Source organism: Maribacter aquimarinus (genome assembly GCF_047345505.1).
Lineage (GTDB): Bacteria > Bacteroidota > Bacteroidia > Flavobacteriales > Flavobacteriaceae > Maribacter.
This window is the reverse complement of sequence record NZ_JBLFEO010000034.1, coordinates 1-43,061: the sequence shown is the minus strand read 5'-3', so window position 1 is coordinate 43,061 and position 43,061 is coordinate 1. Positions and strand designations below refer to the sequence as shown.

Below are 43,061 nucleotides of genomic sequence, written 5' to 3'. Positions count from 1 at the left end.
AAAAGGCGGAGAACATTTTAAACAACAGGCCCAGAAAAAGGTTCGGGTACAGAACGCCCAACGAGGTTTTTGCCGCAGCAATAGAAAATCAGGGCATTGTTGCGTTTATGACTTGAATCCAGCATCCTAACTAAGCTCCTGCTGCAAAAATCCCTACCGCAGCTGCACCAGCAACAGCACTACAACCAATAACAACAACACAAACTACAATGGGCAACAATCCACCATTCGTTGTTCTTAGTTCCTCAGCGTTGGTTTCAATACCCAGATAATGTTCTAAATTCTTTATTTTTAAAGTTTCTAAGTTAAACATTTTTCCTTTGCCATTAAAACCTACATAGTGGTAGCGCGCTGTTTTGATTGCGTTGTAAATATCTTACCTCCCACTCTCAAATTTTGAGAGTGGTCAACCAAAAACGTTAAAATACCGTTAATTTTTTAAGATTTGTAAAGTGTTGCCCTCCGGAGCACGACGGTTATACCGGTGGTAACGATCACTATGTGGCCTGACACGTTGAAGAAAGCTTGCGTCAAGAGATGTAACACTCGCATCAGCGGAGGGGAGCGGCGAACATAATTTGATGCAGGCCAAAGGCTATTTTACATCTTAAAATTTCTATGAAATAATGACTCATTGACCAAAGAGATCCACAGCATTTTTGAGGCAGGGAATTACGCTTAACGGTACGAGCGTGACGCTCGCGCCAGCGGGGGGCATAGGGGGGGGTTGCTTGCCATAATTCTTGTGTCGGCACGAGCTTGACGCTCGCGCCAGCGGGGGGTTATTGCTTGCTTTAGTGGTCACCGATTTTTCCAATACTGGGCGCATCGTATTTTTCATTCGCATTACTTTTTATGGAGGTTCCATTCCATCCACCATTCCACAGAAAATATGGATTGGCTCGCTGGCTCACGGACCCATTTTATCGATATTTTCTTTACCCGGAGTATGTCTTATATTCCCTTATACGTTTTGGGTTTTTCAACGCTCACTTTCCATGTTTACATTGTCTTTATAGCGATACACGCGGTGTTGATACATGCGAATACCAGCATTAACTTCGGTTTTTTAAAATACGTTATTACTACACCGCAGTACCACCATTGGCATCATTGCAAGGAACCGGAACATTACGGGAAAAATTTTGCTGTGGTCTTTCCGTTTATCGATAAATTATTTGGCACCTATTACCTGCCGGGCAACGAATGGCCAAAGGGCACGGGATTGATAGAAGCCTCTTTCCCAAAAGGCTTTTTAAAACAATTTGTTTTTCCGTTTGTTAAGAATCCGTTTAAAAACGATTTGTTACCGGAGGAGCGGAGTGAACGGTAAAAGCAACGGTTTTTTTTAAAGATGGTTGCTTTCCCCTGAAAACAGGGAGTAAAGTGGTTTGTACAATGCCTATTTTTGACTAAATACCTGAAGCTGTATTATTTTTAAGCTGGCAGATAACAAAATGATTATGAAAGACAAAACACTTTTAAGAACAATACTGCTAACATTGCTATTCAATTTGTTTGCTCAAGCTGAAGCGGTCGCTCAAAAAACCTTGGAAGAAACCACCGCTACTTTTTTTGAGGCACTGGCAGAATCTCCGGATAAAGCACTGGAATATGCTAGGGACATGGCCTTGGCAATACCTGGACAGGATGCACAATGGGCGGCGGACACTGAGCAAATACGCCCCACTTTAGCGGCTCTGGGAGAATATAAAGGGTATGAAAAAATGAATGAAGTTACCGTGGGGCAAAGTTATAAACGGCTCCGGTTTCTTCTAAAATACGAAAAGGCTCCAGTTGTTCTCAACCTGCAGCTGTACAGGCCCAAGGATGTCTGGAAAATAAAAGGCTCACAGTGGCAAATGGTATTTGAAGATGAGTGGGAAAGGAACACTGGGCTATCTGAGCATAAGCGCAATGGATTGTAAGGAAATAAAAAAGGGAAACAAACAACTGAAATTTCCCAAAAAAATAGAACCCCTATGACAGCGTTAATTGGAATACAGATGGAATATAGACCCAAAACAAAAAAGCTAAAGTCAATTTGTGTTTGCATCCTTGCCTTGCTTGGCTTGGCTTTTGCCACACTGCCTTTACAGGCACAAGATACAACTGAAGATATCACCCAACGTTTTTTTGAGTTGTATAAAACCTCGTATGAAGAGGCGGTTAACTATGCTTACGGCACTAATCCCACATTAATGGAAAGGGATAGGTCTGGCTATGACACCTTGATGAGTATCTTGAATTCAAATGTTCCGATGATGGGGGAGTACTCCGGTTATGAGTTGATTTCGGAAAAAAGTTTGGCGGGTAGGGTAAAGAACATCAGCTATCTCCTAAAATATAGTTTGGTGCCAGTACGGCTTAGGTTTACCCTGGCTAAAAATGATGAAAAATGGAAGTTGTTCGCCATGACCATTGATGCGAATGATTTAGAAGAAGAGTTGCAACAAGCAGGAACATTCTTTGAGTATGATGATGCAGACACCCCGGAAGGGGTAACCATGGTCATCAACAAATTTTTTGAAAAGTACAAGCAGTCCATCGGACAAGCATTCGACTTTGCAATGCGGACAACTGCTGTTGATGATGAGCAAGTATTGAGGAGTTTAGAGGCTATGCGAACAGGTTTTGAAGCGTACAACGAGGACTTGGGTAAATTTCTAGATCACGAACAATTGATGTATGTAAAAATGGCCGACAGTTTCTCCTTTGCCACATACGTGGCGTACTATGAGCAAAATACAATAAGAATTCTTTTTTTGATGTACAAGGCCGATGAGAATTGGAGAATTGAAAGATTTAGGTTGTATGATGATGTGCAAGAGCAATTGGAAGAGACGGTTAAAATTTACCGGTTAAACTGAGGTTTCAAGGATGATCACCATTGCCAAGAACCGGAGCGATAGGAAATCGTACATTGTTTTATGGCCTCTGGGCGAATGCCACAAATGTGAAAATAGAAACGAAGTGGCCCTTGGGCAAAGATGGATTGCCATCCAGACTTTTGCTTGGGTTGGCAATCCCCTTTCCCCTGCTAGGGGAAGGAACCATAATGGAAACAGTTCGTTCAATAAAGGGAGCACCTGTCAAGAAAAATAGGGAAGTGGCCCATAGTCCACAGGTCTTAGAGCATTAGTGAAACCTTTTAAACTGTACGTTTGGGGATTTGGTAAATCAACACTTGAGCTAAATGAAATAAAAATAAGGAGATGCAATAAAACATCCTTGGCAATAGAAAAAATATAGGGAATCATTAATCGGGAAACAGATGGAAGATATGGGCAAAAGAAAAAAAATCAACTTAAATAGCCTTGGCATCCTTGGTGTAATACTGTTATTTTTTTCAACAGTGTCGTTAAGGGCACAGGAGACTCCGGAGCAAATCCTCCAACATTTTTTTGAGCTGTACAAAACCTCACAAGAAGAAGCAATCACCTATGCTTATGGCACTAACCCCACATTGATGGAAAAAGAAGATTCAAATTATGATGAAATCATCAAAACTTTGGACTCACTTGTTCCGCAACTAGGGAAGTATCACGGTTCTGCCTTAATTGCAGAAACAAAATTGACCACTAAAATAAAACACCTAAGCTATCTGTTAAAATATGAGGTAATGCCAATACGGCTTAGCCTAACCCTTGCGAAAGATGATGTGAAATGGAAGTTTTTCGGTATTACCTTTGATACGAATGAGTTAGTTGATGAAATGATTAAAGCAGGACTATCGTTGGACAATCAAATCACCAATGCCCCAAAAGAGGTGACAAGCTTGGTCAGTGATTTTTTTGAAACCTACGACCGATCGACCCGTCAAGCGGTCGATTTTGGGATGCAAGGGGATGTTGGGGGCAGCTTGAAAGATCAAGAAAATTTAAACGCCGCAAAAACTGAATTAGAAAAATTTAGACAAGCGGTGGGTGAAGTCCAAGATTACGGCATACTAAATTATGTAGAGGTGGCCAACAGTTACTCTTATGCCTCGTATTTGGTGAATTTTAAGGAAGATATGGTACGGTTTAGTTTTTTAATGTACAAGCCAAATAAAAGATGGAAAATAGAAACTTTTAGGTTTACTGGTGACATCTTGGACCAATTACAAGAGGCTACTAAAATTTATCGCTTAAAAAACTAGGGTTGGGCATATGGACAACATTAAGTTGATCGCCGCGCTATGGAATTGAAGTTGTTTTCGCCTTACCCTTTAACAAAAAGCTTGGCCAAATGTTGTTGTTTGGCCTGTAATTGATGGCCTAAGTATACTGGTTTCATAGAAGCCTCTTTCCCAAAAGGCTGTTTAAAACAATTTGTTTTTCCGTTTGTCAAGAATCCGTTTAAGAACGATTGTTACGGGAGGAAAAAAGTGGGCGCTAGTTACAGTTACACTTTGAATTCACGGTTTAGGGGGATTAAAAATCTTTTGTGTAATGATAGTTTTGTTATTTAAACGCATTGTCAATCTCAATTTCATGAGCACGAAAAAGTATGGTATTGTAGTTTTTATTTTGGTTTTAATAGCCTGTAACGGAGAACGGAAAAAGGAGTCCGTTCAAGATAAACCGGTACGGGAAAATACCGTAAAGGATATTCCCGAAGGAGAAAAACCGAAATCTGATGTGGCCGATTTAAATCAGCAAAAGCCTAAAATACATAGGTTGCAAAAAATGACGGATGGGCAAGATGAAAGTGACCCTAATGATGTCATTTATACCGCTAAAGAGGAAGATGGTTCCGTGACATTTTAAGCAAAAGATGCCCACCACGTCTATCTGAACCATCACGTGGTACAGGGAGCCCAACCGGAAACGTTCCAAGTCTTGCCCGGCAAGTAAAGTAGGGATGCCCAAAGTGTTTTCCACAAGGGGGAAGCCATTCCCGGCGCCCATTCGCAGTCATTTGTTTGGTTGGGCCTAAACTATGCCAAGGACCAACATTGGGTGTACCGTAACGGGAAGGTACTTGAAGGTGCGGATGCCGCCACTTTTGAGAAAGACCCCCGCTGGCGCGAGCGTCACGCTCGTTCCGAAACAAAAATTATGGGGAGCATGGCCTCCCTTCCTCCCAGCTAGCGCTCGTCTGTGACGGGTGCCGTACCAGCCGGGAAGATACAGTTCCATGGTGCAAGCCAAAGGAGGCTTCGACTACCTGCCTCGCCTACCATTCAGGCGGGCGCTCCGCCTAACATTTTGGCTATCAACCCCATTTAAAATAGACAACTATTTACTGACCTCTGTTTTTTAGTTTTATCCCCAACCCAAAATACTAGGTTAAGGATTGCCCAATCAACTTAAATATTGGAAAAAGGATTTGGTCGCTTTCCAAACTCCCTTAGCAACACCCATTACGAAATCAACAAGAGCCGTTGATAAAAATCAGGTTCCACTACTTCCCTTTCACCGGAGCCGCACCACCACCAGGTCCGTTCCGCCCTTGTGCTCCGCGCCGGGAAAATCAGGGCTGTTGGTCTCGCCCACCACGATCAGGCCTCCCTGGTCCATTTCCAGCACATCATGGGCAAAATCCATTTGGCTGCCCCCCAAGGGCCGTTGCCATTGCAATTTGCCCTCTGGGTCCGTTTTTAGGAGCCACATGTCATTTTCGCCCGCATTGCCGTTCAGGTCGCCGGAACCGCTCTTGCTGTTCCCCACTAGGTAGAGGCTGCCCTCTTTTCCCTGGAACACGGCCTGTGCGGCATCAAAATCGGCCCCACCAAAGGAACGTTCCCAGAGCAGCGTGCCGTCATCATCCACCTTGATCATCCAAACATCAGATTGTCCCCGGGGCGCGGCCACATCGCCGTCCGTGCTAAAACTGCTTCCCACCACCACATGGCCACCATCTTGGGTGGTAATGATGTCATGGGCAATGTCCACCCCGCTGCCGCCAAAGGAGCGCTCCCAGAGAAAATTGCCGTTGGCATCGGTCTTTACCAGCCAAAAATCGTAACTGCCATTGGTGGCACTGATGTCATAATCATTGCTTTCCGTAAAGCCCGCCATGACAAAGCCCCCGTCTTGGGCCCGTGCCACGGCGTGGGCCCTATCATTGTTGCTGCCACCGAAATAACCGCGCCATTGCAGGTTGCCACGGGCATCTATCTTGGTGCTCCAGAATTCCCCAACACCGTGCCGGGTGAGGTTGGCCCCCTTGTTCCCGTACCCATCTGCCCGGGCAGAGGTAATGTCCAGGAAACCGGTGAAGAAAAAACCATTGTCCTCCGTTTGCAGGATGTCATAGGAATGGTCATGGCCAGAGAAACCAAAGCTCTTTTCCCATTCAATGGTGCCACTGGGATCCAACTTCAACAGCCAATTGTCATGAAAGCCTTGGTTTTGGGAGCCATCGCCATCACTGCTCATGGCGTAGCCGGTAAGGGCGTAGCCACCATCGCGGGTCTGCACCAGGGCCTGGCCGCGATCGTCCTTGCTGCCGCCGTAGGTCTGCTGCCATTGCAGCGCTCCCGCTGCACTGAACTTCAACAACCAATAGTCGTTCACCCCGGTACTTTTGTTGGCCAGATCGCCATTGGTGCTGTTGGTGTATCCCAAAACGGCAAACCCACCGTCCGTGGTGCTTACCACGGCCTGGGCCGTTTCGTCCCCGGAGCCGCCATAACTGTCCACGGCCTCCAAGACGCCCAAGAAGGTGGCGTCTTGGGCAAAGTTGTTCTCGTTCACTTCCTCCGTTCCGCAGGATGCCATAAAAACAAGGGCGCAGCAAAAAAGTATCCGTTGCATGGGTCAATCCATTTTTCTGATGATGAACAGGCCGCCACTGATATCGCTCACCGCAATGTTGCCACTTTCAAAATAGGGGTATATGCTCCATACCCCATCAAACTCGGTGGCGTCGTTGCTGGGAAAGGTGTCAAAAAAGTGGGTTTCCTCCATTTCCTTTTCGGCAATGCCCGAGATGTCCAAAAGGCGCACCCCGGCCGTGTAATTGGCCAAGTAGAAATCGTTGCCCAGCACATAACCGTTGTGGTCAATGGCGTTGGTGGGCCCCAGATAGGTGTGGTGCAGTACGGGATCGTCCAGATCGGTCATGTCAAAGACCAGGGTGCGGGTTTTAAAGCCTTCGTTGATCTCATCCAGTTCATCGCCCAGAATAAAATAGGTCTGGTCTTCGGTGAACCACCCTTGGTGGGTATAGCCAATGTTGGGGTAGGGCATGGTGGCTAGGGATTGGGGGGCGGTTTTGTCGGTGACGTCCACCACCACCACTTGGCTTTCATTGGCGCCTATAAAGATCTCCCGGCCGGTATGGTCGGCATCCGGACCTTGGTAGGTTACCACCTGTGCGTCATGGGTGTAGCCGTTGTCTCCCCAGCCACCCACGCCTTCGGGCACCAAGGGATTTTGGAGGTCCAGAAAGTGCACGCCCCCATTGAAGGCGTCCGTGCGGGCCGTGCCCACCGGGTAGGCAAAACCACTGTCCGGATTTATCACAATGTTGTGGGCATTGCCAATGGCGTCGTAATTTCCGTCCTCGGAAAAGAGTTCCGGGGGGTTCTGTACGTCCCTGAGCCGGGTAAGATCGAACACTTGCACGCCGTGCCCGTTGGCTTCGGCCACAACGTAGGCGTGATCGTTGTGCACCTTTACGTCCCTCCAAAGGCTGGAGCTGGTGGCCGTGGGCAGTTTTCCGAGGTACACGGGATTGTCCGTGTCCGAGATGTCCACAAAGGCAGTACCATTGTCAAGTCCCATCAGGGCATATTCCTTTCCCGTACCGGTGTCCGTCCAGCCCCAAACATCGTTGCCGGAGGTGGCGTCCAGGTCGCTCAGGGTAAGGTGTGCCAGTAGCTCAAAGCCCTTGCAGGGATAGTTGCCCGCACGGCCGTTAACACAGGGAACGCTGTTTTCCGTGCTACCGGTAGGTTGTGCCTCCGGGGCGGAAGCGCCGTCATCACTGGAACAGGCTGCCAGCATGCAGAGGGCAAGGAGAGCGGGGATATGTTTTTTCATTTTGGTGTTTGTTTGTTCGGATCATTGCGGGCACCACCGGTGCCAATGCCCTGGCATTTGAGCCTTTAGGTTGGCAAGGTACAAAATAGGCAAAGGCTTGCATAAATTTCTGGGGGCCTATTTTATCATTTTCATGATTTCTGCCTATCTTGAACGCTGTTTCATTCAATTTTTAATCAGCAGTATAGCATTATGACCAAGAAAAAGAAGTTTTTGAGCCAAACGGGCAGAAGGTCCTTTGTGAAGAAGACCGGGGTTGCGGCCGCAGGTTTTATGATCGTCCCCAGGCATGTGCTTGGAGGCCAGGGCCATGTGCCGCCCAGTGATACCCTGCATATTGCGGGCATTGGGGCAGGTGGCAAGGGAAGGAGCGATATGGCTTCTTTTGCCAAGAGCCCCAACGTAAAGATCGTTTCCATGTGCGATGTGGACGATCGCCAATCGGTGGAGTCCCGCAAGGCCTATCCCAAGGCCAGTTACTACCATGACTACAGGGAAATGTTGGAGAAGGAGGGCAAGGACATAGATGCCGTTTCCGTGTCCACCCCGGACCACCACCACGCCGTGGCGGCCTACCAGGCCATGGCGATGGGAAAACACGTTTACGTCCAGAAACCGCTCACCCATGACATCTGGGAGGCCAGGATGCTCACCGAAGCCGCTGAAAAGTTCAAGGTGGTGACCCAAATGGGGAACCAGGGCGGATCCGGGGACGGGGTGCGCAAGATGAAGGAGATCTATGATACCGGTATCATCGGCGAGGTGCACACCGTAAAATGTTGGACCAACCGGGCCATTTGGCCACAGGCCCTGCAAACACCCACCAAAAAAGACAAGGTGCCCAAGGGACTGCACTGGGACCTATGGCTCAATACCGCAGAGATGCGGGACTACAACGACGCCTACCTGCCGTTCGATTGGCGGGGGTGGAGCGACTTTGGTACCGGCGCCCTCGGGGACATGGCCTGCCATATCATGGACCCGGTGTACCGGATCCTGCCCATTCTCTACCCGGACACCTTTGAGTGCAGCATCTCCGATTCCTTCAAGGGCAATTTTGAATATAAGAACTATCCAAAAAGTTTCCCCAGCTCCAGCAAGATACACCTTAGCTATCCCAGAACCGATGGCAAGGGAAAGATCAAGGTGACCTGGATGGACGGTGGCCTGATGCCCGAAAGGCCGGATGAGCTTGGCGATGACGAGGCCCTTGGAAACTGGGACGGCGGGGTATTGTTCATTGGCGACAAAGGCAAACTGTTGGCAGACTGCTATGGGGCCAACCCCAGGCTGCTGCCCCTCTCCCTGAACGAACAGTTTGAAGTGGAAGAGACCATAGCCCGTGTGCCGGAGGGCCATTACCTTCAATGGGTAAATGCCTGTATGGCGGGATACGGAAATGCGCAGACCAGTTCTTCCTTTGATTATGCCGGGCCCTTCACCGAGAGCATCCTCATTGGCAACTTGGCCCTGAAAGCGTACTTTGAGGTGGATCCGGCCGCAGAGAACAAAAGCTTCTGGGGCGGCGGCAAACAGTACTACGGCAGAAAACGCCTGCAGTGGGATGCCAAGAACATGAAGGTCACCAATTTTGAGCCGGCAAACAAATATGTGCGCCGTACCTACCGGGAGGGCTACTCCCTGGGCTAGGGGACCAAAAACAACTTACAGATGGGAAACTGGGGCCGGCGCCCCAGTTTTTTTTGGCACTGGGCGGGCCGCGGCGCACCGGGGCGCGCTGCCCAAGGAAACGCACCCCTTAGGTGCGGCGGTAGCTTGTGGGCACTGGCCTGCCCTAGTGGGATAATGTTTATTTTTGCATCCTGTTTTACGTTAAACGAGAGTTATGCTGGAAGACAAGAACAAAGAACGCACCCCATTGGAACAATTGGGGGAGTTTGGCCTCATAGACCACCTCACCCAACATTTTGCCATACAGCGGCCCGAAACGGTAACGGGCATTGGGGACGATGCCGCCGTACTGGACCTGCGCGGGGCCGAAACCGTGCTTACCACGGACATGATCGTGGAGGGCGTGCACTTTGATCTTGCCTATATGCCCTTGAAGCACTTGGGCTATAAGGCCGTGATGGTGAATCTGAGCGATGTGTACGCCATGAACGCCCGGGCCACCCATATCACGGTGTCCGTTGCGGTATCCAACCGTTTTCCGCTGGAGGCACTGGAAGAACTGTATGCCGGCATACAACGGGCCTGCAAGGTGTACGGGGTAGATCTGGTGGGCGGGGACACCACCTCTTCCAAGACCGGAATGATCTTGAGCCTTACCGCCTTGGGCCAGGTGACGGGGGCGAACAAGACCTTGAGGAGCGGGGCCCGGCCCAATGACCTGCTCGTGGTCACCGGAGACCTGGGGGGCGCCTATATGGGCCTACAGGTCCTGGAGCGCGAGAAAGAGGTCTTCAAGGTAAACCCCAACAACCAGCCCGATCTGGAGCCCTACTCCTATATTGTGGAGCGTCAACTGAAGCCCGAGGCAAGAAAGGACATCATTGGCCTTTTGGAAGAATTGCAGGTGCGCCCCACGGCCATGATCGATATCAGTGACGGCCTCTCATCCGAGATCCTGCACCTTTGCAAACACAGTGCGGTGGGCTGCCATCTTTATGAGGACAAGATTCCCCTGGACCCCACCGTGATCGCTGCCTGTGAGGAATTCCAGATGGACAGTACCTTGGTGGCCCTGAGCGGGGGGGAAGACTATGAACTGCTCTTTACCGTGGCCCAAGGGGATTTTGACAAGATAAAGGGCAATCCCCACCTCAGCGTCATAGGGCACATCACGGAAAAGGAAATGGGCGCCCAGCTCATAACACGCTCCAACGCCCAGATACCCCTTACGGCCCAGGGATGGAACGCCTTCTAGGGCACCCTTCCATTTCTGGTGCCGGCATCGCATAGGTCTTGGTTCTATGGGGTTTTGTACCCGCATTGCCATGGTGCAACACCTCATTTGGGTCTGGGTTTTGGGTACAAAAAACCCGAAAACAAAGGGCAATTCTTGTCCCGCTGTTGTGGGGCGTACGTCAGCGGAAGGAAGCAGTGCTTACTTGATTTTCGGGAATATGGTGTGCGGGCCGGTACCCTTTGGGCCTGGCCGCCAAGAGGATGGGTCAGCGTGCCGTTACGCCACTTGCTGTGCGTTGTGGTGGCGCTGTTGGTAGATTTTCTCCAGGGCGTTGTTAATGTCCTCCAATTCTGGGGTAAGGGTGGAAAGATTGCCACTCACGTCCGTGGTCACCTGTTTTTGGCAGTGGATGCACTTGTATTCCTTGATGTGCGAAGTCACGCGCTTGGAAACCGAGTAGTGATGGCCAAAAATGGTACAGAACAATTTTTTCATAACGTAGGCTTTAATTTGATGTTTTTGGTCCGATTTGGGGAAATCGAATGGGCTTTGTAAAAAGTTGACTTCCTGTAGGAAACCATTACTTTTCTTGTACTAAGATAACAATTTAAACTTCGTTTTATTAAATCTTTGTTGCATGCCGGCCCCAAAGTGTTGTTAATCCCTGCTTTTTTGAGGTGAGGTCTGCCATTGTCTTGCTGTTTATCGGGTGCTGAAATGAGTCTCGCAACGCTGCTCCGCGCTGTTTTCTCAGGGTATTTTAACCAAGGTGCTGTGATATCACCTCTTCAAAACCCATACCGATCAACGCTATGAAATGAAATCTGGGCAATGGTTTGATGCGTTTTTTGTAGAACCGGAGATGTTTGTCAAAAATTTAGTACTTTACTTTCAAATAACAAGTTATGGGAAAGTTGATGCTACGCTGCTGTTTTTGTTTTGTGGTCCTCTTGGGGGTCTCCTCTTTTATGCCCCCGCAGACCACTCCCCAGCTTATTGACAAGGTTCTTGGGAAACTGTTGCTCTACACTCGGGGCGAAAGGCCCGAAAAGACTTATTTGCACACCGATCGGGATGTGTACATCAATGGGGACACCATTTGGTTCAAAGCCTATCTGTTGGACGGTATCTACCATTCCCCAAGCCCAAAGAGCAAGGTGGTCCATGTGGAGCTGTTGAACGGCACGGGAGACGTTCTCCAAAGGAAAATGGTGTACAATGGAAGTTCTGGGGCCGTTGGCGAGATGAAGATTGGCCATGAACTGCCGGAAGGCGACTATGCCCTGAGGGCCTACACCCGTTACATGCTGAATGAACAAGAACCTGTTCCCTTCCACAAATCAATTCGTGTGGTACATCAGCCCGCGGACGCGGCCTTTTTGGAAATGGAAAAGGCCTCCTCCAACGGGAACGGGGCCACAACATGGTCCCGGGACAAGGCAGGGAACAAGCCGCTCTTGCGGTTCTTTCCAGAGGGCGGCCATCTGGTGGAGGGACTTATGACCAAAATGGGCGTGGAGATCCAAGACAGTTTTGGAAACGGTTTGCAGGTAAAGGGTCAGATACAGGATCAGGACGGCGCCGTGGTGGCAACTTTTAAGAGCGGGGCCTTTGGTCTGGGCATGGTGCCCTTTAAGCCGCTGCCCGGGAGCAGATATGAGGCCAAAATAGATATGGACGGGAGGCCCCACAAATATGAAATCCCTGAAATAAGGCAAAGCGGCCATGTCCTCAACGTCTTGGACCGTGACAAGCACATTGAGGTTCGGGTGGCCACCAACAAGGACGGTGGATTGGAAAACACGGTCTTGGTGGGCCATACCCGGGGGAAGGTCTTTTTAAAGGGGCTCAGGGGCAGGCCAAAGGGCAATGGCTATGTCATTAAATTGGACCCGGCAGAGCTGGTGGAAGGAGTGGCCCATTTCACTTTGTTCTCCAAAAATGGCGAACCCCTTTGTGAAAGGTTGTTCTTTGTTGAGAACAGAGCAAAAAAAACCATCCTTAACCTGCGTACGGACAAGATGGAATATGGCCCCAGGGAAAGAGTTTCCCTCAAAATGGACCTGGAGGACATGGGGGGCAATGTGCTGGAGGGGGATCTTTCGGTCAGTGTTGTCTCCAACGGCGGTCTGCAGCCCGGGTTTGAGAATGATATGTACAGTTGGTTGCTGTTGAATTCGGATGTGGGCGGGACGGTGCCCAATGCCGGATATTTTTTTGACAGTGCCATAAAAGACCGCAGATTGTTGTTGGATGCTCTGATGCTCACCCATGGCTGGAGGCGTTTTGAATGGAAGGAACTAATGAACAAAAAGACCAGCAGGGACATGGCGTTCCCACCCGAAAAGGGAATCATGATCAATGGCAGGGTAAGGGATATGCAGAACGCTTCTTTTGTAGCCAATGCGCAGGTTTCCGTGAGCTTGATCGGCGAGGACGTCCTTCAATTGAATGATCGGAGCAATGCGGACGGCGCTTTTTCGTTGGGGCCATTTTTTTTTCAAGACAGTATTGATGTCATAGTGCAGGCAAAAGCTCCCCTCCAGGGCAAGGCCTCGGGTGTGGATACTGGTATAGACATCCATTCGGCCAGGATCCCGGGCCTTCCGCTTCCCAAGAGCAAACTTGTGGGCCGGACCACCCAAAAGGCCCCCGACAGCCTGTTTGTTGCCGCCGCGCGCTTAAAAAGGGAGTTGGATGTTAAATTTAACCAAGATGGGGTGATTCAGTTGGACGAGGCAGTGGTAAAGGAAGCCAAAAGGGAAAGTGCACTGGAAGAAATGCTCCGTATGGCCACGGGTGCCTTCCCCACCAATGGCGTTAGGTCCGAGAGAATTTTCACGGACTCCGTAAATGGTGGCGAGGCAATGAGCGTTTTGGACCTTTTGGCAATGGTGCCCGGGGTAAGGGTGTTTTATGGGGAGGGGTTTGGCGAAGGGCAGGTTGCTCTGCCAGGCCAAAGCACTTTTGGCAGCGGCCAACCATTGGTTCTGTTGGACGGGATCCCCATAGGCATTGAGGGCATCCAAGCTATGGGGGCCAATGACATCATGTTCATAGATGTAGTTTCCGGTTCAGGAACAAGTCTTTGGGGAACTCGTGGGCTTTTTGGCGTCATAGCACTTTACACCTACCGGGGCAAGGACAAGTCAGAGGAGCTGGGCAGGTATCCGGGAGTGGCCAATATAAAGATTGCCGGTCTCCACGCTCCAGAAGAGTTCTATACACCCAATTACGCAATGGTGACGGACAAGCACAACCGTCCGGACTACCGTACCACCCTGCACTGGAACCCCAAGCTCATGGTGGAAAAAGGGGGGCAACTGGAAGAATTCTTTTATACAGGGGACCTGCCAGGGTATTACACGGTGGTGGTGAAGGGCCTGTCCAAGGACGGCAGGATCATTGGTCAGACGCATACCTTTAAGGTCAGCGATTTTAACTGAGCCCATAAAAGGTAGGGGCTTGGAAGCTGTTCTGTGACGCCTCCACAAGGTTCTTTTTTTAGCGTTATCTTTTTTATTACCCTATTCATTTCACAGGAAATGAGAGAAACAATTGCTTTGTTAAAAGGCTTATGTTTTCAAAGGGGCCTACTTGTGCGTTATGGGGATATGGGATAGCTGCCTGCCATGAACAAAAACATCGCCTGCTGCCAAAACGATGCAGATCATTCCTCAATATCTTCCGAGTGGCTTCGCTTTTTGGAGAAATAATAAAAGAGATAGGCAATGAGCACCAGAACGGCAAAGGGCAGGTAGGTGCCAATGGCCACGCCGATCTCGTAGGCGCTGTCCGGCGCTTCTTCCATCTTCCTTTCAATGTCGCTGGCATCTTGCCAAAAGTACAGTGCCCACATAATGTCATAGTTTTAGTTCCAGGCTAATGGGGCAATGGTCGCTGCCCATGATATGATCGTGTATGCCGGCAGCGGTGACCTTGGGCCAAAGCGAAGCGCTCACCAAAAAATAGTCAATGCGCCAGCCCACGTTCCTGCTCCGTGCCCCGCCGCGCATGCTCCAAAAGGTGTACTTGTCAAAGGTCTCTGGATGCAGGGCCCTAAAGCTGTCCACCAGGTCCAGGTCCTTGAGCATGGCGTCCAGGCCGTCTATCTCCACCTGGGTAAAACCAGATGTTTTGTTGTAGTTGCTCTTGGGGTTGGCCAGGTCATTCTCGGTATGGGCCACATTGAAATCGCCGGTGACAATGAGGGGCTTGGTCTGTTTCAGTTCCTTGAGGTAGTTCTTGAAGTCCCCGTCCCATTTTTGGCGGTAGTCCAGTCTTTTTAGACCGTTGCCGCTGTTGGGCACATAGACGTTCACCAAGTGAAAGGCTTCGTGTTCCGTATGCAGCACACGGCCTTCGGCATCGTGTTCCGGCCGTCCCATGTCCAAGCTAAAGGACAATGGTTCTTGCTTGCTCAGGATGGCGGTGCCGGAATATCCCTTTCGCTCCGCGCTGTTGCTGTACAGCTTGTGGCCCCCAAGGTCCCTTAGGGCCTCCCGGACCTGATCGTCCTGGGCCTTTGTTTCCTGAACGCAAAAGATATCGGCATCCAATTGCAGCACCACATCGGCAAAGCCTTTTTTCACTGAGGCGCGTATGCCGTTCACGTTCCACGAGACTATTTTCATCCTTTTTGTTTTAGTATTGGGTCTTCATTGTGTTCCATAAAGAAGAAGACCTTGGTGCTTGGTTTGCCATGGGGCGGGGCCATCCGTCTGGCAGGGGGTCGATCAAAAAAAGGGGGAGTGGCCCTGGCCACTGCCATGGGCACCCTAGGGGTAACGCCCTCATTTTTGGGCCATAAGCCCTTCAATCTCATCGACCTCTATGGGAATGTTCTTCATAAGGTTATAGGGCGCCCCGGTTTCCTGGATCACCACATCGTCCTCCAGGCGCACGCCCATGCCCTCGGCGGGGATATAGATGCCCGGTTCCACCGTAAAGACCATATTGGCCTTCATTGGTGTTTTTAGCGCGCCATAATCGTGGGTGTTCAGGCCTATATGGTGGCTGGTGCCGTGCATAAAATATTTCTTGTACGCCGGCCAGTCCGGGTCTTGGTGCTGTACATCGGCCTTGTCCAAGAGTCCCAGTCCCAAAAGTTCCGAGGTCATGAGCTTGCCGCACTCTTTGTGGTACTCGGCCCAAAGGGTGCCGGGCACCAACATGGCGGTGGCCTCGTTCTTTACCCGCAGCACGGCCTCGTACACTTGCCTTTGGCGTTTGGTGAACCTGCCGTTCACGGGCACCGTTCGGGTGAGGTCGCTGGAATAGTTGGCGTACTCTGCCGCCACATCCATTAGAATAAGGTCGCCGTCCCTGCACTCTTGGTTGTTTTCCACGTAGTGCAGCACATTGGCGTTGTTGCCGGCCGCAATGATGGGCTGGTAGGCAAAGCCCTTGGACCGGTTGCGCACAAACTCGTGCAGCAGTTCGGCCTCTATTTCATGCTCCCAGACACCCGGCCGTATAAAGGACAGCAAGCGCCTAAACCCTTTTTCCGTAATGTTACAGGCCCGTTGCATCAGTTCCAGCTCCTCCGGTTCCTTGATGCCACGGATCTCTTGCAGTATGGGGTTGCTCTTGGCCCATTGGTGGGCGGGAAAATCTTTCTTGCACTTTTCAATGAAACGGTCCTCACGGGTTTGGGTCTCCACCGCTTGCCGGTAATGCTCGTTGGTGTTAAAGTAGATGACCTCGGCCTCCGTCATCAGGTCAAAGAACACCTTTTTAAACTCCGTTAACCAGTATATGGTCTGTATCCCGGAAGTTTGGGTGGCTTCTTCCTTGCTCAGCTTGGCGCCTTCCCAAACGGCAATGTGGTCATTGGTTTCCCTTACGAAGAGCACTTCCCGGTGCTTGGGATCAAGGGCATCTGGAAAAAGGAGCAGTATGGTCTCTTCTTGGTCCGCCCCGCTCAGGTAGAACAGGTCACGGTCCTGCTCAAAGGGCAGGGTACTGTCTGCCCCAATGGGGTAAATGTCGTTGGAGTTGAACACGGCAATGCTCTTGGGCTTCATTTGGGCCGTGAATTTCTTGCGGTTCTTTATGAACAGGGAATTGGGAATGGGTGCGTATCGCATGGATTGATTTTTAACACCCACGAAGGTAAGAAATACTAAAATTTCATCTGCTGATATTTATCTGCTTTTTAAGGTCAGAGCAATTCGCCAACCAACATTTCGGTTGGTATCCAGCAGGGTTAGGGCTCATTCCATGCGAATGAAAGCGTTCCAAGTACGGGCATCACGAGAACCGAAGCATAGGGTCTGGCGGCGTCCGCTTTTTGTGTTGGCCCATGGCAGGCGGTTTCTCCCTTCAACCTTACATCTTCTGAAAGAGGTTCTTTTACCGATAAAAATGGGTGTGGAGCGGCTAGGAAAGGGCCTCCTTGGGGTTCTCCGGGTGCCGCCGGGCGTAGCAATACAGGGTGTGCTTTTCTATGGTGATGTCAAAGGTCTTTTCAATGGTGTCCTTGATGTGTTGTATGCGCGGGTCACAGAATTCCTTGATCTCATTGGTGTCCGTGAAGATCAGGTGGTCATGTTGCCGGTTGAAATAGCTGGGTTCATAAAGGGCCATACCCTTTCTGAACTGGTGCTTTTGCACCAATTGGCTGGCCACCAAGAGCTCCATGGTGTTGTAGATGGTGGCGCGGCTTACCCTATAGTTCTTGTTCTTCATTAAGATATATAGGGAGTCCACGTTAAAATGCCCCTCCATGGCATACACCTCTTTGAGGATATGGTAACGCTCGGTCGTCTTTCTATGCCCATGCTCGTTGAGATAGGCCGTAAGAACGGAGGCTATGATGTCGTCGTCTTTGGTGGTGGTCATAACAATGGTGCCATTGGTCTTTGCCGTGCCTTGTGCCCGCACCGGTTGGCACAAGCAGGGGGGGCTGGGCAAAGTGCCATTTACGTATTATGAAAAAGCCACGTTCATTACCGACACTCGATGCCATCACAAGCAATTGGGCCGGTTCGGGGCCTTGGGGGAGGGCCAAGGGCGGGAATAAAAAAAAATCGGCCCAAAGAACGGACCGATTTTTGTTGTTTTCCTGTGATCAGGCCGCCGTTTGGGGCGCCCATTGGGTGCAGAGCATCCCTGGAGCCGCCTTTTCGGGGTTGGCACAGTCACTGGTCTCATAACGCACGCAAGAGGTGCAGTTACGATCGTCCTTGAGGGCGCTTTTCATCTCAAAGCTGTCACAAACGTAGCTGTTGCTCACTTGTACGCCGTGCACCTTGCACTTGCCGCCTTCCATTAAATTTTCACAATGTTTGCAGTTGTTCGCCAATCGTATGCTCATGATTTCCGTGTTTTTAAGTTCAATGTAAAACTACGGCCGCAACGGTTTAGAAGCAATTTAAATAACTGGTTTTCAAGTATTTAAATTTAGATTGTTTTAAGATAAGGCATCGCGGACCTCTTTTGTCACGACGGCGTTTAAGCACTCTTCTATTTTTCTTAACACCCCCTTGATGGCCCACTTTTTCCACTACGATCTTAAATCTTAGGATGTTAAAATCCCGCATTAATTTAGATTGAATACAAATAATGGATATTTTAGCCATTCGTTAAGGATGTTTTGTGGTTCCCTTACGGTCCAACGGACAGCCCTGGAAGTGCCGGATTGTTTTTCACCGTGCCTTCCATTGGGGGCGGTTTCTTGGGGCACGGGCGCACAACACCAGAATAAATTTACACCTCCATTTTATGTATGAAGGAAAAGTGGGATTGGTCTATGGATCGGACACCGGTGCCACGGAGGCGGTGGCCCATCTGTTGGCGCGGCAGTGTCCTTGGGACAATATGGAACTGTGCGAAGTGTCCCAAGTGAACCACCGTTTTTTTGAACGGAACGATGTGCTTATCCTTGGGGCATCTACCTGGTACACGGGTGATCTGCAGAGCGACTGGCAGGCCTATTTCCCAAAGTTCAAGACCCTGGACCTGAGCGGGAAGATGGTGGCCCTGTATGGCTTGGGCGACCAATTCAATTATGACGATTATTTTGTGGATGCCCTGGGCATCTTGGCACGGGCCGTGCTGGACAGTGGTGGGGAGCTTATGGGGCACTGGCCCACCAAGGGGTACTGCTTTTCGGAGTCCCAGGGCCTTATGGAATGCTGCCAGCGTTTCTACGGCCTGGCCCTGGACGAGGACAACCAGCCGGAACGTACCGAGGAACGCATTGCCCAATGGACGGCCCAGTTGCAGACGGAACTAAGGGAACGGACAACCATTTCCAGGCCCCTGGCATCCTAAGGTGCCTTTTGGGCCCCATATCGTTTGGACCAGATTTCGTACATCGGTTCTCCCCTACTGTTGTTTCCCTTATGGTGCCAATCTGCCCCCTTTACCTCATAATCGAAAGAGAGCGAAGCGCCCACGCGGGAATTGTCGCGGGAAAAATAGCCAATGTGTTCGGTGTAGGTTCCATCTTGGGCCCCATAGGCGCCCCCGCCCGTGCCCATGAACTTAAAGCCCTCGGTGTCATAGGCCACCCACTGGAAACGGCCGTCCTGCAAATACTTGAGTGTCTTTCGGGTATTGGCGTCCCCACGGCGGTCTTGTCCCTCATCGGGCCCACGGGTGGCAAAGAGCCAGGCCCCGTCCAGATCTTGTGTGTTTTCCTCTTGCTTGGTAAAGCGCAGTTTTTCAAACCAGTCCAATTCCAGCATATCCCCATTCACTGAAATGGGAATGCTCAATTGGCGCAGTGCATCCTTTTCATAGTCGGAGTTGAATTCCAAAAGGACAATGAGTTTGGGACCGCCAAAAGTGTCCTCTACCTTGGAGAAGCCTCCCAAGGTCCGCAGGAACTCGGGTGTTTCGGTCTTGTAGGCCGAGTAGATGAAGTAATCCCCGTTTGTTTTTATTTCGTGCTGGATACCGCCGGTTTCGGCCATATAGACGCCCGGGGCCATTTGGCCAGACAGGGGCACAAGGCCCAACAAGAGGGCACAGGCAGATAACCATGGAAAAAAGGTCTTGATGTTCATAATGGGCTATTTTCCTCCCAAAATAAAGATTACCCTGCTTACTTTCAAAGATTTAACATGGCTTTAAGGAGGCTTGTTAATGGGGCTTTCCCCATAGTATGGTCTTGCTGGACATACTTGTAGCCCAAAGGGCCCAACTAGGAGGTCGTTTGGGATAGTTAAGCCAAAACTCTTTGTATCAAGTACTTCTCCCAATAGTGGGTATCCTTATGAAGAAGAATGGTAGGGGATCAAGAGTAATGATTTGCCCTCTCTCCATAGACACTACTGAGCGCGCGCCGGTACAGCGCCCTGTTTCCTAAAAACTCCAAGAAAGACGACTCTAAAAAATAGGAAGTAGTCCCACGGCTCTTCGACGAGGAGAACAACGGCTTCCTTTGGAAGCGGATACCCTTCTTCTTTTTGGAACAGAAGACGGCGTTCCTCATAATGACCGCCATCTGCCGCAACCTTTACCAATACGTCCTCTGCCCCGTGGCACGGAGGCTGGATTTCGTAAAGAATACCTTAAGGCTCAAGAGGTTCATCTTTCGCTTCATCGTCCTGCCAGTAAAATGAAAGAGGAGAGGCCGCCAGCAAGTCTTAAAGCTATTCACCGATGGGCCGTAACACTTGTTGCTGGAGTGACGCCCCGGCCAGTCGCCCGACCTAAGATGTGGAACGTGCACCGCTTCCCGGCCCCGGAAGCGGAAAGACTTGTCTCTTCGGGACAGGAAGCCCCCATCTTCCGGAAATATCCCCCGATAATCTCCCTAAACGCCCGAAAAAATGGAAAAAAGGGAGATGTTACCGCCGCCTCAAAGCTAAAGTACCCTAAATTCCAAACCAAATAATTGACTTGGGGTTTTGAGGATTTAGAACAATTTTACTATCTTGATAGTATATGTTTTTTTTACTTATCCAAATTGTTGAATCTCATTAACATAATTGACAAAAGCGGCCTTTCTTATCCAATGCCCACTATGATATTTAATTCTTTGAAGAATTAAGCTATAACATTAACCCAAACCGAAACTAAGAAACAAAAATTGAAGTGCAGAAAGCAGTTTTTCAAGTGCCTGCTTTACTCTGGCTTGGCTCTATTGTTTTTTACCTGCGATATACAAGAAGAGTATTACGCCTCGAAGAGTGATTCCTTAGCCCAAAGCAATCTGGAGACAGTTTCTTTCGAGGAGGCCAAAAATTTCTTTTTAATTGAACAGCAGAGGAATAACCCTTCTGCAAAAGGAGACGATGAACTTTTGCTGACACCTGATTGGGAAACTTTGGAACACCAAGACCTCTTCAAAATCGACAAAGTAAAACTTACATTGGCAAATGCAGCCGTAAATAGAAAGGGAAACTACGAATCCAAACTGATTTTTATAAAAGCCAACAATCAAACAAGAAATGCCATTTATACAATTTACAAAGACGAAGAATCAGCAAGCGGTGCGGTAAAAAGGGGGAGAGTTTTTTTGAACGAAATCGATGGAACTTTCATCGATGGATATACAATAGAGAAGGGAAAATTTGCTAAACGGTTCGTAGTCAAGAATAAATTAAGGCAAAAAGCCGCTTTTATGTCCATTATGTTCCAGACGGTTGATACCGAGGACGACTGCTGGAATACCGATAATTTACCAGACGATGGTGAGCTTATAGAACTTGATGAATTTGTGGGAACTGCTCCAAAAAGTGGAAGTTCTGCACATTCCACAGGTAGCAGTTATTCTATTGTTAGAAGTTGGAACAATAGCTATTCCAGCAGCCACGGGCGGAACTACAGTTCCGGAGGTGGCTATAGTGGAGTGATGGGAAGCATTTATGCCAACAGTGCGGACAGAAATGAGGAAAATATTCCATATTCTATAGAAGAACAACAGATTACGAGAATTTGCAGTGATTATAAGTGGAAAGGAATTGGAAATGCACAATATGCCAACATAAGTAATCTTTACGTAATAATTGTTGTGAAAGGCATTTTTTCAGACCAAATTATTGAGGCAGATTTGGGTGAGTTATGTATTAGTATTCCATATGCGTCTAGTAGAGCTGCTACAAACATTTTCAATGACTCTTGGGAAAACGCCAAAACAAGACTTGTATGATGCTATGTCATCTAATTCAAGCCTGCTCAATGATGCCTCTGCGGCAATTAGATTAAGAGATTTTTTGTTTGATCAATTAAGGAAAGAACAAGCTGGTTCGACATTATCAACAAGACCATGCGGGAATACACCTACAACTCCAGCTAAATATTGTTTGTAGATAATGGGGGATAAGAATTTAGTTGGTTTGGGCGAACTTTTAAAGAAAGCCCCAAAAATCCATGACATAATAAATTCATACTACCACTTGTCCATTAAAAGAATAAATGATGAATATTGGAAGCAGCAAGGGGTTAGGAAAATTTTGGCCTCCATTGAAAACAATATTCTCAATAAGGCAAATTTTGAAGAAAAATGGCAAAATAAAATTTGCTTTGAAATAGAAAAGAAGCTAAACCTAAAAGTGAAAGGAGCAACATTGGGGATGGTTCCAAACTATGGGGGTATTGTAGAACTGGAAAAGGATTCCGAATCAATGGGAAGGATTGAAATACATTTTTATGTAAGCTTTTTAAAAAATGTGTACTCCATTCAAATAGTTTATTTAAAGGAAAATATGCCGATAGCAAGACCTCATTCCGGTGTAAAGGATTTCATAACTACAGGAATGGAAAAGCTTGTTGTTTCACCCTTGGAAAATGTTTTTTTCAGGGAATATAAGATAATTGAATCTGTAATTGAGGAAAATTTTGAAAACCCCATTTTTCTATGCTATTCTATAGAAAAACTTAGACTACACGGTCTTGAATTGACTTATATGGATGGAGAAAACTGCTCGGTAGGAGAAGCCTTTTTTCACAAGGCATTTCCAATAAATTATAATTTTGGTGATATTCCAGTGGTTTTAGGAGATGAAAATTACAAAATTGCTTTATTGCAATGAATAGTTTGGCAACACTCAAAACAATTTTGTTTTCAATGTTAGTCTTTACCGTTGGTTACGGACAAGATATCAAGGGAAAGTGGATTGATTTAAAAGACAGAGAGGCATTGACTTATCCCTCAATCAATGTTTTTGAATTTAAAGAATCGAAACTGGTGCAATATGATTTCGACAAAAAAATAGATTCAGCGACCTATTCCATTAAGGGAAATAGCATTTATTTGGGGAAAACGGTAAAAACGTTTAAGTTTATTGGGGATAATGTTTTAGAAATAACAGGCCCAGCGACTATTAATGGTAGAGATAGCACAATGCCCACAAAATACTTGCGCTTAGAGGGCACTTATTATGAATGGCCAAAGGAAAGCATAGAAAACAAATCCTTTGTTCTTCACTGGAACAATGCCAAAAACATAATTTCCTTCAATAACTCCCATAGTACAAACGATTTTCAAGTTTCAAGGTTTAAATCCTGTAGTGATATTAGACTGGAAAATTTGGATATGATGTTATTTCTTTCAGTCTTCTGCAATAATAAAAGAGCGTACGTTTTTCCAATAAAAAAAGTAACCAAGAATGAATTAATTCTTTATGCCAATGCAATCACAGAAATCCGAGCAGAAATAAATAAACCTAAAAAGGATTACTGAATGGCTTTGTGGATGGCACCACCAAAGAAAAAGCCGTTTTAATTCAACCTTTTATAGACCGGATGGTTTGAGGGTATAAGCTGGTATTTAAACTTCCCGCAGCACAAAAACCCTATAGGGTTTTTTTCAATGGACTAAGAGTGCTTCGTTTAGGAAAAAATGACCTAAAAAGCTGTTTTGACGTCGGTTTGAATGAATTTCGACAAAATGGTCTGGCCACAGTTCCCAGATTTTTGCTGGCCAAGGTTTCAGTACCCGCACCCAGTTGGTGGGTGCAACCGTGCCACTCTTTCTTCCAATTGCAGTTTTTTTGGGCTTAGGGGCAACATTCATTTAGGGCAGTGGCGAGGTTTGGGCTTCCGGACCATAATCCCGATGTTTCCACCGCCTGTTTTTTAGCAACATAAGTTCAAAAGAAGGTCCATCAAATAAATTCATATTTTTTCGGGCAAACGCTTTTTTTTTCAAAATTTTAGTTTTCATTTGCAACTTGAATCGCTTTTTGGGGTGATTCGCTTTTTTTGGCATTGGCTGAACATCATGTACCGTGTTTCTATGTTCGGGCGCTGTGGAATCAGGAAGTCATACCACCGCGCGGCCTATCAGATAGGCGACCGGATTTTAAAGCTAACTTCCGCCCACACCTCCCGCATTGTGCAAAGTCAGCACGATTATTTTTTCATTCCCACCACCGAAGAGAAGTTTTTGATCTGAAAATCGCATCTCCGGCAGTTTCTTGACCAATTGGGTTAAGCTTGCCGTGCTTTTCTTTCGATTTTCAAACATCAATCCAATTTCTTGCAATGAAAACCAAATACAGTGATCTCATTGATCAAACCTATCATTTTCCCCAAGAGGAGTTTACCCTGGACGGGGAGCGGCTCCGTTTTCACGACATAGACCTTTCCGCCTTGGTGGCCCAGTACGGAAGCCCCTTGAAATTCACCTACCTCCCTAAAATTTCAGAGAACATACACAGGGCCAAGGGCTGGTTTGCCCAAGCCCTGGAAAAGCACGGCTATAAGGGCAAATACAAATACTGTTATTGCACCAAAAGCTCGCACTTTAAGCACGTGCTGGAGGAGGCCCTGAAGAACGACGTGCACATAGAGACTTCCTCTGCCTTTGACATAAACATTGTGGAAGAGCTTAAGGCCTCTGGAACCATCACGGACAGCACCTATGTGATCTGCAATGGCTTTAAGCGGGAGCAGTACGTGGAGAACATTGGCCGGCTCATTAACGGAGGGCACACCAATTGCATCCCCATCATAGACAATTATGAGGAAATAGGCCTCTTGTCCGAGGTGATCCAGGAAGATTTTCAAGTGGGCATCCGCATTGCCTCGGAAGAGGAGCCAAAATTTGAGTTCTACACCTCACGTTTGGGCATAGGGTACCGGAACATTGTGCCCTTTTACGAGAACCAGATCAAGGAAAACGACAGGGTCTCGCTTAAAATGTTGCACTTTTTCATCAATACCGGGATCCGGGACAACGCCTATTATTGGAACGAGCTCACCAAATGCCTCAGGGTCTATGTTCGCCTTAAAAAGATATGTCCTTCCCTGGACAGCCTAAACATAGGCGGGGGCTTCCCCATAAAAAATTCCCTGGCCTTTGAGTACGACTACCAGTACATGATCGATGAGATCGTGAACCAGATAAAGATAACCTGCGAGGAGGCCGAGGTGCCCGTACCGCACATCTTTACCGAGTTTGGGAGTTTTACCGTGGGCGAGAGCGGTGGTGCCATCTATGAGATACTGTACCAAAAGCAGCAGAACGACCGGGAGAAGTGGAACATGATAGACTCTTCCTTCATCACCACCCTGCCCGATACCTGGGCCATAAACAAACGTTTTATCATGCTGCCCATAAACCGCTGGCATGACGAGTACGAGCGGGTGCTCCTGGGCGGCCTTACCTGTGACAGCGACGACTATTACAACAGCGAACAGAACATGAACGCCATTTACCTGCCCAAGTACAAACGGGACAAGCCGCTGTACATTGGTTTTTTCAACACCGGGGCCTACCAGGAGACCATTGGGGGTTTTGGCGGGCTGCAGCACTGTTTGATCCCACAGCCCAAGCACCTGCTCCTGGACAGGGACGGGGAGGGGCAATTGACGGTGGCGCTCTTCAGCGAACAACAGAACGCGGGAGACCTGCTTCAGATACTGGGCTACGGCAACGGTGCCAATGGTGCCCAGGGAAAGGCGCCCCAGGAAAAAAAGGACCAAGGGCTCAAGGTAGAGGTGGGCTAAGCCCCTCCGCTGCAAAAAAAAGGCCACAAAGCATACCAAAACAAACCATAGAATAAAATGAGCACAAAAAGGAATTATGCCGGCATCCCGGACAAATTCGCACAATTGGAGACCTCAAAGGTGGTCTTGATCCCCGTGCCCTACGATGGCACCAGCACCTGGGGCAAAGGGGCGGACAAAGGGCCCAAAGCCTTTTTGGAAGCCTCCGAAAACATGGAGCTGTACGATATTGAGACCGATACGGAGGTCTATTTGCAGGGCATACACCTGGCCGATGCCATAACGGAAAACAACAGTCCGGAGGCCATGGTGAACGCCGTGCACAAAACCACCAAGGAGTTTATAAAGCGCAATAAGTTTGTGACACTGTTCGGTGGGGAGCACTCCATCTCCATTGGCAGCATCCGCGCCTTCAACGAATGTTTCCAAGACCTTACGGTGCTGCACATAGACGCCCATGCCGATCTGCGCGAAACCTATGGGGGCACCAGCTGCAATCACGCCTGCGCGGTTCACGAGGCCAGTAAAACCACCAATCTGGTGCAAGTGGGCATACGGTCCATGGACGCCCTTGAAAAGACCTTTATGGACCAAGAGAAGACCTTTTTTGCCCAGGAGATGGTCATGGACGAGTATTGGACGGACAAGGTCCTGGAAGCCTGTACGGATCATGTGTTCATTACCTTTGACCTGGACGCGCTGGACCCCTCTATCATGCCGGCCACCGGAACCCCGGAACCGGGCGGGCTGCTCTGGTACGAGACCCTGGACTTCTTGAAACAGGTCTTTGAAGAAAAGAATGTGGTGGGTTTTGATATCGTGGAGCTGTGCCCCAAGGAGACGGACAAGTCCAGCGACTTTTTGGCCGCAAAACTGTATTACAAGATGCTGAGCTATAAATTCAAGGGACAGGCCGTTTATGACGAATATGAGAGCACCTATGATGTGCAGAACAAGAAAAACACCCCTTTAAAATTTGAAAATGAACAAGACTAAAGGACCCATTTCCGGTTTTATGGAGCAGTATTTCCTGCATTTCAACGCAGCTGCCCTGGTGGATGCCGCAAAGGGATACGAGGCACAGTTGAACAAGGGCGCCAAGATGCTGGTGTCCCTGGCCGGTGCCATGAGCACCGCGGAACTGGGCAAGATCTTTGCCGAAATGATCCGCAGGGACAAGGTGCACATCATCTCCTGTACCGGGGCCAATTTGGAAGAGGACATCATGAACTTGGTGGCACATTCGCACTACAGGCGCGTTCCCAACTATAGGGACTTGACGCCACAGGACGAGTGGGACCTCTTGGAAAAAGGACTGAACAGGGTCACCGATACCTGCATCCCCGAAGAGGAGGCCTTTCGCCGCATACAGCAGCACATTGTAAAGATATGGAAGGATGCCGATGCCAAGGGAGAACGCTACCTGCCGCATGAGTACATGTACAAGCTGCTCCTTTCCGGAGCACTGGAACAGTACTATGAGATAGACCTCAAGGACTCCTGGATGTACGCCGCAGCGGAGAAAAACCTGCCCATTATCTGCCCCGGATGGGAAGACAGCACCATGGGGAACATCTTTGCTTCCTACGTGTTAAAGGGCGAACTTAAGGCCAGCACCATGAAATCCGGCATAGAGTACATGACCTTTTTGGCAGATTGGTACACCCATAACTCCAACCCGGACACCTCGGGGGGCATCGGATTTTTTCAGATCGGTGGTGGTATTGCCGGGGATTTCCCCATTTGCGTGGTGCCCATGCTGTACCAGGACATGGAGCGCACCAACACGCCCTTTTGGAGCTATTTTTGCCAGATCAGCGACAGCACCACCAGCTACGGGTCCTACTCGGGTGCCGTGCCCAATGAAAAGATCACCTGGGGCAAACTGGATGTGGACACCCCAAAATTTATCATAGAAAGTGATGCCACTATTGTGGCGCCGTTAATTTTTGGGTATCTTTTGGACATGTAATTATGGACAAGCACGCACATTTAAAGAAAGTCATCGTCGATTTCAAGAAATTGACCCCGGAAGTCTTGAAGCTTACCGTGGAGCGGTATCCGGACGGGTACGGCGATAGCGATGTCATTTCCTTCCGCAACGCCAAGGGAGAGCGCATCGAGGCGGTAGAGGTGATCACCGAAGACACCAAGTACCTGGTTAAGATCAGTGAAAAACTGGAGTACACGATGGGCAACTACGATGCGGCCGACTATGCCGATTTTGATGACGATGACCCAACCGCCGTGGTGGATCCCACGCCAGAGGAGCTGGCCAATGACGAAGATGAAGGGGATTAGTGCCCCCGAACCGCACCAAAACAAGGGATAACCATTGGCACGGCGCCCACGCACCCAACGGCCCAGCGGCAAAAAGAGCCGGGCCACCTTGGTGCCCCGACCCCCATTGCCCGCCCCCAAACCCGCCTTATTCCCGCAGATGAACATAGAGGAGATAGAAAATATAGAATTGAAATTTTTGGATCTTGATGATTATCAGGAACTCAAAACCGCCATGATCTCCGCTTATGCGAACATGCCGGGGGCCTACTGGACGGAGAACCATATTGCCGCCCTCATCGGGAAGTTTCCGGAAGGGCAGGTGGTCATCAAGATAAACGGGCAGCTTGCCGGTGTGGCCCTTTCCATTATCGTGGATTATGACCAGTACGATGACGATCACACCTACGAGGAGATCACGGGCAACTATTCCTTTGGCACGCACCGCCATGACGGGGACGTGCTCTACGGGATAGAGGTCTTCATTAAACCGCAGTTCAGGGGGCTTCGCCTGGGCAGGAGATTGTACGATTACCGGAAGGAACTCTGCGAAAAACTGAACCTAAAGGGCATTGTTTTTGGCGGCAGGATGCCCAATTACCATACCTACGCCCAAGAACTTACCCCAAAAGAGTACATAGCCAAGGTGCGCAGAAAGGAGATCCAGGATCCGGTGCTCAATTTCCAGATCAGCAATGATTTTCATCCCGCCAAGGTCATGAAAGGCTATTTGCCGGGCGATAGGGCGTCCAACGAGTTTGCCATTTTAATGGAATGGGACAATATCTATTATCAAAAACCCACCAAAAAGGCGGCCACCAAGAAAAAGATCGTTCGTCTCGGGCTCATACAATGGCAGATGCGCCCCTATGGGGATTTGGAAGAACTGTTGCAGCGGGCCGAGTATTTTATAGATGCCGTGTCCGGATATAGATCGGATTTTGCCCTGTTCCCCGAGTTTTTCAATGCCCCGTTGATGGCCAAGGACAACCATTTGTCCACACCCGATGCCATACGCGAACTGGCCAAGCACACCGAGGCCATTGTGCAAAAATTCTCTGAATTTTCCATCACCCACAACATCAACATCATTTCCGGGAGCATGCCCGAAATGATCAATGGCCGTTTGTACAATGTGGGCTATCTGTGCCGCCGGGACGGGAGCATGGAGCGGTACGAAAAGCTGCACGTGACCCCGGACGAGGCCAAGGTGTGGGGCATGCAAGGGGGGGCACAGCTAAAGGCCTTTGATACCGACTGCGGTAAGATAGGCGTGCTCATCTGTTACGATTCGGAATTTCCGGAACTGAGCCGCTTGTTGGCCGATGAGGGCATGGACATCCTGTTTGTCCCCTTTCTCACCGATACCCAGAACGGCTATTCCAGGGTGCGGCACTGTGCCCAGGCCAGGGCCATAGAGAACGAGTGCTATGTGGCCATTGCCGGTAGTGTGGGCAATTTGCCCAACGTGCAGAACATGGACATACAGTTTGCGCAGTCCATGGTGTTCACGCCCTGCGACTTTTCCTTTCCCACCAATGGCATAAAGGCAGAGGCCACGCCCAATACGGAAATGATATTGATTGCCGATGTGGACATTGACCTCCTCAGGGAACTCAATCAGTTCGGGGCCGTGCGCAACCTCAAGGACAGAAGAACCGATCTCTTTGAGCTTCGGAAGAAATGAAGGCTTTTGGCCGGGGGCACAAAGCCTTTGCCGCCCCAAAAGGCCAAACAAACGTAAGATGGAATGAAAGAATTGAAAGTGATAGGAAGTGAGGAATGGTGCCAGTTTGGCGCCTTGGGCATTCCGGCCATCAAGGCACGGGTGGATTCCGGTGCCAAGACCTCGTCCATACAGGCCACCAACATAGAAATGGTGAACAAGGGCGGTCAGGAGTGGGTTCGTTTTGAAGTGAACCCCTTGCAGGACAACCGTAGCATAGCCATTGGCTGCGAGGCCCGTCTGGTAGATCGGCGCACGGTAAAGAGTTCTTCCGGGATATCGGAAGAGCGTTTGGTGATCAGCACCTCGGTGACCTTGGGCACGGACACGTTTAGCATTGAGCTTACCCTGGCCAGTAGGGACACCATGGAATTCAGGATGCTGTTGGGGCGCGAGGCCCTGATTGGCCGTTATGTGGTAAACCCGGCAGAAAGCTTTAAGGTCAAGGCCTTCACCGATGCCGCCATAGAATTGATGTACCGGCCCTTCTACAAAGAGAAAACGGGCCTAAAGATCGCACTCTTGGCCAGCAACCCAGACCTGTACAGCAATAAGCGCATCATGGAGGCGGCCCAGGCCCGTGGGCACGAAATGGTCTTTTTGAACGTGGAGCACGCCTACATGAAGTTGGATGCGCACTCGCCCGAAATCCGCTACCGGGGAGGAAACATCCTCAACGAGTTCGATGCCGTCATCCCCAGGATAAAACCGGCCATCACCTTTTATGGCTGTGCCTTGATACGGCAGTTCCAAAACCTGGGGGTCTATTGCCAGAACCCGGCGGAATCCATAGCCCAATCTCGGGACAAGCTGTTTGCCTCACAGCTCTTTTCCAAGAACGACATCCACATTCCCATAACCGGCTTTGCCAAAAGCCCCATGGACACCAAGGACCTGATCAGGATGGTCAACGGGGCGCCGCTGATCATTAAGCTGTTGGAAAGCACCCAGGGTAAGGGCGTGGTCCTGGCCGAGACCAACAAGGCGGCCGAGAGCGTCATCAATGCCTTTAAGAGCGTAAACACCAACATTCTGGTACAAGAGTTCATAAAAGAGGCCAATGGGCAGGACATTAGGTGTTTTGTGATCAATGGCAAGGTGGTGGCCTCCATGCAGCGGCAGGCCCAAAAAGGGGAGTTCCGGGCCAATATCCATCAGGGAGGCAAGGCATCCATCATAAAGATTACGGGCCAAGAGAAAAAACTGGCGCTCAAGGCGGCCAAGGTGCTTAATCTGGCCGTGGCGGGGGTAGATATCATCCGCTCCAACAAGGGCCCGCTCTTGTTGGAGGTGAACTCGTCTCCCGGTCTGGAAGGCATAGAAAACGCCACCGGTATGGACATTGCCAACGAAATGATCTTGGACATAGAGCGAAAGCTGAGGTTTACCGGAAGCTAATGGGCCGCCCGCCCCATAATAATTGGGCCCTAGCTGCGTTCTCCATAGAGGGATCTTACATACCCATGGAAAATGATGGCAAAAGCAAATACATGGTACCTATGTTTGGTACTGCTGGCCTTGTGCGCCGGCTGCAATACGGAAGATGACGATGCCCCTGGCGGGGTGCCCGAAAAGGAATTTTATGCGAGCATCATGGTCAATGGGCAGGAGCGCACCTATTTTGTGCATTTGCCCGAAGGATATGGAGAAGACCGGGAGTACCCCTTGCTCTTTATGATGCACGGTGGCGGGAGGTTGGGTTACGAGGGCGTTGCGGCCCAGTCCCAGATGTCCCAACTGTCCGATCGGGAAAAATTTATCCTGGTCTATCCGGAGGGGGTGGAAACCTTGGGTTTTAGAACCTGGAACGCCGGCAACTGTTGTCCCGGTGCCACCCTGCTCAATACGGACGATGTAGGTTTTATCATGGACCTTTTGGACACCTTGGAGCAGACCTTGGGCGTGGATGGCAAGCGGGTCTATGCCGCGGGCTTTTCCAACGGGGGCCAGATGGCCTACCGGCTGGCCAACGAACACCCCGATCGTTTTGCTGCGGTGGGTGCGGTGGCCGGCGTTTTGCAGGATTTTCCCTTTGAACCTGAGCGCAACGTGCCCATTATCCATTTTCATTCCTACCAAGACACCACGGCCCCGTACAACGGAGGGCCATCCGATGCCCCCAACATAGATTTGATTTTTCCCTCCGTGGAGGAGACCATGGCCATAATGGCCGACCACTACAACTGCCCGGACCCAGTGGAGCTCGTTTTTTCAGCCCAAGACGGTTATGACCATTTTAGATACGGGCCATGCGATGGCGGTGCGGAGATCGAGTGGTACGTGAGTCGTGACGGAGGTCATTCCTGGCCGGGAGGGCAATCTCTGCCCAGTGTGGAAATGAGCACACAGTTCAGCGCCAGTGACTTGATGTGGTCTTTTTTTGAACGACATCAACTGCCTTAGTGCCGTCTGGCCGGTACCCAGGGTGCCCCCGGCGGTCTTTGTACCGTTTTACACCGACCCAAGAGATCAAGGGCTCACCCAGTTCAGGGAGAGGTTGAAATAGGCCGGATTCCCAAGGTCGTTTTCGGCCAAGAAGGGCGTATCGTCTCCAAAAGGCCTGAAAAAATCGCCCCGATCCAGGTCAAACGACCAATTGTAACGGTAGCCTGCCTGGGCAGAAAGCCATATTTGGTTGCTCAGGGCGTGTTCCCAGCCCATGCGAAACCGCAGTTCGGACCTTCTCAATTCCATATCGTTGTAGGGCAGGTTGTACTGGTTTTGATCATTGTTTATCCGGTAGGTGTTCCCCTCGATCTCCCAACCCATGGTCAACAGATTTTTGTCATTGATGTTACGGCGGTACTGAAACCGGGCGGGCAGCAACATTTCCAGGCCCCATTTTTCGTTCTTGGCAGTGTACAGCATATAGTACACGGGCAGGTAGTTCAGTGATCCGCCCAGATAGGTACGGCTAATGCCCAGGCCCCACATTTTCCTTTCGTTGGCTTTAATGCCATATATGGCCGCGCCACTGTAACGGGTGTATTTCAAGGATTGCATGTTGCTGAAGCTGTAGTCCCCGTTAAGGTTGGCCCCGAACTGGAAAATGAGATAACGCCTACTGTCCAAGGGTTTAAATCCGGTGGCCGTGAACCCCAAGGTTTTTAGTCCGTTGTTTTCCAGGGCCTGTGCCAAGGGGTGGCTGGCCATGGTGGTGTTCTGCGTAAAGGAATATTGGGTCGCGGCATAGTTGAGCCCAAGATTTAGCAAAAAATTATTTTTGGAATATACCGGATAATTAATGCCCAAACGCAGTCCCCGGGCACTGTTAATGGTGCTTTCGCCCGCGGCCATCCCAGGGGCAAATGCAGCTGGTTCCAATGTGTGCCGGGTCTGTAGGTCGTAGCCAAGGCTAAAGATTTTTACGGGCAGTTGCCCCACAATACGGGAGGTGGCAAAGGCCTTGTTTTCCATGGTCTGCACCAAGTTGGCATAATCCACTTCCTCTTCCCCTTCTTCCTCAATGGGCGGCTCGTCCTGCGCCTTTATGGCCCAAGGGCATATCAGGAAAAAGAAAAGGCATGCTAAAAGATGTTTTGTCATTTGGGGCTTATTTGGTCTTCATGCGCACCCAAGTGTCCGTGCGGCCCACAAGGCCAAAGGGATCTAAGGACCCACGTACCTCCAGTTTGTTCTTGTTCACCATCTCAATACTGCTGTAGTAGGTGTTGCCCGTTTTGGGGTCATAAATGGTGCCATCCACCCATTCCCCATCCTCAAAGACAAAGTCCCTTAGGTTGAGCATGTTTAAAATGGCCTTTCCGTCCGGATCTGTCTTTGGCTTTCCGGCTTCGTCATTGGGTTCCTTGAGCCAAACGATTTTTCCGTGGTATTTCTCCTTGCCTTTTTCCTTGAAGATCTTAATGTAGGCCGTGCCTTCGCTGGGCATCCAGACCCCTACGATGTCACCTGGGTTCTTGCCACGTTGTTCGGTCGGGGGCGCAGTGAAGGCCGTGGTGATGGCCACGGTCATAAAGACAAGCAATACGTTTCCAAACGTGTTCATTTTTTTCCTTTTAATACATCAAAATTAGGGACTGGGGGCATCCCATGCAACAATTTCCTTGCCAAAACCTTGTTTGTGTGCCGCTTACGCCAGGAGCCTCCATGGCCCAAAGGTGGGTGTGCCCTTGTTTTTTCCCACCAATGGGCAGGGTGTTGGTCTTTTGGAGCTGGCTGTGGCCAAGCCAAATGATGGGGCAGGGGGTAGGTTTTTTGGTCGATGGGCCGATGTGGACAGGAATAATTTGTATCTTTTTTGAATGAAGAACAACATAGTTGGAGCTTTGGCAGTGGGGATGATGGCCTTGGCCACGCAAGGGACTTGGTCGCAAGATGGGGTGCGTTCCATTCTGCAGACCTTTCATGTGGAGACCGGCGAGCGTCGGGTCATTTTGGCCGAAGATGCCCATTTTGAAGCACCCAATTGGAGCTTGGACGGGCGTTTTTTCATCATTAACCAAGGCGGGCGCCTGTACAAGGTGTTCCTGGACGGCAAGAAACAGCTCTTGGACACCGGCAGTGCGGTGCGGTGCAACAACGACCACGTCATTTCCCCCGACGGGAAGACCATTGCCCTGAGCCATAATCTGGAAGACGGCCCTGAGGGCTGGCTCACCTCCTGTATTTTTACGGTGCCCATTACCGGAGGCGACCCTGTGCGCGTTACGCGGAACGTGCCCTCCTTTTTGCACGGATGGTCGCCAGACGGGAAGATGCTCGCCTACACGGCAAAGCGCAACGGCAGCTTCAATATTTTTGTGGTGCCGGTGGTGGGCGGTCCGGAAGTGCAACTAACCCATACGCCCGGCCTATCGGACGGTCCGGAGTTCTCCGCAGATGGCCGCCACATCTATTACAACGCCATGGACTCGGGGTCCATGGAGCTTTGGCGCATGGACGTGAACGGCAGCAATGCGGTACGGTTGACCCATGACGGTTATTCCAATTGGTTTCCCCATGTTTCGCCAAACGGCGGGCAGCTCGTTTACCTAGCGTACCTAAAAGATCAGGGGAGCGCCCACCCGCCCATGAAAGAGGTGGCTTTGCGGTTGTACGACATGGCCACGGGAAAGACCCGTACCCTGTACACCTTTATTGGGGGGCAGGGCAGCATGAACGTGCCTTCATGGTCTCCGGACGGCAAGCAATTTGCCTTTGTGGAATACCGGTGGCTGCAGAAAAGATAAGGGCCTTAGCGCGCTTTCTTGTCCCGTAACCTGGCCAACATTTCCATGGTCGTGGCCTTGAGGTCGTACTTGGGCCGCCAGCCCCAATCTTCCCTGGCGGGGGTATCGTCAATGTTGGCTGGCCAAGAATTGGCAATGGCCTGTCTAAAATCGGGGGCATGGGCCATGGTAAAATGGGGCAGGTGTTCCCGGATACTGTTGGCCATCTCTTCTGGGGTAAAGCTCATGGCCCCCAAGTTATAGGAAGATCGGAGCCTTACCTTGGCCGTGTCCGCTTCCATAAGCTGTATGGTGGCCCGGATGGCATCGTCCATGAACATCATGGGCAGGGCGGTGCCTTCTTCCAGAAAGCAGGAATAATGGTTCTCTTCCAGGGCCTTGTGGTATATTTCCACGGCGTAGTCGGTGGTGCCGCCGCCCGGCATCGTTTTCCAGCTGATGAGGCCCGGATAGCGCAGGCTTCGCACATCCACCCCAAATTTGTTAAAGTAGTATTCGCACCAACGTTCGCCGGACTGCTTGCTTATACCGTACACCGTACTGGGCTCCATGATGGTGTGCTGTGGGGTGTTCTCCTTAGGGGTATTGGGCCCAAAGACCGCGATGCTGCTGGGCCAGAAGATTTTCTCTATTTTCCGCTCCTTGCCCAGGTTTAGCACGTTGAAGAGGGAGCTCATGTTCAGGTTCCAGGCCCGCATGGGAAACTTCTCTGCCGTGGCACTGAGCATGGCGGCCATAAGGTACACCTCGTTGATCTCGTAGTAGGCCACCACCTCTTCCAGGGCATTGGTGTCCGTGGCATCCAAAAGCTCAAAGGGTCCGGAACCCATCAGGGAAGCCTGTCCTTCACGGATATCGCTGGCAATGACGCGCTCATTGCCGTACTTGGCCCGCAGGGCCAGGGTAAGCTCCGTGCCTATTTGCCCGCAGGCACCAATGATAAGGATGTACTTGTCCATACAAAATGAAAGTTAAATGGAATGCGGCGCAAAGATACCTTTTCTTAAAATGTGTACCTTCGTTCCATGCAAAAAGCAGTGCGCTCCATTTTGGTTTTTACGTTCCTGTTCGGTTGTGCCGATGCCCCAAGGGATACGGAACAGTTGGCAGATTCGGGATGGGAAGTGGCCCCCGCGGACCTGCCCAAGTTGGGAACGGTGAACGCAAAGGCACGGCAAGAACTGGAAAACTGGCAGGCCTATAAGGATTTCGAGGCCGGTTTCAACCGCATCTATGATACCGAATACCGCGAAGATTTTGTGCTGGTGGTGGACGATCTGGTGGAAAAACAAAAGGCCTTGGAGGCCTCTGAATATCCGGAACGCTTCAATGCACCCCAGGTCAAGGGCCGGCAAAAGGTGGTAAAAACCTTTATTTTGAAGGTCAAGGGCGATCTAATCTACCGCCAGAACCCCGAAGCGTCCATAAAGCAGTTGATCGAGGCCTTCAATGACCTGCGATCCCAGTTCAACATTATGGTGAACTATGTGCTTCCGGACGAGCTCATCCAAGAGGGCATGCAGATGAAAAAGGACAGTGTGGTGCCTTAGTCCTTCTGGGAGGTGGCCCGCTGCCCGGGCCCCTGATTGAGGGATGGCATCTGCCGGCGTTTACCTAAAAGAAATTGCGTGTGGCCCATAAAGATGTTGTACCAGTTCTCGTTTGAAATGCAGCCATAGAAATGGAATTATTTTTTTGGCCTGCGAAAAAGAAAAATCAGGCATAGCCGAGCTACGGCTTATTTTTATGTTGAAGTAGGGCGAAAAAAGAAACCATTTATCGGCTTATTTTCCATTGGGAAATGGTATTACATTTTGGATCATGCGTGGCAGGGCAAAAAGAACCCCGACGTTTCGCCGGGGTTCCATAGTGCTGTTGCGGTACTTCTTATTTTGGTGGGGCTTACTCCTCTTTGTTTTCCTCTGCCGCCTTTTCCTTCCTGGACAACAAGGCCTGCTTGCTAAGTCCGGCAAGGTTAAAATTGGGTTCAATGGCAAGGGCCTCGTCCATGAAAGCCACCGCCGCGTCAATGTTCTCCTTGTCCGTATTGAACTGCACCAGGCCCTTAAGGTGAAGGAAAGCCGCTTTCAATGGCACTTCGTAGGGCTGTTGCCGCTCGTAGAAGGCATATTTCATATCGTCCTTGGCATTGGCAATGCCGTATTCTATATTGGTGAGCGCCCCGGTATTGTCCCCGGTCTGTATCTTAAGATCCGCCAGTTCGTAGGCCAAATAGGCATTTGGGTTTCTTTGGTACAGTACTTCAAAATGCTCCAGGGCCCGTTTTGGCTGGTTAATGGCCTTTAGGGAGATGGCTTTCACCTGCACGGCCAGATCGGAGTCCGTGGCCTTCTTTTCAATGCCAATGGTGTTCAGGGCCTGCATGTGTCTATTGTCATCTGCATAGATATAGGCCAAGGTGTCCAACCTTGCCTGGGACGGGGCCAGCACATGGAGATGGGTAAGGGCGTTTATGATGCCGTCCACATCGCCCTGCATCCGCATTTGATAGTAAAAATCCTCATAATGCTTCAATAAATCCGATTGGGTCTGTGCAAAAGTGCTTAGACTGCCCATTAGGGCCACTGCCAAGAGAAATCGTTTCATCTGTTGTTATTTATTTGTTTTTAAAGGTCAGACCTGCCCGTTCCGTTTCAGGCGGGTGTCATTCGCCAAGCAACATATTGGTTGGTATCCAGTATTGTTGCGGCTCATTTTATAAGAACATAATTTAAAAGTGCGCTAAACTATTAAAATATTTTAAAGGAAGCTGTTAAGGAATGTATTAAATGGCCTTTTTGGGGGTAGGTTTAACCCAGATTATGCAGTAGACTTTCGTGGTGAGGGTGTAAAGCCCAATAAAATCAAGACTTTTGCGATTGAGGCGTAGCCATCGCTACGGTGAGTGAGCAAAAGTCAGTGCAACGATTGATTTTGAAGGGATTTACAGCCGTAATGGAATTTCTATTGCTTAACCTGGGTTTAAGCCAAATTAGGTATTGGGACTTCGTTATGAAGGTTTGGGATACAATGAATACTGGGGTTGTGTCGATTTTAGCATGGCACCGCTATGGTTACCTCGTAAAAAAGTAGCGCAGCGGCAATGTTCGCAGTAGCTCGGACGGTACTCCTTTTTCCCGTGCCTGTTTTGGGTTTAAAACCAATGGGTACGGCACGGAAAACCTCGGATGGCAGAATGGCCCGATTTTCGGACAAGGGCATCCATCCGTTTCAGCCGAATCCAAAAACAAAAAACCGCTTGGATGTGTTCCAAGCGGTTTTTTTGTCTTTGTAGTCCGTCTCAGGCCATTTCCAGAGCCGCCCCTTTATTGGAGAAAGAGCGAAGCAACCGCGCGTAGAAGCCCAAATTTTGGTCATTGGTGTCTATGCAAGAGGTCAAGAACTGCCTTAAATTGGCATAGATCATATTGGTGGGCAACACCTCCAGGTCGGTGACCACTTTTTTGTGGGAAAAGGCATTTTCGTCCATCACAATGTTCATTTTTACCCGGTTTCTGTGATAGTCCATTTCCACATCCGTTGCCTTGTAGTACTTCTTGAGGAGTGCCACGTGCAAACGTTCAAATCTCTTGAATCTTTTGGGGTGTTTGGTGCTCAATGCAATAAGATGGTCCAACTCGGTAAAAATCTTGCGCCCCACATTGGTATTTTTCATAGTTTCCATTTTTTTATGTCAGGACCTTTAAACTGCGAAAAAGGCTAAACAATTTTAAATCAACTATATACTAACGGCCATAAATGTTAATTTATTGCGTATTTCATCGAGTTAACACTATTTTAGGTTTCTATTTTAGTTTTATAAACATACGTGTTTAATAGAAAATACTTACAACTGCGCACCTTTTTGGCGTTGCTTTTGGCGGCCATGCCATATTTTGGCGGCTCAAGGCCCAGTTTTTGGGCCATCTTTCCGTAGTAGTCCCGCTTTTTTGGGTGTGCCGGGTACACTCCGTTCAAAGTGGTGTTCCATATGTTTTGTGTGATCACGGATGCCATGATGCCCAGGCAATCGTCCAGGTGTATGAGGTTCACCGGGTCGTTTCCGTTGGCCAGGCCCTCACGTCCGGCCAATTGGCGTACCGGGTGCCGGTCGGGTCCAATGAGGCCGCCAAACCGCAACACCGTGGTGGCCCAGTCCGTTTCTTCCCGGAATACCTTCTCCGCTTCCAGCAGCTGTTTGCCCGAGGCCGTGCTGGGCACCGGAACGGTTTCTTCGGTCACGGTTCCCGTGGCATCGCCATAGACAGAGGTGCTGCTCACAAAGAGCACCTTTTTTACCTTGGTGTTTTCCAGGCTGCGGACCAGCTGCCCCATTTTTGCCACATAGTTTTCCGGTTTCGCTTTGCCACGCAGTCCGGGCGGGACGTTCACGACCAGCACGGAAACGTCTGCGATGAACGTGGCCATATCTCCCTGAATGCCTTTTTCCGTGAGTTTTATTAAAGCAGGTACAATCCCCTCTTTTTGCAGCAGGGCCAATTTTTCGGCCGAAGTGGTGGTGCCCTTCACCGCGTACCCCTGGTGCAACAATTCTTTGGCCAGGGGCAGTCCCAGCCATCCGCAGCCCATAATGCCAATGGTGGTGCTCAAAGTGTTATTTTTTTAATGGTGAGCACGGCATCGTTCAGCACAAAGGGCATGGGGATGATGTCTTCTGGCCGTTGGGGCACACTAAAAGCATCGTGGGTCAAGAGGTTGTTGGAGGCTTCGTACAGGGTAAGTTCCAAGGGTGTGTTGGCCTCCAGGGTAAGGGACAGCTCGGTGTAGGCGTTGTCCGAGATGTAGTGCGTTACCAGTCTATTGCCCCTTCTGTTCTTCAGATAGTGCTCGGACAAGGGAAGTTTGTTCACGGTGGCGGCCTGTATGCTTGCACCTTCCGAAAAGACCTCCAGCCGGTTTACCGGGCGTTGTGGCATGATGCACAGGTCCACCACCCGTACATTGCCCACCACGGTGTCCCGTTCCACCGTGATCAAGGGCGGGGCAATTTGTTTGGGCGGTGCTTGGGCCACATAACTGAAGCCACTGCCGTATTTGCTGCTAATGGTTGTTTTGCCCAAGGACCCGGCTGGTGAAGTGCCTTCCTCAAAAAAGGGCTGCGTCCAGGTAGAGAGCTGTTTTTCGTACGTGGCCCATTGGGCACTGCCGGTATCGGAATCCAAGACATAGAGCAGGCTACTGGGCTTTGGCCGATCGGGGTCAAAACCGGACTGCATGTGGGCCGATACCAAAAAGCCCAGGGCCAAGAGTCCGGCCAAGAGCCCCAACGCCCTTTTGTTGCGGTATTTTAGGAACAGGGGCAGGAGCAAAAAGAAGGTCAGGGTCACCAAGAGCGTGGTGGCCACCATCATCTTCAGGCCCAGTCCCACGGGAAGCATGCGTATAAAAGGGGCCAGGACAAACAGTGCGGGGAGTCCCAAAAAGAGCAATAGGTAGGGGTTGGGGTTTTTTTGGTGCAGGGAAATATGGAAGGCGGTCAGGGCGGCATAGACCGGCACAATAAAAAACGAGGCTCCTTTTAGGTACAGGGCCGCCCCCGAGCAGATCACCAGCCACAGCAGCAAGGGCGCCACCAAGAAGTTTGGCGTTTTCACCACCTGGAATTTGTGGTAGGCATAGAAACAGCTGCCCACCGAAAAGAGGACAAAGGCCAGGATATAGGCGTGGCCGTTATAGGTGAAGCCGTGCAGCATATCTTGGTAATCCGGATACATCCAGGTCAAGGCCGACCAGGAAAAATAGCCCACGGTCCCGTTCACCGCCAAGGCCACGAGCATGGGCACAAAGCCCTTGAGCACATCCCTGGCACTGAGTGCTTTTTTCTTAAAACCGAGGAACAGGATAAGAAAGAAGGCCAAAAAGCCAAGCAAGAGCATGGGCATGATCCAATGAAAGGGGTAGGAGACCATGCCAAAGAAGGGCATGTTGAAATAGACATTGTCGCTCAAACTTTTTACGTTGCCCAGATCGCTTTGGGAGAAGTGCTTTAAGAGCGGCATGAGATAGCTGCCTTGGTGCGCCAAGGTGTTGCGGTCCAACCGTTCATGGGTGTCCATGGCCGTGTGGTAGTCAAAATGGTCGTCCACAAAGGCAAAGTTGAAGCCTTCTATGTCTGCCTGCTCACGAAAAACGGTAAGATCGGTATCATTGGGCAGCATTTTGTACAGGCTGTACACCAGGGAATTGGCCACGGGAAATTTTGGGTTGGCCTCGGTGAACTCACGGATCAGGGTGGCATTGCCGCGGTTGGTCTCCAAGAGCATGTAGCTGGGGCCGCCACTGCCCCGGGCCTCGAAATTGAGCACCAGGCCCACCTCCTTGGCCCAGGGGTGCTGCTTTACAAAGAGGTCTGCCCCGTTGAGCCCGAGTTCCTCGGCATCCGTGATGAGGATGATGATATCGTTCTTGGGTTGGGTGCCTTGGGCCTTGAAGGCACGTATGCCCTCTAAAATGGTGGCCACGCCACTGGCGGCATCGCTGGCGCCGAAAGAGGAATGTGGGCTGCTGTCATAGTGGCTCATCAGCATCAGCGCCTTTCCCTTTTCACTGCCCTTTATGCGGGCCAAGATGTTGGTGGCCTTACTGTAGTTGCCCCAATCGCCCACGGTGTGGCCTTCTTGGAAGCTCACGGTAAGGCCCATGTCCTCCAGGCTATTGGCAATGTACTTGCGCACCTTGGCGTGGGCCGCAAAACCCACGGCATGCGGTGCTTTGGACATGGCCTCCACGTGGCCAAGGGCTCGATCGGTGGAAAACTGGTCTTGCGCCGCTTCCCGATCCGGCCGGTAGGTGGGGGTTTCCGATCGGTAGCTCCAATACGTGGCCAAGATGAGGAGCAACAGGGTCAGTACGGTGGCTGTCTTTTTCATAAGGTCTGGATGTGCCCTAAAAATATAAAATATTGCGTCCTCAATGACCGGTACTGTTCTTTTTTATGGAATTGATAATTTTTGCCTATCTTTAGTAATCAACCTTTAAAACAAAATAGTATGGGTATCAAGAGCTTTCAAGGCAAGCGCAGTACTGAGAAAAAAGAGTTTGTAGCGCCCATATTGGTCTCGGACTATATGAGCACAAAATTGGTGAGCTTTAGACCGGAACAGTCCATCTTGGAGGTGATGGAGGCCTTTGCGAAACACCGCATTTCCGGAGGGCCGGTGTTGGACAGCAATGGGTTTTTGGTGGGTATGGTCTCCGAGGCCGACTGTATGAAACAGATTTCGGAGAGTCGCTATTTTAACCTTCCCATTCTGGACAAGAGGGTAGAACGTTTTATGAGCAGGGAAATAGACAGCATTCCGCATGACATGACCATCTTTGATGCTGCCCGTATTTTTGACACCCACCACAGGCGCCGCCTCCCGGTGATGAAAAACGACATATTGGTGGGCCAGATCAGTAGAAAGGACATTGTCATTGCCGCCCTGAAGCTCAGCGGGCACAACTGGAAATAGCCAGGGAGGTGGCAGGGGCGATCAATCCCGTTTCACGATCATGTAAAAGTCATTGTCCAGCGGCAAGAGGCGCCTGCTGTTGCAACCGTCACGATCGTACCCAGTAGCATATCGAACGATGCGTATCATTAGGCAAAATTTCTTGTGCCCACTCACAATATTGGCATAAGCAAGATGTCCCGGCTAGCCATGCATGCTTCCATGTTTTTTGAATAAAAAAGGCCAAGTTTTTACTTGGCCCCTTTGTAAACAATGATTTTAGATCATCTCATCATCTTTTACTTCTTTGCTAAAACGGGCGATCCAACCGTTTTCAATTATGGGTTCTGCCTTTAGCATTTCACTTATCTCTACAAGATTTACCTGTTTCCCGTTTTCTTGGTAAATTATTTTGAATTGCTCGTTTTCCTCAAAAATCCTTAAAAAATCAAATATCGATCCTTTCAAAATTTCATTGGTATAACGTTCAATCTCTTCCTTTTGAATATCTGACATTCCTTTAAAAAGATTTTTGTAACTGAAAGCTACCCCAAAATCCGGAGTGCTCTAAAATGGGAAAATGAGTAACTTTAAATTTTGGGACAATGAAAAAAAGCAAGTTTACAGAGAGCCAGATCATCGGGATGATCCGGCAGTACG

The 43,061-nt window shown here is 49.8% G+C and carries 41 protein-coding genes and 2 pseudogenes; 24 read left to right on the top strand and 19 right to left on the bottom strand.

The features are described from left to right. Positions 1 to 116, top strand: a pseudogene (locus ACKWCC_RS19385) (IS30 family transposase); the annotation flags it as partial. 14 nt (positions 117 to 130) lie between these two features. Here the strand turns inward: ACKWCC_RS19385 and ACKWCC_RS17530 are convergent. Continuing rightward, positions 131 to 313: a class IIb bacteriocin, lactobin A/cerein 7B family gene (locus tag ACKWCC_RS17530; protein ID WP_413997269.1), complete on the bottom strand. Its 183-nt coding sequence runs from the start codon at positions 311 to 313 to the stop codon at positions 131 to 133. 471 nt (positions 314 to 784) lie between these two features. On the opposite strand from ACKWCC_RS17530, the gene ACKWCC_RS17525 reads away from it, so the two are divergent. The 6 genes and pseudogenes from ACKWCC_RS17525 to ACKWCC_RS17500 form a co-directional block, all read left to right on the top strand. Next, positions 785 to 1,333, top strand: coding sequence for a sterol desaturase family protein (locus tag ACKWCC_RS17525; RefSeq protein WP_413997270.1), 549 nt, complete (start codon positions 785 to 787; stop codon positions 1,331 to 1,333). Between the two features lie 130 nt (positions 1,334 to 1,463). Continuing rightward, complete coding sequence (locus tag ACKWCC_RS17520) at positions 1,464 to 1,928, top strand: hypothetical protein (protein ID WP_413997268.1); 465 nt, start codon at positions 1,464 to 1,466, stop codon at positions 1,926 to 1,928. Between the two features lie 54 nt (positions 1,929 to 1,982). After that, positions 1,983 to 2,870, top strand: coding sequence for a hypothetical protein (locus tag ACKWCC_RS17515; RefSeq protein WP_413997267.1), 888 nt, complete (start codon positions 1,983 to 1,985; stop codon positions 2,868 to 2,870). 404 nt (positions 2,871 to 3,274) lie between these two features. Then, complete coding sequence (locus tag ACKWCC_RS17510; RefSeq protein WP_413997266.1) at positions 3,275 to 4,141, top strand: hypothetical protein; 867 nt, start codon at positions 3,275 to 3,277, stop codon at positions 4,139 to 4,141. Between the two features lie 292 nt (positions 4,142 to 4,433). Further along, on the top strand, positions 4,434 to 4,751 hold the full coding sequence (locus ACKWCC_RS17505) for a hypothetical protein (RefSeq protein WP_413997265.1): 318 nt from the start codon (positions 4,434 to 4,436) through the stop codon (positions 4,749 to 4,751). A gap of 102 nt (positions 4,752 to 4,853) precedes the next feature. Beyond that, positions 4,854 to 5,075: pseudogene (locus ACKWCC_RS17500) on the top strand (DKNYY domain-containing protein); the annotation flags it as partial. Between the two features lie 324 nt (positions 5,076 to 5,399). Here the strand turns inward: ACKWCC_RS17500 and ACKWCC_RS17495 are convergent. Next, complete coding sequence (locus tag ACKWCC_RS17495; RefSeq protein WP_413997264.1) at positions 5,400 to 6,743, bottom strand: hypothetical protein; 1,344 nt, start codon at positions 6,741 to 6,743, stop codon at positions 5,400 to 5,402. 3 nt (positions 6,744 to 6,746) lie between these two features. Beyond that, on the bottom strand, positions 6,747 to 7,973 hold the full coding sequence (locus ACKWCC_RS17490; RefSeq protein WP_413997263.1) for a choice-of-anchor B family protein: 1,227 nt from the start codon (positions 7,971 to 7,973) through the stop codon (positions 6,747 to 6,749). A 192-nt stretch (positions 7,974 to 8,165) separates the two neighbouring features. Here ACKWCC_RS17490 and ACKWCC_RS17485 point away from each other — a divergent pair, with 192 nt between their 5' ends. Together ACKWCC_RS17485 and thiL are read left to right on the top strand one after the other, a co-directional pair. Continuing rightward, entirely contained in the window at positions 8,166 to 9,623 is a 1,458-nt protein-coding gene (locus tag ACKWCC_RS17485; RefSeq protein WP_413997262.1) for a Gfo/Idh/MocA family protein, read from the top strand. Positions 9,624 to 9,819: 196 nt separating this feature from the next. After that, a complete protein-coding gene (gene thiL, locus ACKWCC_RS17480; RefSeq protein WP_413997261.1) occupies positions 9,820 to 10,860 on the top strand; it encodes a thiamine-phosphate kinase in 1,041 nt (346 codons plus the stop codon). A 258-nt stretch (positions 10,861 to 11,118) separates the two neighbouring features. Here thiL and ACKWCC_RS17475 read toward each other — a convergent pair whose 3' ends face one another. Next, positions 11,119 to 11,337, bottom strand: a complete 219-nt coding sequence (locus ACKWCC_RS17475) for a hypothetical protein (RefSeq protein ID WP_413997260.1) — start codon at positions 11,335 to 11,337, stop codon at positions 11,119 to 11,121. A 410-nt stretch (positions 11,338 to 11,747) separates the two neighbouring features. On the opposite strand from ACKWCC_RS17475, the gene ACKWCC_RS17470 reads away from it, so the two are divergent. Beyond that, entirely contained in the window at positions 11,748 to 14,288 is a 2,541-nt protein-coding gene (locus ACKWCC_RS17470) for a TonB-dependent receptor (RefSeq protein WP_413997259.1), read from the top strand. Positions 14,289 to 14,512: 224 nt separating this feature from the next. Here ACKWCC_RS17470 and ACKWCC_RS17465 read toward each other — a convergent pair whose 3' ends face one another. The 5 genes from ACKWCC_RS17465 to ACKWCC_RS17445 all read right to left on the bottom strand — a co-directional run bounded on the left by ACKWCC_RS17465 (position 14,513) and on the right by ACKWCC_RS17445 (position 18,160). Further along, positions 14,513 to 14,701: a hypothetical protein gene (locus ACKWCC_RS17465; RefSeq protein WP_413997258.1), complete on the bottom strand. Its 189-nt coding sequence runs from the start codon at positions 14,699 to 14,701 to the stop codon at positions 14,513 to 14,515. Positions 14,702 to 14,705: 4 nt separating this feature from the next. Beyond that, positions 14,706 to 15,476, bottom strand: coding sequence for an exodeoxyribonuclease III (locus ACKWCC_RS17460; protein ID WP_413997257.1), 771 nt, complete (start codon positions 15,474 to 15,476; stop codon positions 14,706 to 14,708). 159 nt (positions 15,477 to 15,635) lie between these two features. Continuing rightward, a complete protein-coding gene (locus tag ACKWCC_RS17455) occupies positions 15,636 to 16,931 on the bottom strand; it encodes an aminopeptidase P family protein (protein WP_413997256.1) in 1,296 nt (431 codons plus the stop codon). Between the two features lie 292 nt (positions 16,932 to 17,223). Next, positions 17,224 to 17,685 (bottom strand): Fur family transcriptional regulator, encoded by a 462-nt coding sequence (locus ACKWCC_RS17450; RefSeq protein ID WP_413997255.1) that lies wholly within the window; start codon positions 17,683 to 17,685, stop codon positions 17,224 to 17,226. Between the two features lie 229 nt (positions 17,686 to 17,914). After that, positions 17,915 to 18,160 (bottom strand): hypothetical protein, encoded by a 246-nt coding sequence (locus ACKWCC_RS17445; protein ID WP_413997254.1) that lies wholly within the window; start codon positions 18,158 to 18,160, stop codon positions 17,915 to 17,917. Between the two features lie 407 nt (positions 18,161 to 18,567). Here ACKWCC_RS17445 and ACKWCC_RS17440 point away from each other — a divergent pair, with 407 nt between their 5' ends. Continuing rightward, a complete protein-coding gene (locus tag ACKWCC_RS17440) occupies positions 18,568 to 19,119 on the top strand; it encodes a flavodoxin (protein ID WP_413997253.1) in 552 nt (183 codons plus the stop codon). Here ACKWCC_RS17440 and ACKWCC_RS17435 read toward each other — a convergent pair. Then, positions 19,116 to 19,856: a hypothetical protein gene (locus ACKWCC_RS17435; protein ID WP_413997252.1), complete on the bottom strand. Its 741-nt coding sequence runs from the start codon at positions 19,854 to 19,856 to the stop codon at positions 19,116 to 19,118. The two genes, ACKWCC_RS17440 and ACKWCC_RS17435, sit on opposite strands and share 4 nt — an antisense overlap. A gap of 1,028 nt (positions 19,857 to 20,884) precedes the next feature. Here ACKWCC_RS17435 and ACKWCC_RS17430 point away from each other — a divergent pair. The 3 genes from ACKWCC_RS17430 (at position 20,885) to ACKWCC_RS17420 (ending at position 23,479) form a co-directional block, all read left to right on the top strand. After that, entirely contained in the window at positions 20,885 to 21,946 is a 1,062-nt protein-coding gene (locus ACKWCC_RS17430; protein ID WP_413997251.1) for a hypothetical protein, read from the top strand. A 163-nt stretch (positions 21,947 to 22,109) separates the two neighbouring features. Continuing rightward, on the top strand, positions 22,110 to 22,829 hold the full coding sequence (locus ACKWCC_RS17425) for a hypothetical protein (protein ID WP_413997250.1): 720 nt from the start codon (positions 22,110 to 22,112) through the stop codon (positions 22,827 to 22,829). Next, the gene (locus ACKWCC_RS17420; protein ID WP_413997249.1) at positions 22,826 to 23,479 is read left to right on the top strand and encodes a hypothetical protein; all 654 of its coding nucleotides are present in this window, start codon (positions 22,826 to 22,828) and stop codon (positions 23,477 to 23,479) included. The genes ACKWCC_RS17425 and ACKWCC_RS17420 overlap by 4 nt, the downstream gene beginning before the upstream one ends. Before the next feature lie 333 nt (positions 23,480 to 23,812). On the opposite strand, the gene ACKWCC_RS17415 is transcribed toward ACKWCC_RS17420, so the two are convergent. Beyond that, the gene (locus ACKWCC_RS17415) at positions 23,813 to 23,962 is read right to left on the bottom strand and encodes a hypothetical protein (RefSeq protein ID WP_413997248.1); all 150 of its coding nucleotides are present in this window, start codon (positions 23,960 to 23,962) and stop codon (positions 23,813 to 23,815) included. A 320-nt stretch (positions 23,963 to 24,282) separates the two neighbouring features. Between ACKWCC_RS17415 and ACKWCC_RS17410 the strand changes: the two genes are divergently transcribed. The 7 genes from ACKWCC_RS17410 (at position 24,283) to ACKWCC_RS17380 (ending at position 32,158) form a co-directional block, all read left to right on the top strand. Further along, the gene (locus ACKWCC_RS17410) at positions 24,283 to 25,749 is read left to right on the top strand and encodes an arginine decarboxylase (protein WP_413997247.1); all 1,467 of its coding nucleotides are present in this window, start codon (positions 24,283 to 24,285) and stop codon (positions 25,747 to 25,749) included. A 57-nt stretch (positions 25,750 to 25,806) separates the two neighbouring features. Further along, positions 25,807 to 26,745 carry an agmatinase gene (speB, locus tag ACKWCC_RS17405; protein ID WP_413997246.1) on the top strand — a complete coding sequence of 313 codons (939 nt, stop codon included), beginning with the start codon at positions 25,807 to 25,809 and terminating at the stop codon, positions 26,743 to 26,745. Further along, positions 26,732 to 27,721 (top strand): deoxyhypusine synthase family protein, encoded by a 990-nt coding sequence (locus ACKWCC_RS17400; protein ID WP_413997245.1) that lies wholly within the window; start codon positions 26,732 to 26,734, stop codon positions 27,719 to 27,721. The genes speB and ACKWCC_RS17400 overlap by 14 nt, the downstream gene beginning before the upstream one ends. 2 nt (positions 27,722 to 27,723) lie before the next feature. Beyond that, entirely contained in the window at positions 27,724 to 28,050 is a 327-nt protein-coding gene (locus ACKWCC_RS17395; protein WP_413997244.1) for a hypothetical protein, read from the top strand. Between the two features lie 139 nt (positions 28,051 to 28,189). After that, positions 28,190 to 29,716, top strand: a complete 1,527-nt coding sequence (locus ACKWCC_RS17390) for a bifunctional GNAT family N-acetyltransferase/carbon-nitrogen hydrolase family protein (RefSeq protein WP_413997243.1) — start codon at positions 28,190 to 28,192, stop codon at positions 29,714 to 29,716. Positions 29,717 to 29,779: 63 nt separating this feature from the next. Next, entirely contained in the window at positions 29,780 to 31,153 is a 1,374-nt protein-coding gene (gene rimK / locus ACKWCC_RS17385; protein WP_413997242.1) for a 30S ribosomal protein S6--L-glutamate ligase, read from the top strand. Between the two features lie 72 nt (positions 31,154 to 31,225). Continuing rightward, positions 31,226 to 32,158 (top strand): CE1 family esterase, encoded by a 933-nt coding sequence (locus ACKWCC_RS17380; protein WP_413997241.1) that lies wholly within the window; start codon positions 31,226 to 31,228, stop codon positions 32,156 to 32,158. Between the two features lie 66 nt (positions 32,159 to 32,224). On the opposite strand, the gene ACKWCC_RS17375 is transcribed toward ACKWCC_RS17380, so the two are convergent. After that, positions 32,225 to 33,301, bottom strand: coding sequence for a hypothetical protein (locus tag ACKWCC_RS17375; RefSeq protein WP_413997240.1), 1,077 nt, complete (start codon positions 33,299 to 33,301; stop codon positions 32,225 to 32,227). A gap of 7 nt (positions 33,302 to 33,308) precedes the next feature. Further along, the gene (locus ACKWCC_RS17370) at positions 33,309 to 33,764 is read right to left on the bottom strand and encodes a DUF2147 domain-containing protein (protein ID WP_413997239.1); all 456 of its coding nucleotides are present in this window, start codon (positions 33,762 to 33,764) and stop codon (positions 33,309 to 33,311) included. A 256-nt stretch (positions 33,765 to 34,020) separates the two neighbouring features. On the opposite strand from ACKWCC_RS17370, the gene ACKWCC_RS17365 reads away from it, so the two are divergent. Next, on the top strand, positions 34,021 to 34,947 hold the full coding sequence (locus ACKWCC_RS17365; RefSeq protein WP_413997238.1) for a TolB family protein: 927 nt from the start codon (positions 34,021 to 34,023) through the stop codon (positions 34,945 to 34,947). A 5-nt stretch (positions 34,948 to 34,952) separates the two neighbouring features. On the opposite strand, the gene ACKWCC_RS17360 is transcribed toward ACKWCC_RS17365, so the two are convergent. Then, the gene (locus ACKWCC_RS17360; RefSeq protein ID WP_413997237.1) at positions 34,953 to 35,906 is read right to left on the bottom strand and encodes an NAD-dependent epimerase/dehydratase family protein; all 954 of its coding nucleotides are present in this window, start codon (positions 35,904 to 35,906) and stop codon (positions 34,953 to 34,955) included. A 66-nt stretch (positions 35,907 to 35,972) separates the two neighbouring features. Here ACKWCC_RS17360 and ACKWCC_RS17355 point away from each other — a divergent pair, with 66 nt between their 5' ends. Beyond that, positions 35,973 to 36,497 (top strand): hypothetical protein, encoded by a 525-nt coding sequence (locus ACKWCC_RS17355; protein WP_413997236.1) that lies wholly within the window; start codon positions 35,973 to 35,975, stop codon positions 36,495 to 36,497. Between the two features lie 352 nt (positions 36,498 to 36,849). Here ACKWCC_RS17355 and ACKWCC_RS17350 read toward each other — a convergent pair whose 3' ends face one another. From ACKWCC_RS17350 to ACKWCC_RS17335, 4 genes are all read right to left on the bottom strand, one after another. Beyond that, complete coding sequence (locus ACKWCC_RS17350; protein ID WP_413997235.1) at positions 36,850 to 37,554, bottom strand: hypothetical protein; 705 nt, start codon at positions 37,552 to 37,554, stop codon at positions 36,850 to 36,852. A 694-nt stretch (positions 37,555 to 38,248) separates the two neighbouring features. Continuing rightward, complete coding sequence (locus tag ACKWCC_RS17345) at positions 38,249 to 38,623, bottom strand: hypothetical protein (protein WP_413997234.1); 375 nt, start codon at positions 38,621 to 38,623, stop codon at positions 38,249 to 38,251. 122 nt (positions 38,624 to 38,745) lie between these two features. Continuing rightward, positions 38,746 to 39,558 (bottom strand): SDR family oxidoreductase, encoded by an 813-nt coding sequence (locus tag ACKWCC_RS17340; RefSeq protein ID WP_413997233.1) that lies wholly within the window; start codon positions 39,556 to 39,558, stop codon positions 38,746 to 38,748. Next, the gene (locus tag ACKWCC_RS17335) at positions 39,555 to 41,837 is read right to left on the bottom strand and encodes a M20/M25/M40 family metallo-hydrolase (RefSeq protein WP_413997232.1); all 2,283 of its coding nucleotides are present in this window, start codon (positions 41,835 to 41,837) and stop codon (positions 39,555 to 39,557) included. Before ACKWCC_RS17335 ends, ACKWCC_RS17340 begins: the two co-directional genes overlap by 4 nt. A 120-nt stretch (positions 41,838 to 41,957) precedes the next feature. Between ACKWCC_RS17335 and ACKWCC_RS17330 the strand changes: the two genes are divergently transcribed. Next, positions 41,958 to 42,422: a CBS domain-containing protein gene (locus ACKWCC_RS17330; protein ID WP_413997231.1), complete on the top strand. Its 465-nt coding sequence runs from the start codon at positions 41,958 to 41,960 to the stop codon at positions 42,420 to 42,422. Between the two features lie 258 nt (positions 42,423 to 42,680). On the opposite strand, the gene ACKWCC_RS17325 is transcribed toward ACKWCC_RS17330, so the two are convergent. Next, complete coding sequence (locus tag ACKWCC_RS17325) at positions 42,681 to 42,917, bottom strand: hypothetical protein (RefSeq protein ID WP_413997230.1); 237 nt, start codon at positions 42,915 to 42,917, stop codon at positions 42,681 to 42,683. Positions 42,918 to 43,061: the final 144 nt, after the last annotated feature.

Bases quoted from the DNA above. Each gene is read 5' to 3' on its own strand.
- ACKWCC_RS17530 (WP_413997269.1), bottom strand. From the start codon at position 313: ATGTTTAACTTAGAAACTTTAAAAATAAAGAATTTAGAACATTATCTG.
- ACKWCC_RS17520 (WP_413997268.1), top strand. From the start codon at position 1,464: ATGAAAGACAAAACACTTTTAAGAACAATACTGCTAACATTGCTATTC.
- ACKWCC_RS17515 (WP_413997267.1), top strand. From the start codon at position 1,983: ATGACAGCGTTAATTGGAATACAGATGGAATATAGACCCAAAACAAAA.
- ACKWCC_RS17510 (WP_413997266.1), top strand. From the start codon at position 3,275: ATGGAAGATATGGGCAAAAGAAAAAAAATCAACTTAAATAGCCTTGGC.
- ACKWCC_RS17505 (WP_413997265.1), top strand. From the start codon at position 4,434: ATGATAGTTTTGTTATTTAAACGCATTGTCAATCTCAATTTCATGAGC.
- ACKWCC_RS17495 (WP_413997264.1), bottom strand. From the start codon at position 6,743: ATGCAACGGATACTTTTTTGCTGCGCCCTTGTTTTTATGGCATCCTGC.
- ACKWCC_RS17490 (WP_413997263.1), bottom strand. From the start codon at position 7,973: ATGAAAAAACATATCCCCGCTCTCCTTGCCCTCTGCATGCTGGCAGCC.
- ACKWCC_RS17485 (WP_413997262.1), top strand. From the start codon at position 8,166: ATGACCAAGAAAAAGAAGTTTTTGAGCCAAACGGGCAGAAGGTCCTTT.
- thiL (WP_413997261.1), top strand. From the start codon at position 9,820: ATGCTGGAAGACAAGAACAAAGAACGCACCCCATTGGAACAATTGGGG.
- ACKWCC_RS17475 (WP_413997260.1), bottom strand. From the start codon at position 11,337: ATGAAAAAATTGTTCTGTACCATTTTTGGCCATCACTACTCGGTTTCC.
- ACKWCC_RS17470 (WP_413997259.1), top strand. From the start codon at position 11,748: ATGGGAAAGTTGATGCTACGCTGCTGTTTTTGTTTTGTGGTCCTCTTG.
- ACKWCC_RS17465 (WP_413997258.1), bottom strand. From the start codon at position 14,701: ATGTGGGCACTGTACTTTTGGCAAGATGCCAGCGACATTGAAAGGAAG.
- ACKWCC_RS17460 (WP_413997257.1), bottom strand. From the start codon at position 15,476: ATGAAAATAGTCTCGTGGAACGTGAACGGCATACGCGCCTCAGTGAAA.
- ACKWCC_RS17455 (WP_413997256.1), bottom strand. From the start codon at position 16,931: ATGCGATACGCACCCATTCCCAATTCCCTGTTCATAAAGAACCGCAAG.
- ACKWCC_RS17450 (WP_413997255.1), bottom strand. From the start codon at position 17,685: ATGACCACCACCAAAGACGACGACATCATAGCCTCCGTTCTTACGGCC.
- ACKWCC_RS17445 (WP_413997254.1), bottom strand. From the start codon at position 18,160: ATGAGCATACGATTGGCGAACAACTGCAAACATTGTGAAAATTTAATG.
- ACKWCC_RS17440 (WP_413997253.1), top strand. From the start codon at position 18,568: ATGTATGAAGGAAAAGTGGGATTGGTCTATGGATCGGACACCGGTGCC.
- ACKWCC_RS17435 (WP_413997252.1), bottom strand. From the start codon at position 19,856: ATGAACATCAAGACCTTTTTTCCATGGTTATCTGCCTGTGCCCTCTTG.
- ACKWCC_RS17425 (WP_413997250.1), top strand. From the start codon at position 22,110: ATGGGGGATAAGAATTTAGTTGGTTTGGGCGAACTTTTAAAGAAAGCC.
- ACKWCC_RS17420 (WP_413997249.1), top strand. From the start codon at position 22,826: ATGAATAGTTTGGCAACACTCAAAACAATTTTGTTTTCAATGTTAGTC.
- ACKWCC_RS17415 (WP_413997248.1), bottom strand. From the start codon at position 23,962: ATGAAAACTAAAATTTTGAAAAAAAAAGCGTTTGCCCGAAAAAATATG.
- ACKWCC_RS17410 (WP_413997247.1), top strand. From the start codon at position 24,283: ATGAAAACCAAATACAGTGATCTCATTGATCAAACCTATCATTTTCCC.
- speB (WP_413997246.1), top strand. From the start codon at position 25,807: ATGAGCACAAAAAGGAATTATGCCGGCATCCCGGACAAATTCGCACAA.
- ACKWCC_RS17400 (WP_413997245.1), top strand. From the start codon at position 26,732: ATGAACAAGACTAAAGGACCCATTTCCGGTTTTATGGAGCAGTATTTC.
- ACKWCC_RS17395 (WP_413997244.1), top strand. From the start codon at position 27,724: ATGGACAAGCACGCACATTTAAAGAAAGTCATCGTCGATTTCAAGAAA.
- ACKWCC_RS17390 (WP_413997243.1), top strand. From the start codon at position 28,190: ATGAACATAGAGGAGATAGAAAATATAGAATTGAAATTTTTGGATCTT.
- rimK (WP_413997242.1), top strand. From the start codon at position 29,780: ATGAAAGAATTGAAAGTGATAGGAAGTGAGGAATGGTGCCAGTTTGGC.
- ACKWCC_RS17380 (WP_413997241.1), top strand. From the start codon at position 31,226: ATGATGGCAAAAGCAAATACATGGTACCTATGTTTGGTACTGCTGGCC.
- ACKWCC_RS17375 (WP_413997240.1), bottom strand. From the start codon at position 33,301: ATGACAAAACATCTTTTAGCATGCCTTTTCTTTTTCCTGATATGCCCT.
- ACKWCC_RS17370 (WP_413997239.1), bottom strand. From the start codon at position 33,764: ATGAACACGTTTGGAAACGTATTGCTTGTCTTTATGACCGTGGCCATC.
- ACKWCC_RS17365 (WP_413997238.1), top strand. From the start codon at position 34,021: ATGAAGAACAACATAGTTGGAGCTTTGGCAGTGGGGATGATGGCCTTG.
- ACKWCC_RS17360 (WP_413997237.1), bottom strand. From the start codon at position 35,906: ATGGACAAGTACATCCTTATCATTGGTGCCTGCGGGCAAATAGGCACG.
- ACKWCC_RS17355 (WP_413997236.1), top strand. From the start codon at position 35,973: ATGCAAAAAGCAGTGCGCTCCATTTTGGTTTTTACGTTCCTGTTCGGT.
- ACKWCC_RS17350 (WP_413997235.1), bottom strand. From the start codon at position 37,554: ATGAAACGATTTCTCTTGGCAGTGGCCCTAATGGGCAGTCTAAGCACT.
- ACKWCC_RS17345 (WP_413997234.1), bottom strand. From the start codon at position 38,623: ATGAAAAATACCAATGTGGGGCGCAAGATTTTTACCGAGTTGGACCAT.
- ACKWCC_RS17335 (WP_413997232.1), bottom strand. From the start codon at position 41,837: ATGAAAAAGACAGCCACCGTACTGACCCTGTTGCTCCTCATCTTGGCC.
- ACKWCC_RS17330 (WP_413997231.1), top strand. From the start codon at position 41,958: ATGGGTATCAAGAGCTTTCAAGGCAAGCGCAGTACTGAGAAAAAAGAG.
- ACKWCC_RS17325 (WP_413997230.1), bottom strand. From the start codon at position 42,917: ATGTCAGATATTCAAAAGGAAGAGATTGAACGTTATACCAATGAAATT.